This window comes from Methylobacterium sp. ARG-1, assembly GCF_001262595.1.
Classification (GTDB): Bacteria; Pseudomonadota; Alphaproteobacteria; order Rhizobiales; family Beijerinckiaceae; genus Methylobacterium; species Methylobacterium brachiatum.
On the sequence record NZ_LHCD01000038.1, the window covers coordinates 1 to 53,140 of the forward strand.

General features: G+C 71.5%; 52 protein-coding genes, 1 pseudogene and 1 riboswitch. Of the genes and pseudogenes, 29 read left to right on the plus strand and 24 right to left on the minus strand.

Annotated features, from left to right (window positions below; genetic code table 11):
* Positions 1-3,049: pseudogene (locus AKJ13_RS25185) on the plus strand (hypothetical protein); the annotation flags it as partial.
* A gap of 99 nt (positions 3,050-3,148) precedes the next feature.
* On the opposite strand, the gene AKJ13_RS25190 reads toward AKJ13_RS25185, so the two are convergent.
* Both AKJ13_RS25190 and AKJ13_RS25195 read right to left on the minus strand, forming a co-directional pair.
* Positions 3,149-3,589, minus strand: coding sequence for a DUF1489 domain-containing protein (locus AKJ13_RS25190; protein WP_007560584.1), 441 nt, complete (start codon positions 3,587-3,589; stop codon positions 3,149-3,151).
* 64 nt (positions 3,590-3,653) lie between these two features.
* Positions 3,654-4,628, minus strand: coding sequence for a hypothetical protein (locus AKJ13_RS25195; RefSeq protein ID WP_050735784.1), 975 nt, complete (start codon positions 4,626-4,628; stop codon positions 3,654-3,656).
* 150 nt (positions 4,629-4,778) lie between these two features.
* On the opposite strand from AKJ13_RS25195, the gene AKJ13_RS25200 reads away from it, so the two are divergent.
* From AKJ13_RS25200 to metA, 7 genes are all read left to right on the plus strand, one after another.
* A complete protein-coding gene (locus AKJ13_RS25200; protein ID WP_050735785.1) occupies positions 4,779-5,954 on the plus strand; it encodes an MFS transporter in 1,176 nt (391 codons plus the stop codon).
* Positions 5,955-6,020: 66 nt separating this feature from the next.
* Complete coding sequence (locus AKJ13_RS25205; RefSeq protein WP_050735825.1) at positions 6,021-7,145, plus strand: MlaE family lipid ABC transporter permease subunit; 1,125 nt, start codon at positions 6,021-6,023, stop codon at positions 7,143-7,145.
* A 10-nt stretch (positions 7,146-7,155) separates the two neighbouring features.
* A complete protein-coding gene (locus tag AKJ13_RS25210) occupies positions 7,156-7,965 on the plus strand; it encodes an ABC transporter ATP-binding protein (protein ID WP_200905701.1) in 810 nt (269 codons plus the stop codon).
* A 98-nt stretch (positions 7,966-8,063) separates the two neighbouring features.
* On the plus strand, positions 8,064-9,146 hold the full coding sequence (locus tag AKJ13_RS25215) for an MlaD family protein (protein WP_050735786.1): 1,083 nt from the start codon (positions 8,064-8,066) through the stop codon (positions 9,144-9,146).
* Positions 9,147-9,267: 121 nt separating this feature from the next.
* The gene (locus AKJ13_RS25220) at positions 9,268-9,849 is read left to right on the plus strand and encodes an ABC-type transport auxiliary lipoprotein family protein (protein ID WP_050735787.1); all 582 of its coding nucleotides are present in this window, start codon (positions 9,268-9,270) and stop codon (positions 9,847-9,849) included.
* A 289-nt stretch (positions 9,850-10,138) separates the two neighbouring features.
* Positions 10,139-11,110, plus strand: coding sequence for a helix-turn-helix domain-containing protein (locus AKJ13_RS25225; protein ID WP_050735788.1), 972 nt, complete (start codon positions 10,139-10,141; stop codon positions 11,108-11,110).
* A 116-nt stretch (positions 11,111-11,226) separates the two neighbouring features.
* Positions 11,227-11,332, plus strand: a riboswitch (SAM-I-IV-variant riboswitch).
* 38 nt (positions 11,333-11,370) lie between these two features.
* Complete coding sequence (metA, locus tag AKJ13_RS25230; RefSeq protein ID WP_050735789.1) at positions 11,371-12,309, plus strand: homoserine O-succinyltransferase; 939 nt, start codon at positions 11,371-11,373, stop codon at positions 12,307-12,309.
* Here the strand turns inward: metA and AKJ13_RS25235 are convergent.
* The 3 genes from AKJ13_RS25235 to thiE all read right to left on the minus strand — a co-directional run bounded on the left by AKJ13_RS25235 (position 12,284) and on the right by thiE (position 14,530).
* On the minus strand, positions 12,284-12,910 hold the full coding sequence (locus tag AKJ13_RS25235; protein ID WP_050735790.1) for an XRE family transcriptional regulator: 627 nt from the start codon (positions 12,908-12,910) through the stop codon (positions 12,284-12,286). The genes metA and AKJ13_RS25235 overlap by 26 nt on opposite strands.
* Positions 12,911-13,007: 97 nt before the next feature.
* On the minus strand, positions 13,008-13,823 hold the full coding sequence (gene thiD / locus AKJ13_RS25240; protein ID WP_050735826.1) for a bifunctional hydroxymethylpyrimidine kinase/phosphomethylpyrimidine kinase: 816 nt from the start codon (positions 13,821-13,823) through the stop codon (positions 13,008-13,010).
* Positions 13,820-14,530, minus strand: a complete 711-nt coding sequence (thiE, locus tag AKJ13_RS25245) for a thiamine phosphate synthase (protein WP_050735827.1) — start codon at positions 14,528-14,530, stop codon at positions 13,820-13,822. The genes thiD and thiE overlap by 4 nt, the downstream gene beginning before the upstream one ends.
* Before the next feature lie 299 nt (positions 14,531-14,829).
* On the opposite strand from thiE, the gene AKJ13_RS25250 reads away from it, so the two are divergent.
* Complete coding sequence (locus AKJ13_RS25250) at positions 14,830-15,825, plus strand: hypothetical protein (RefSeq protein WP_007560599.1); 996 nt, start codon at positions 14,830-14,832, stop codon at positions 15,823-15,825.
* A gap of 208 nt (positions 15,826-16,033) precedes the next feature.
* Positions 16,034-17,941, plus strand: coding sequence for a tetratricopeptide repeat protein (locus AKJ13_RS25255; protein WP_050735791.1), 1,908 nt, complete (start codon positions 16,034-16,036; stop codon positions 17,939-17,941).
* Positions 17,942-17,966: 25 nt separating this feature from the next.
* Here the strand turns inward: AKJ13_RS25255 and AKJ13_RS25260 are convergent, their stop codons facing one another.
* Positions 17,967-19,187, minus strand: a complete 1,221-nt coding sequence (locus AKJ13_RS25260) for a YbfB/YjiJ family MFS transporter (RefSeq protein ID WP_050735792.1) — start codon at positions 19,185-19,187, stop codon at positions 17,967-17,969.
* Positions 19,188-19,264: 77 nt separating this feature from the next.
* Here AKJ13_RS25260 and AKJ13_RS25265 point away from each other — a divergent pair, with 77 nt between their 5' ends.
* On the plus strand, positions 19,265-20,146 hold the full coding sequence (locus AKJ13_RS25265) for a LysR family transcriptional regulator (protein ID WP_200905702.1): 882 nt from the start codon (positions 19,265-19,267) through the stop codon (positions 20,144-20,146).
* Here the strand turns inward: AKJ13_RS25265 and panB are convergent.
* From panB to AKJ13_RS25285, 4 genes are all read right to left on the minus strand, one after another.
* On the minus strand, positions 20,137-20,955 hold the full coding sequence (panB, locus tag AKJ13_RS25270; RefSeq protein ID WP_050735794.1) for a 3-methyl-2-oxobutanoate hydroxymethyltransferase: 819 nt from the start codon (positions 20,953-20,955) through the stop codon (positions 20,137-20,139). The genes AKJ13_RS25265 and panB overlap by 10 nt on opposite strands.
* Positions 20,956-21,138: 183 nt before the next feature.
* A complete protein-coding gene (locus tag AKJ13_RS25275) occupies positions 21,139-21,735 on the minus strand; it encodes a rhodanese-like domain-containing protein (RefSeq protein ID WP_050735795.1) in 597 nt (198 codons plus the stop codon).
* 2 nt (positions 21,736-21,737) lie between these two features.
* Positions 21,738-22,556, minus strand: a complete 819-nt coding sequence (locus tag AKJ13_RS25280) for a quinoprotein dehydrogenase-associated SoxYZ-like carrier (RefSeq protein ID WP_050735796.1) — start codon at positions 22,554-22,556, stop codon at positions 21,738-21,740.
* A 41-nt stretch (positions 22,557-22,597) separates the two neighbouring features.
* Positions 22,598-23,569, minus strand: a complete 972-nt coding sequence (locus AKJ13_RS25285; protein ID WP_050735797.1) for a quinoprotein relay system zinc metallohydrolase 2 — start codon at positions 23,567-23,569, stop codon at positions 22,598-22,600.
* Between the two features lie 207 nt (positions 23,570-23,776).
* Between AKJ13_RS25285 and AKJ13_RS25290 the strand changes: the two genes are divergently transcribed.
* Positions 23,777-24,349, plus strand: a complete 573-nt coding sequence (locus AKJ13_RS25290) for a TetR/AcrR family transcriptional regulator (protein ID WP_050735798.1) — start codon at positions 23,777-23,779, stop codon at positions 24,347-24,349.
* Here the strand turns inward: AKJ13_RS25290 and queC are convergent.
* The 3 genes from queC to cobT form a co-directional block, all read right to left on the minus strand.
* On the minus strand, positions 24,330-25,055 hold the full coding sequence (gene queC, locus AKJ13_RS25295) for a 7-cyano-7-deazaguanine synthase QueC (RefSeq protein WP_050735799.1): 726 nt from the start codon (positions 25,053-25,055) through the stop codon (positions 24,330-24,332). The genes AKJ13_RS25290 and queC overlap by 20 nt on opposite strands.
* Positions 25,045-25,401, minus strand: a complete 357-nt coding sequence (gene queD, locus AKJ13_RS25300) for a 6-carboxytetrahydropterin synthase QueD (RefSeq protein ID WP_007560611.1) — start codon at positions 25,399-25,401, stop codon at positions 25,045-25,047. Before queD ends, queC begins: the two co-directional genes overlap by 11 nt.
* Before the next feature lie 233 nt (positions 25,402-25,634).
* Positions 25,635-26,672 (minus strand): nicotinate-nucleotide--dimethylbenzimidazole phosphoribosyltransferase, encoded by a 1,038-nt coding sequence (gene cobT, locus AKJ13_RS25305; RefSeq protein WP_050735800.1) that lies wholly within the window; start codon positions 26,670-26,672, stop codon positions 25,635-25,637.
* A gap of 142 nt (positions 26,673-26,814) precedes the next feature.
* Between cobT and cobS the strand changes: the two genes are divergently transcribed.
* Genes cobS through AKJ13_RS25320 form a run of 3 tightly spaced genes read left to right on the plus strand, consistent with a single transcriptional unit; the run spans position 26,815 to position 28,593 of the window.
* Positions 26,815-27,639, plus strand: a complete 825-nt coding sequence (gene cobS, locus AKJ13_RS25310) for an adenosylcobinamide-GDP ribazoletransferase (RefSeq protein WP_050735801.1) — start codon at positions 26,815-26,817, stop codon at positions 27,637-27,639.
* A 52-nt stretch (positions 27,640-27,691) separates the two neighbouring features.
* Positions 27,692-27,904, plus strand: coding sequence for a DUF1289 domain-containing protein (locus tag AKJ13_RS25315; protein WP_050735802.1), 213 nt, complete (start codon positions 27,692-27,694; stop codon positions 27,902-27,904).
* Positions 27,901-28,593, plus strand: a complete 693-nt coding sequence (locus AKJ13_RS25320) for a TIGR02281 family clan AA aspartic protease (RefSeq protein WP_050735803.1) — start codon at positions 27,901-27,903, stop codon at positions 28,591-28,593. Before AKJ13_RS25315 ends, AKJ13_RS25320 begins: the two co-directional genes overlap by 4 nt.
* 12 nt (positions 28,594-28,605) lie before the next feature.
* Here the strand turns inward: AKJ13_RS25320 and dusA are convergent, their stop codons facing one another.
* Together dusA and AKJ13_RS25330 are read right to left on the minus strand one after the other, a co-directional pair.
* Complete coding sequence (gene dusA, locus AKJ13_RS25325) at positions 28,606-29,622, minus strand: tRNA dihydrouridine(20/20a) synthase DusA (protein WP_082317119.1); 1,017 nt, start codon at positions 29,620-29,622, stop codon at positions 28,606-28,608.
* A 155-nt stretch (positions 29,623-29,777) separates the two neighbouring features.
* Positions 29,778-30,653, minus strand: coding sequence for an SDR family oxidoreductase (locus tag AKJ13_RS25330; protein ID WP_050735805.1), 876 nt, complete (start codon positions 30,651-30,653; stop codon positions 29,778-29,780).
* 109 nt (positions 30,654-30,762) lie between these two features.
* Between AKJ13_RS25330 and AKJ13_RS31625 the strand changes: the two genes are divergently transcribed.
* Both AKJ13_RS31625 and AKJ13_RS25335 read left to right on the plus strand, forming a co-directional pair.
* Positions 30,763-30,948, plus strand: a complete 186-nt coding sequence (locus AKJ13_RS31625) for a hypothetical protein (protein WP_144426381.1) — start codon at positions 30,763-30,765, stop codon at positions 30,946-30,948.
* A 176-nt stretch (positions 30,949-31,124) separates the two neighbouring features.
* A complete protein-coding gene (locus tag AKJ13_RS25335; protein ID WP_050735806.1) occupies positions 31,125-31,337 on the plus strand; it encodes a hypothetical protein in 213 nt (70 codons plus the stop codon).
* Positions 31,338-31,470: 133 nt separating this feature from the next.
* Here AKJ13_RS25335 and AKJ13_RS25340 read toward each other — a convergent pair whose 3' ends face one another.
* The 3 genes from AKJ13_RS25340 to AKJ13_RS25350 form a co-directional block, all read right to left on the minus strand.
* On the minus strand, positions 31,471-32,274 hold the full coding sequence (locus AKJ13_RS25340) for a porin (protein WP_050735807.1): 804 nt from the start codon (positions 32,272-32,274) through the stop codon (positions 31,471-31,473).
* 446 nt (positions 32,275-32,720) lie between these two features.
* Positions 32,721-32,999, minus strand: coding sequence for a hypothetical protein (locus tag AKJ13_RS25345; protein ID WP_144426382.1), 279 nt, complete (start codon positions 32,997-32,999; stop codon positions 32,721-32,723).
* Positions 33,000-33,155: 156 nt separating this feature from the next.
* Complete coding sequence (locus AKJ13_RS25350; protein WP_050735809.1) at positions 33,156-33,764, minus strand: urease accessory protein UreE; 609 nt, start codon at positions 33,762-33,764, stop codon at positions 33,156-33,158.
* Positions 33,765-33,973: 209 nt separating this feature from the next.
* Here AKJ13_RS25350 and AKJ13_RS25355 point away from each other — a divergent pair, with 209 nt between their 5' ends.
* The 3 genes from AKJ13_RS25355 to AKJ13_RS25365 all read left to right on the plus strand — a co-directional run bounded on the left by AKJ13_RS25355 (position 33,974) and on the right by AKJ13_RS25365 (position 35,916).
* Positions 33,974-34,243: a hypothetical protein gene (locus tag AKJ13_RS25355; RefSeq protein ID WP_007560631.1), complete on the plus strand. Its 270-nt coding sequence runs from the start codon at positions 33,974-33,976 to the stop codon at positions 34,241-34,243.
* 156 nt (positions 34,244-34,399) lie between these two features.
* A complete protein-coding gene (locus AKJ13_RS25360; RefSeq protein WP_050735810.1) occupies positions 34,400-35,161 on the plus strand; it encodes a TerB family tellurite resistance protein in 762 nt (253 codons plus the stop codon).
* Between the two features lie 2 nt (positions 35,162-35,163).
* The gene (locus AKJ13_RS25365) at positions 35,164-35,916 is read left to right on the plus strand and encodes an N-acetylmuramoyl-L-alanine amidase (RefSeq protein ID WP_050735811.1); all 753 of its coding nucleotides are present in this window, start codon (positions 35,164-35,166) and stop codon (positions 35,914-35,916) included.
* Between the two features lie 89 nt (positions 35,917-36,005).
* Here the strand turns inward: AKJ13_RS25365 and AKJ13_RS25370 are convergent, their stop codons facing one another.
* The 3 genes from AKJ13_RS25370 to AKJ13_RS25380 all read right to left on the minus strand — a co-directional run bounded on the left by AKJ13_RS25370 (position 36,006) and on the right by AKJ13_RS25380 (position 39,007).
* Positions 36,006-37,040, minus strand: coding sequence for a TerC family protein (locus tag AKJ13_RS25370; RefSeq protein WP_050735828.1), 1,035 nt, complete (start codon positions 37,038-37,040; stop codon positions 36,006-36,008).
* 217 nt (positions 37,041-37,257) lie between these two features.
* Positions 37,258-37,578, minus strand: coding sequence for a quaternary ammonium compound efflux SMR transporter SugE (gene sugE / locus AKJ13_RS25375; protein ID WP_050735812.1), 321 nt, complete (start codon positions 37,576-37,578; stop codon positions 37,258-37,260).
* A 10-nt stretch (positions 37,579-37,588) separates the two neighbouring features.
* Positions 37,589-39,007: an MDR family MFS transporter gene (locus AKJ13_RS25380; RefSeq protein ID WP_244471724.1), complete on the minus strand. Its 1,419-nt coding sequence runs from the start codon at positions 39,005-39,007 to the stop codon at positions 37,589-37,591.
* Between the two features lie 406 nt (positions 39,008-39,413).
* On the opposite strand from AKJ13_RS25380, the gene AKJ13_RS25385 reads away from it, so the two are divergent.
* On the plus strand, positions 39,414-39,944 hold the full coding sequence (locus AKJ13_RS25385; protein WP_050735814.1) for a GNAT family N-acetyltransferase: 531 nt from the start codon (positions 39,414-39,416) through the stop codon (positions 39,942-39,944).
* A 73-nt stretch (positions 39,945-40,017) separates the two neighbouring features.
* On the plus strand, positions 40,018-41,343 hold the full coding sequence (locus tag AKJ13_RS25390) for a TIGR03862 family flavoprotein (protein WP_050735815.1): 1,326 nt from the start codon (positions 40,018-40,020) through the stop codon (positions 41,341-41,343).
* Between the two features lie 15 nt (positions 41,344-41,358).
* Here the strand turns inward: AKJ13_RS25390 and AKJ13_RS25395 are convergent, their stop codons facing one another.
* Positions 41,359-42,213, minus strand: coding sequence for a collagen-like protein (locus AKJ13_RS25395; RefSeq protein WP_050735816.1), 855 nt, complete (start codon positions 42,211-42,213; stop codon positions 41,359-41,361).
* Between the two features lie 229 nt (positions 42,214-42,442).
* Here AKJ13_RS25395 and AKJ13_RS25400 point away from each other — a divergent pair, with 229 nt between their 5' ends.
* The 7 genes from AKJ13_RS25400 to AKJ13_RS25430 all read left to right on the plus strand — a co-directional run bounded on the left by AKJ13_RS25400 (position 42,443) and on the right by AKJ13_RS25430 (position 51,568).
* Complete coding sequence (locus AKJ13_RS25400; RefSeq protein ID WP_050735817.1) at positions 42,443-43,234, plus strand: ImuA protein; 792 nt, start codon at positions 42,443-42,445, stop codon at positions 43,232-43,234.
* The gene (locus tag AKJ13_RS25405) at positions 43,161-44,678 is read left to right on the plus strand and encodes a DNA polymerase Y family protein (RefSeq protein WP_064774669.1); all 1,518 of its coding nucleotides are present in this window, start codon (positions 43,161-43,163) and stop codon (positions 44,676-44,678) included. Before AKJ13_RS25400 ends, AKJ13_RS25405 begins: the two co-directional genes overlap by 74 nt.
* Positions 44,675-47,965, plus strand: coding sequence for an error-prone DNA polymerase (locus AKJ13_RS25410; protein ID WP_050735819.1), 3,291 nt, complete (start codon positions 44,675-44,677; stop codon positions 47,963-47,965). Before AKJ13_RS25405 ends, AKJ13_RS25410 begins: the two co-directional genes overlap by 4 nt.
* An 839-nt stretch (positions 47,966-48,804) precedes the next feature.
* Positions 48,805-49,926, plus strand: a complete 1,122-nt coding sequence (locus tag AKJ13_RS25415) for a histidine kinase dimerization/phosphoacceptor domain -containing protein (RefSeq protein WP_050735820.1) — start codon at positions 48,805-48,807, stop codon at positions 49,924-49,926.
* Positions 49,923-50,372: a response regulator gene (locus AKJ13_RS25420; protein ID WP_050735821.1), complete on the plus strand. Its 450-nt coding sequence runs from the start codon at positions 49,923-49,925 to the stop codon at positions 50,370-50,372. Before AKJ13_RS25415 ends, AKJ13_RS25420 begins: the two co-directional genes overlap by 4 nt.
* A gap of 44 nt (positions 50,373-50,416) precedes the next feature.
* The gene (locus AKJ13_RS25425; RefSeq protein ID WP_050735822.1) at positions 50,417-50,884 is read left to right on the plus strand and encodes a hypothetical protein; all 468 of its coding nucleotides are present in this window, start codon (positions 50,417-50,419) and stop codon (positions 50,882-50,884) included.
* A 63-nt stretch (positions 50,885-50,947) separates the two neighbouring features.
* Complete coding sequence (locus AKJ13_RS25430) at positions 50,948-51,568, plus strand: Uma2 family endonuclease (RefSeq protein ID WP_050735823.1); 621 nt, start codon at positions 50,948-50,950, stop codon at positions 51,566-51,568.
* On the opposite strand, the gene fae is transcribed toward AKJ13_RS25430, so the two are convergent.
* Both fae and AKJ13_RS25440 read right to left on the minus strand, forming a co-directional pair.
* Entirely contained in the window at positions 51,569-52,108 is a 540-nt protein-coding gene (fae, locus tag AKJ13_RS25435; RefSeq protein WP_007560667.1) for a formaldehyde-activating enzyme, read from the minus strand. It lies immediately after the preceding gene.
* 65 nt (positions 52,109-52,173) lie between these two features.
* Positions 52,174-53,140: divalent metal cation transporter (locus tag AKJ13_RS25440; RefSeq protein ID WP_050735824.1), on the minus strand; the 967-nt coding region annotated here is incomplete at its 5' end.

Here is a 53,140-nt window from a genome sequence, read left to right on the forward strand (position 1 = left end):
CCGCAGCCGCGAGATCGCCGGGACGATCGAGCACCGGACCCAGGCCCTGCAGAGCGTGATCGAGCAGGCGAGCCCGGCCATCGCCGGAATGATGGAGGCCCGCGAGCACCAATTCGCCGAGGCGTTCGAGGCCCGCAGCGGCCAGCTCGAAGCTCTGTTCGCCCGGGCGCAAGCCGAGATCGACCGCCTGGTCGACGGCCGCAGCCGCGAGATCGCTGGCACGATCGAGCATCGGACCCAGGCCCTGCGGAGCGCGATCGAGCAGGCGAGCCCGGCCATCGCCGGCCTCCTCGAAGCGCGCGAGAGCCAGTTCGCCGAGGCGTTCGAGACGCGCAGCGGCCAGCTCCAGACTCTATTCGAGCGGGCGCAATCCAGCCTCGAGATCTCCGTGGAGAACCGGGGCCGGGAGATCGCCATGGCGGTCCAGGCGCGCACGCAGGATCTGCGCAACCTCCTCGACGCGGCGCCCACGGGCGTGGCCGCCCTCCTGGACGCCCGGATCGAGACCCTGCGCGCAACCTTCGACGAGGCGCGCTCGGCGATCGAGGCGCTCGTCAACGAGCGCAGCCAGTCGCTGCTCGAGGCCGCCCAGGGCCGCACGGGCTCGCTGGTCGAGGCCTTCGACGCCCGGATCCGCGACCTGGACGGCGTCGTGGAAGGGCGCACCGCCGCCCTGGTGCAGTCGGTGGAGGCCCAGAGCGAGGCGCTCGCCCGCGGGGTCGATGCCCGCGCCGACGCCTTCACCCAGCGCATCGACAGCCGCATGCGGTTGTTCGCGACGCTGGTCGCCCAGCGCGCCGAGACGCTGGCCAACGCCTTCGACGACCGCCACGAGGCCTTCGCGGGTCTCATGGACGAGCGCACCGCCAGCCTTGTCGCCGCGCTCGACGAGCGGGCGCGGGCGCATGCGGAGCAGGTCGACGCGCACAACGCCGCCCTGGCCGAGACGCTCAGCCGGCGCGAGGCCGCTTTGGCGGGCCTGATCGATGCCCGCACCGAGGCATTGGGGGCCGGCTTCGAGCGCCGGGCCACCGCCCTGGGCGCGCTGGTCGATGCCCGCGGCGAGGCCCTGTCGCGCCGCCTCGCGGAGAGCGCCGAGGCGCTGGTCCGCGCCATCGAGGAGAAGGGCGGGGCGCTGATCGCCAGCGTCGACGGCAGCGGCCGTGCGGTCGGCGACAGCCTGGAAGGGCATGTCGAGCGCCTGCGCTCCGCCATCGACGGGCCGATGCTCGACCTGTCGCGGGCCCTGGCCGACCGGGCCGATTCGATCGAGCGGGTGCTGATCGAGACCGGCGTGCCGCTCGCCGAGACCCTGCGGCTGCAGACCGAGGAACTGGCCGCGCAGTCGCGGGCCTCAGCCGAGCTGCTGCGCGCGGCCATCGACGACGGTGCCGGCCGCGCCCTCACCGAGCTGTTCGAGACCAACGACCGGCTCGGCCGGGAGCTGGGCGCCGTCCTCCAGCGGATCGAGGGCGCCAACGCGGCGCTCAGCGAGCTGGTCTCCGGGGCCGGCACCAACCTTGGCGCGATCGAGCAGGGCCTGGCCGGCCGGGTCGAGCAGGTCCAGTCGGCGCTGCAGCGGATCGCCTCCGAGACCGGCCGCGCCACCGCCGGCGTCGCGGCCCAGGTCGAGGCCCTGCGCGAGGTCGCCAACACGGCGCTGCGTGAGGCGTCGGGCCTCGCCGAGACCCTCGACGGCCGCGGCCGCGCGCTCGGCGAGCAGACCTCCGTGCACGTGTCGGCACTGGACCGGGCGGCCTCGTCGCTCGCCGAGATCGAGCAGCGGCTGGGGGCGACCTTGTCGGGGCGCGAGGCGGCGCTCGCGGAGGCGCTGGCCGGCTTCGAGGCGCGCGCCAGCGCCCTGGAGCAGCAGGGCAACGCCCTGTCCGAGACTATCGAGCGGACGCTGCGGACCGCCGAGGAGCGCGCCCGCGCCGTCGGCGAGTCGCTCACGCGCTCGGCGGAGGGTGCGGGGGCTTCGGTCACCAGCGCCTTCGAGGGCCTGAAGGACAGCGCCGGGACCGAGAGCGAGAAGGCGGCCCAGGGCGTGCGCCGGGCGATCGAGGAGGCGGCGCGGGAGATGCGCAGCGGCCTCGACGAGGCGCAGACCAAGTTCGGCGCCTCCGTCTCGTCCCTGCGGGATATGGCGGGCTCGATCCGCGGCGAGCTCGACGCGACCCGCGCCGAACTCGCCCGGGGCGTCCTCGACCTGCCGCGTGAGACGCAGGATGCCACCGGCGAGATGCGCCGCGTGGTGGCGGACCAGATCAAGGCGCTCAACGAGCTGTCGGCCCTGGTGTCCCGCACCACGCGGTCGGTGGATGTCGCCCAGCCGCAGGCCCAGCGGCGGGTCGCGGAGGGCGGGTCCCGCGCCGCCGCAGCACCGCAGGCCAGCAACGCCCCGGCTCCGTCCGCGCCGCCGCCTCAGGCTGCCCCGGCCCCGTCCCTGCCGGCGGCGCCGGCCCGGGCCGCGACCGGTCCGGCCCGGATCGAGGCGCCGCGGCCCTCCGCGACCACCCGTCCCGTCGCCATGACGGCCGGCGGTGCCAAGCGCGGCTGGCTGTCCGACCTGCTGACCCGCGCCTCCCTGGACGAGGACGACGATGCCGAGCCGGCGGCCACCAGTGCCGCCGCCCCGGCCCCGTCGGGCCGCCCGTCCCAGGCGCCTGCCCAGGCGCCGTCCCAGGCCCCTGCCGAGACCGGGCGGATCGCCCTCGATACGATCTCGACCGACATCGCCCGGATGATCGAGCACCGGACCGTGGTCGACCTGTGGGAGCGCTACCGCCGCGGCGAGCCGAACCTGTTCGACCCCCGCATCTACACCCCGCAGGGCCGGACCACCTTCGCGGAGATCCAGCGCCGCTACCGGACCGATGCGGAGTTCCGCCGCAGCGTCGACCGCTACGTGGGTGAGTTCGAGCGGCTGCTCGGCGACGTCGTCAAGAACGACAGCGACGCCAAGCGGACCGACGCCTACCTCACCTCTGAGACCGGCAAGGTCTACACGATGCTGGCCCATGCCAGCGGGCGGTTCGACGGGGCGTAGGCCGCTAGGCGGCGCGGGACCTCAGAGGGCCCCGCGCCGGCGAGACCGGGGCAGCGACAGCCTGACCGGGCGATGACAATCGAACGAGTGTTCAAGCTCTTACAGGAGGCCGAGGCCGACCAGCTCGCGGCGCAGCGCCTCGGGCATCTCGGCGAGGTCACCCGATTGTCCGGCTCCGAGATCGGCCGGCGCGTCGCGCCCCGTGAGATAGCGCCAGCCCTGGAACGGACGGCAGGGCCGGGGCGTCACTGGGATCAAGCGCGGGTCGAAGACCAGCCGGCAGCGCGGGATGCCATCCTCGCCGGTCAGCTTCTCGATCGCGGTGATCGCCTGCCGGCAGGACAGGGTCCCGCGGATCACCCAGTAGATCGAGCCCTTTCCGGCGATCTCGCGATGGCGCTTGGGTAGGGTGCGGGTGACGTGGAACGGGTCGGCCGGCCGGCCGTCGCGCAAAGCCTCGTCCCGGTACCGTTCCTGACGGGCTTCGAGGTCGGCGATGGAGGCGGGTCCGACGCAGAGCTTGATCAGGTTCAGGGCCACGGGGTTTTTCGTCTCACGACCCTCGGCGGGCGGGGAGCCCTGATAGCAGGGCCGCTCCGCGCCGTCAGGCGAACAGGGCGAGCCGCTGCTCCGGCGGCAGCGCGTCGATCGCGGCGAAGCTCAGGATCGGCCCATCCGGTTCGGCGGCGGGCTCGGGGGAGGCCGCCACGAGGTCGGCCCAATCCTCCGCCGACGCGGCATCCGCAGATCCGTCCTCGGCATCAGCGTCGTCGAGCACGTCCGGGTCGGCCGTCTCGGACACCTCCCCGTCCGAGACCGGCACAAACACGATATCCTCGTGGAGCGGCGGGCTTCCGGGCTGGGCGACGAGGGCGGCGGCCGTGACGGCCGGAACTTCCATGGCGATGTAGCGGTCGATGTCGCTCTGGCAGAGGTCGGAGGGCTGGACCTGCGGGCCGGCGCCCGCGGCCGGATCGCCCGGCATCGGCGGGATCGGTTCGGCGGCGCTGCCCCAGATCGCGATCATCGAGGCCAGCCGGTCCTCGAGATAGCGCAGGGTGTAGACGATCCGGGCGGTGCGCTGGGCGGTGAGGTCCTGGAACGAGCAGGCGGTGTAGATCGCGGTCGCGTGCCGATCGAGGGCGTCGCAGGTCGTGGCGTCGGCGCTGCGCTCGCGCAGGGTCCAGGCCGCCTCTTGGATCGCCTCGGCCGAACCGAGGATGTCGGAGGTCGCCTGCTCGGTCTCGCGCACGATCGCGTCCAGCGCCAGCGAGGCCTGCGTCAGGCGGGTCGGCTCGTTGTCGCGCGCACTGATCGCGGCGATCTCGGCCTTGGTCTGGCTGATCGCCGCGGCCATCTCGACGAGGTTGCCGTGCAGCTGTCCGACGGTCTGCTGATCCCGGTCGGCGGCCACCGCGTGTTCGAGCCGGCGCATGGCCCCGAGCAGCATCTCGGTTTCGGCGGCCCGGTTGCGGCGGGCATATTCGGCCAGGAACCAGCGCCCGCGCTCGCTGAGGCACATGGTCGCCTCGATCGCCTCGTACTCGGCGACGGCGCCTGCAGGGGCTGAACCGGACATGGGATCCCTCCGAACCCGAAAGGCCGGCGCGGCGACGGCCGGCACAGGGCGCGACCCGGAGGCCGGCAAATTGACAGGGAGGGTTTAACGGGCGCTTACGGCGCACAGGTCCGAGAGCATCCTCCGTCTCCCATCCGGGAACTTCCATCCTTGCATCGCCCGTCCGGCCCGGCGCGCCTGTCGCTGCTCTACGCCGTTGTCTTCACCGAGATCGGCATCGCGATGCCGTTCATGCCGATCTGGCTCGACGGCCTCGGCCTCGATGCCGGGGTGATCGGCGTGCTCCTGGCGCTGCCGATCGCGACCCGGATCGTCGCGACGGCGCCGCTGATGAGCCTGCTCGACCGGGGGCTGGGCCCGCGGCGGCTGATCCTGCTCGGCAGCCTCGCCCTCAGCCTGACCTACGCGCTGATGCCGGGGGCCGCCGGGATCGGCTGGCCCCTGCTCGCGCTGCTGATCCTGCTCAACGCGGTGGCTGGCGCGCCGCTGGTCCCCTGCATCGATTACCTGACGCTCGCGGCGGTGCGCCGGGACGCCCGCTTGGTCTACGCCCGGATCCGGATGGCCGGCTCCATCGCGTTCCTGCTGGCCAACCTGGCGGGGGGATTCCTGCTCTCGGCGCTGGGCGGCCAGCTCGCGGTGCCGCTGCTGCTCACCGGCCTCGCCCTGGCGGCGGGCCTCGTGGCCTGGCGCAGCCGCTCGGTCGTGGCCCTGCCGCAGGTGCCGACCGGCGCCGACCGGCCGCGCCTGCCGCTCAAGCTCTGGCTCTGCATCGGCGCCGCGGCGGCGATCCAGGCGAGTCACGGGGCGATCTACGGGTTCGGCAGCATCTACTGGACGAGCCAGGGCATCGGGCCGGTCTGGGTCGGCTCGCTCTGGGCCACCGGGGTGCTGTCCGAGATCGCGCTGTTTGCCGGAATCACCGCCCTGCCCGCGTCCTGGCGCAGCCCCGTGCGGCTCCTGACCCTCGGCGCCGGCGCAGCGATCCTGCGGGCGATCGGCATGTACCTCGTCGGCGACCACCTGGCCGCGCTGGTGCCGCTCCAGGGCCTGCACGGCCTGACCTTCGGGGCGACGCAGCTCGGCGCGATGGCGGCGGTGTCGGCCTTCGCCCCGGAGGGCGCGCGCGGGCGGGCGCAGGGCACGCTCAGTGCCGTCAATGCCGGCATCTCCGTGGTGGCGACCCTGGCGAGCGGCCTGGCCTACCGGGCCGGGGGCCCCCTCGCCTTCCTGCTGATGGCGCCGCTCGCCGCCGGCGGCCTGGCCCTGGCGCTCGCCTCCGGCCGCGCCGATCGGCTGACGTTGGACACGGATCGTCAACCGTAATGTCGACATAACCCCACGGCAGGGTGGTGCCTCAATCGAGGAGTGAAGGTCTTGCTGAGCGAGGGCATGGTTCCCGGCGCGTCGCTGCGGGACCGGCCGGCCGACGGTCGGTTGGCGCTCGACGGGCGCTGGACCGCCGACCAGGCGCCGACCGTCGAGGCGAATGCGGCGCGTCTGCTGGCGGCCGGGCGGGCCGGTCCCGTGGCGGCCGATCTCTCCGGGATCGAGCGCCTGGACACGCTGGGCGCCTGGGTGCTCGAGCGGACCCGCGCCGAGATCGAGCAAGCGGGGGGCCGGCTGACCTATGTCGGCATGCGGCCCGAGCACCGCACCTTGCTGGGCGAGGTGCGCCTGCGCGAGCCCGATTCCGCGCCGCCGGCCCGGCCCGGCCTGATCCTTGGCGCCCTCGACACGATCGGCCGCGAGACCGTGCGCGGCGGGCGCGAATTCGTCACCGCCCTCGCCTTCCTGGGCGAGGTGATCGCCGCCTGCGGGCGCGTGGCCCTGCGGCCGGGCACGTTCCGGGGCACGGCGCTCGTCAACCAGATCCAGCAGGTGGCGTTCAACGGCACGCCGATCATCGTGCTGATCTCGTTCCTGGTCGGCGGCATCGTCGCCCAGCAGGGCATCTTCCAGCTCCAGCGCTTCGGCGCGCAGACCTTCGTGGTCAACCTGATCGGCCTGCTGATCCTGCGCGAGATGGGCGTGCTGCTCACCTCGATCATGGTGGCGGGCCGGTCCGGCTCGGCGATCACCGCCGAGATCGGCTCGATGCGCATGCGCGAGGAGGTCGACGCCCTGCGGGTCATGGGCCTCGATCCCGTCGAGATCCTGATCGTGCCGCGGGTGCTGGCCCTGATGGTCGGCCTGCCGATGCTGACCCTGATCGGCGACCTGGCGGCGCTCACCGGCGGCGGCCTCACCGCCATGCTGTATGGCGGCCTGACGCTCGATCAGTTCCTGGTCCGGCTCCAGGCGGCGGTGGGCGTGCGCCACGTCATGGTCGGGCTGATCAAGGCGCCGTTCATGGCGCTGATCATCGGGATCCTCGCCACGATCGAGGGCTTCGCCGTGGAGGGCTCGGCCGAATCGCTGGGCCGCCACGTCACCGCCTCAGTCGTGAAGTCCATCTTCATGGTCATCGTCCTCGATGGATTGTTCGCGGTGTTCTTCGCCGCGATCGATTTCTGAGCCCGTCCAGATGATCGCCCCCGCCATGCCCGAGACCGCCGCCGGCCCCGCGCCCATCATCCGGGTGCGCGACCTCGTGGTCGGCTTCCGGGACCGCAACATCCTGAAAGGTCTGAACCTCGACATCCGGGCCGGCGAGATCATGGGGTTCGTCGGGCCCTCGGGCCAGGGCAAGTCGGTGCTCACCCGGACGATTCTCGGCCTCACGCCCAAGCGCGCGGGCACGATCGAGGTGTTCGGCCGCGACGTCGACGGCATGACCTATGCCGAGCGTCGCCGCATGGAGCAGCGCTGGGGCGTGCTGTTCCAGCAGGGCGCCCTGTTCTCGGCGCTCACCGTCAAGCAGAACATCCAGGTGCCCATGCGCGAGCACCTGAACCTGTCCGAGCGCCTGCTCGACGAGTTCGCCCGGCTCAAGATCGAGATGGTCGGCCTCAAGCCGGACGCCGCCGACAAGCTGCCCTCGGAGCTGTCCGGCGGCATGATCAAGCGCGCGGCCCTCGCCCGCTCCCTCGCGCTCGATCCCGAGATCCTGTTCCTGGACGAGCCGACCTCGGGGCTCGACCCGATCGGCGCGGGCGAGTTCGACGACCTCGTCTCCACCCTGAAGGAGACGCTGGGCCTGACCGTGTTCATGGTCACCCACGACCTCGACAGCCTCTACACCGCCTGCGACCGCATCGCGGCGCTCGGCGACGGCCAGATCATCGCCGCCGGGACGATCGAGGAGATGCTGGCGAGCGACCATCCCTGGTTGCGCTCGTATTTCCACGGCAAGCGCGCCCGCGCCCTCACCACCGGCGTGCCGGCGCATGCCTGACCGTCCCTTCCCCCTGATCCCGTCCCGGTCCCGTCCGGGACCGTGGACCCGCAGCTCGGCCCGATCCTGTTCGCCGAGCGGAACCGCAGGCTGACCGCATGGAAACCCGCGCGAACTACGCCCTCATCGGGGCCTTCACCCTCGCCGTCATCCTGGCCGGCTTCGGTACCGTGCTGTGGCTCTCCGGCGGCTCGTCGCGGCAGGTCAGCCAGACCGTCCGCATCGTGTTCTCCGGCTCGGTCGGAGGCCTCTCCCGCGGCTCGAGCGTGAACTTCAACGGCATCAAGGTCGGCGAGGTCACCGATATCCGCCTCGCCCCGCAGGATCCCCGCCGGGTGCTCGCCCAGATCAAGGTCGATCCCTCGACGCCGCTCCGGGCCGATACCCGGGCCCGCCTCGATTCGGCGATGCTGACCGGCGTCTCGGTGATCTCCCTGTCGGGCGGCAACGCCGACGCCCCGGTGCTCACGCCGATGGCCAATGGCGAGCCGCCGACGATCTTCGCCGATTCCTCCGACATGCAGGACATGATGGCGCTCGCCCGCCAGGTGGCGCAGCGGGCCGACGACATGCTCGCCCGCCTGGACCGGATCGTGGCCGGCAACGAGGGCGCGATCAACCGCGCGCTCACCAATGTCGAGGCGTTCTCGAAGACGCTGGCCGATGCCGGCCCGAACATCGCGACCCTGGTCAAGGCGGTGGACGGGGTGAAGCTCGGCCACGTAATCGACAACGCCGACCGCTTCTCGGCGGCCCTGTCCAAGTCGAGCCCCGACATCGAGGGGGCGGTGCACGATGCCCGCTCCCTGGCGGCCAAGCTCAACGCCTCGGCCGACAAGATCGACGGGGTGCTCAACGGTGCCCAGAGCTTCCTCGGCTCCGCCGCCGGCCAGGAGGGCTCCAGCACCTTCGCGGAGATCCGGGCCGCCGCGGTCTCGGTGCGCGACGCCGGCAAGGCGTTCCGCACCATGTCGGAGAATCTCGACAAGCGCACCGCCAGCATGTCGACCAATTTCGGCCGGCTCAGCGGCACCGGCCGCCGGGAGGTGGAGGCCCTGTCCGGGGACGGCCAGCGCACCCTCAACACCCTGAACCGGACCGTGCGCAGCCTGGAGCGCGACCCGAGCCAGGTGATCTTCGGGGGCAAGCCGTCGTTGCCCGAATACAACGGCGGTCGCTGAAATCGTCCGCTGCCGGGTCGATGTGTTCCGGCGCACGGCACGGATACAGGCCAGGGATAGTTTCTGCGGCATAGCTTATACAGCTCTGCCGCTCGCCGGCGGGGTTTCTCAGGTTGTGCGTATGGCCCGCTCGTCCCACCTCCTCGCCGCCGCCTTGCTCGCTGCCCTGCTGGGCGGCTGCGGTGGCGGCGCGGCACCGCTGACCTTCGACCTCGCGGCTTTGCCCTCGGCCGGGCGACCGGTCGCGGCCGGCCGCTCCATCGCGGTCTCGGAGCCGGTGGGCATCCAGCCCTTCGAGGCCGACCGGATCATCGTGCGTGAATCGGGCGGCGCCCTCGCCTTCCTGGGCGGCGGCCAATGGGCCGACCGGCTGCCGCGGCTGATCCAGACCCGCCTCCTCCAGAGCCTGGAGAATTCCGGCCGGCTCCGCTCGGTCAGCCGGCCCGGCGACAAGGTCGTGGCCGATTATCAGCTGATCAGCGAGATCCGCGCCTTCGATATCCAGGCGACGACCGGGGAAGCGGTGGTCGACCTCTCGCTGAAGCTCGTGGCCGACGGCACCGGCAAGGTGACCGCCGCCCGGATCTTCACCGCCCGCGTGCCGGTGGCCAAGATCGATGCCGGCAACGGCGCCCGCGCCCTCGACCGGGCGCTGACCACCGTGCTGGCCGACGTGGTGCGGTGGGTGAATACCGGGCGCTGAGGGCTCCGCTCGAAGACACGGGACCTCACCTCCGGAAGCCGGCGCGTTGGCTGAGGTCGCCGGCGGCGTAAGGCGTCGGCCCGCGCCTGCGCAGCCGATCAATCTGAGCGACGAGCGCGCCGCGGATCGCTAGCCCCTGCCGCTTGGAGGGAAGCACGTCAGGTGAGCGCGCCGAAACGCGCGAGGCACGCGGCAGGCCGGCCAAAGCTCTGCCTCCGATTGTGCACATGTGTACTTTGCAAACTTTATGGTTGCAGGTTGCAACAATCGCGGCCATAGCGCAGCCGCGATGCAGACCATCTTCTCGACGGACGGAGTTTTACCGAAAGATCGGTTTCGCAGCTGGCGGGATGTTTGCGAAGACCGCCTCGTCCCGATGGCACAGAACTGCCTGGGCGAGGAGCCGTTCGACGCGACGATCGACGGTGTCAGTATTGGCGGTCTGGACTTCACGAAGTTCGCGTTGCGCAATCTCCGTGCAGCGACGACACCGCGAACGCTCCGGCACGAAAATCACAAGACCGATCATCTCTTCATGAGCATGGTGCTGACCGGCACCGTGCGCTCGGACCAGAACGATCGGTCGAGCACGGACACGGCCGGCGACTTCGCGATCCGGGACACGAATACGCCCTGGACGATCGAGCACAACGGGTACAGCGAGGTGCTGGCCATCGCGATCCCGCGCGAGCGGCTGGAGGGCGTGCTGGGTCCCGCCCGGATCTTCGCCGGCCTGACCGTCGGCGGCGAATTGCCGGTCACGACCCTGACCCGCTCGTTCCTGTCCAACCTCCTGCGCGAGGGGGACCGGCTGCCCGCTCACACGGCCGAGCGCATGGTCGGGGTGGGAATTGATCTCGTCGTCGCCAGCCTGGCCGAGCGCATGGCGCAGGAGGTGCCCCGGCCGGTTCACGGCAGCGTCGTGGTCCAGCGCGCCAAGGCCTATATCGAGGCCAACCTCCACGACCAGACGCTGGATCCGCCCCACCTCGCGGCCGCGACCGGCGTGTCGCTGCGGCGCCTCCAGGAGCTGTTCCACGAGCGCGGACAGCACATCTCCGACTGGATCTGGCACCGCCGCCTGAGTGTTGCGGCCAACCGCCTGGCCGATCCCGGATATCTCCACATGCCGCTCGGTGCCCTGGCCTATGGCTGCGGCTTCGCCAGCCAAGCTCATTTCTCCCGCCGCTTCAAGGACCGCTACGGCCTGAGCCCGCGCGACTATCGCCACCGCGCGCTGTCGGACGCGGTCGCCTGCTAGGCGCCGAAACGGGATCGCTCCGTCACGGCGACGATCGGAGCCGCCCGCATGCGCCGTGAATCCACGATCGGCTGCGAGCCGGCCCTTGAACAGCCTGAGCCGTCTCGGTAATTCTGACCGCACATCAAGAGTCGGGCCGACACCCGACGCCAACCTGCCGATCCGGGCAAGGTGGCGCTCCGCAAGGAGGATGTGGCCGAGCCGGCAACCAAGCGGATCAAGCCACGGAGGTCGGCCCCGAACGACAGGGACGACGTACCGTGCCGATCAAGATCCCCGACGATCTCCCCGCTGCCCGCGCCCTGGAGGCCGAAGGCGTCGTGGTGATGCGCGAGACCGATGCGGTCCGTCAGGACATCCGGCCGCTGCGGATCGGCCTGCTCAACCTGATGCCCAACAAGATCAGCACCGAGACGCAGGTCGCCCGCTTGCTCGGTTCGAGCCCGCTCCAGGTCGAGCTGACCCTGGTCCGGATGACCGACCATGTCGCCCGCAACACCCCCGCCGAACACATGGATGCGTTCTATCGGCCCTGGAGCGATGTCCGGGAGGAGCGGTTCGACGGGTTCATCGTCACGGGAGCCCCGGTCGAGCGGCTGCCCTTCGAGGCGGTGCGATACTGGGCCGAACTGTGTCGCGTGTTCGACTGGACGCGCTCGAACGCCCATAGCTGTCTGACGATCTGCTGGGCGGCGCAGGCGGCCGTCTACCACTTTTACGGAATCCCGAAGCGGACGCTCCCGCACAAGGCGTTCGGCGTGTTCCGCCACCGGAATCACGCCCCGGCCTCACCCTATCTGCGCGGCTTCTCGGACGAGTTTTGCGTCCCGGTTTCCCGCTGGACGGAGGTGCGCCGGGAGGACATCCCGGACGGATGCGGCCTGTCCATCCTGGCCGACAGCTCGGAGACCGGCCTGTGCCTCCTGAGCGATCCGGATCGCCGGTCGCTCCACATGTTCAATCACCTGGAATACGATACGGCCACGCTCGCCGACGAGTACATCCGCGATGCTGGCGCCGCGGTGCCGGCCAACTACTTCCCCGACGACGATCCGTCGAAGCCGCCGCGCAATTCCTGGCGGAGCCACGCGCATCTGCTGTTCGGCAATTGGATCAGCGAGATCTATCGGACCACGCCGTTCGACCCGGCCCGGATCGGTGAGGCCGAGCGCCTCACTCCATCACGGCAGCCTTCATGATCACCACCATGGTGGCCCGGGCGGGGCCTTCGATGCAGCGCACGAGGTGGGGGCGGTCGCAGCGGTAGCGCAGGGTCTCGCCGGCCCGGGCCCGCTGCACGCTGCCGCCGATCTCGACCTCGAACGCGCCCTCGGCGACCGAGAGCGATTCGACCGAGCCGCGCTGGTGCGGGTCCGAATCGAGGACGCCGCCGAGGTCGGCCGTGACCTCGTACCATTGCAGCCACTCGATCGTCTTGATCCAGCCGATGATCGCCAGCCGGACCTTGCCGTCCTCCGAGACCAGGATCGGCGTATCCGCCCGGGAGGTCTTCTCGATGAACGGCTCCTCGTCGCCGGCCGCAAGGACCCGGTCGATCGACACGTCGAGGGCCTGGGAGAGGCGCCAGATCGTCGCCAGCGTCGGGTTGGTCTCGTTGCGCTCGATCTGGCTGATGATCGATTTCGCCACGCCCGATTGCTCGGCGAGTTCCGACAGCGAGAGGTTGTAGGCCTTGCGCAGGCGCTGGATCGTCTTGCCGAGCTGGCCGGAGAGCACCTGCGCCCCGGTCAGCAGGTCGCGTCCGCGCGCCCTGTCGGGCCGTTCCGCCTGATCCTGCATCGTCACCGGTCCACCTAGGCCGTTCCGTTATCCGAACGATCGTGCGCTTCTTCAAACGCAATCGCCGCTCGGGCGCAAGGCGGCCACCCCCCTGAAGTCAGGGCCAGATCGCGTGAAAGTGGTGGACCGGGCCATGACCGGAGCCGATCGCCAGCCGGTCCGCGGCGTTGAGGGCCGCCGTCAGATAATCCTTGGCCAGCGTCACCGCCGCCGGCAGCTCCAGGCCCCGGGCGAGGCCTGCCGCGATCGCCGACGAGAGGGTGCAGCCGGTGCCGTGGGTGTTCTGCGTGGTGAGCCGCGGGGCCGCGAAGGTCTGCGCGTGACCGTCGGCGGTCACGAGGTGGTCGACGCTCATGGTGCCGTGCCCGTGGCCGCCCTTGATCAGCACGGCGCGGGCGCCCAAAGCCACCAGCCGTCGGGCCTGGGCCGCCGCGCCGGCCTCGTCCTCGGCCAAGGCCTCGCCGAGCAGCACCGCCGCCTCGGGCAGGTTGGGGGTGATCAGGTCGGCGCGCGTCAGCAGCCTGTCCCGGAGCGCCGCCACGGCGTCCTCCGAGATCAGCCGGTCGCCGCTGGTCGCGACCATCACGGGGTCGAGGACCACCGGGACCGTCCCGGCCTGCCGCGCCAGCCCGTCGGCGACCGCGTCGATCACCGCGATCTGCGACAGCATGCCGATCTTCACGGCGTCGACTGCGAGGTCGGAGAAGACGCTGTCGATCTGCTGGGTGACGAAAGCGGCCGGCACGTCGTGGATGCCCTGGACCCCCCGTGTGTTCTGGGCGGTCAGCGCGGTGATCACGCTGGCGCCGTAGACGCCGAGCGCCGAGAAGGTCTTGAGGTCGGCCTGGATGCCGGCGCCGCCGCCGGAATCCGAGCCGGCGATGGTGACCGCGATGGGGCTGGCGCCGCTCACCGGGCGGCGCCCCGCGCCGCCAGGGCCGCGTCGATGGCCGCGCACAGCTCCCGGGCGCGCTGCCGCACCGGTTCAGTCCCGAACAGGGCGGTGATCACCGCGATGCCGTCCGCCCCGGCGCCGATCACGTCGGCGGCGTTGTGCAGGCCGATCCCCGCGATGGCGCCGAGCGGCAGGCTCGCGCCCCGGGCGAGCCGGGCCCGGAAGGCGATGCGGGCGAAGCCGTCGAGGCCGACCGGCGGGTCGGGATTGTCCTTGCTGGTCGTGGCGAATACGCCGCCGATACAGGCGTAGTCGACCGGGAGCCGGTACAGCTCGTCGGCCTGGGCGGCGGTCTTCACGGTCAACCCGATGATCGCCCCCTCCCCCAGCAGGCGGCGCGCCTCGGCCGGGTGGAGGTCGCTCTGGCCGAGATGGACGCCGTCCGCGCCCGCTGCGAGGGCGAGGTCGACCCGGTCGTTGACCAGCACCGGCACCCGCCCCCCGACGGCGGCCTGGATCGCCCGGATCCGCGCGAGCGCCGCGCGAGCATCCGGAATGTCCTTCTCGCGGTACTGGAGCAGGGTCGCGCCGCCCGTCACCGCATCGGCGGCGAGCCGGGCCAGATGGTCGCCGTCCGAGCCGCAGATTCCGACATCGAGGAGACCGTAGAGCCGCAGATCGACGGGCCGGCTCCCGGCCGTCGCGGAGATCGCGCTCGCTGCCATCGTGGTCACCCGCCCCCGCCCCGACCGGCCCCGCGCCGGCACCTTTCGGGCGGCCCTGTTTGGGCAGCCGCGGTCGCGTTGGCAAGCGCGCCGCCGGACTGACCGCCCCCCGAATCGCGTCTGCCTGGCGGCCCCCGCCCCCAGGCCCATCGGCCCGGATCGCCCTGCGCGCGGAGACTCCGGTCCCGGACCCGGAAATCGGATCACACCGCCGCGTTGACGCGCCACGATCCTGTGCCCCTATAGGGGTTCATCCGATCCGGGATTCCGCGCCCGGCGGCGGAGGCGTTCGAGGGACGATGACGGTCGGTGAGGCGCAGACGGGTGCGGGCGGGGCACAGGCCCTGCCGGAGCGCTCCTCCGTGGGCCTCGTCGCTGTGATCGTCGCGGCGACCAAGGGTGAGCCGCGTGCCCTGACCATCCGGGTGCCGGACCAGGCTCCGGGCCGCGGCGATGGCCTGCCGGCCGGGCCGCTCGTGCCCGAGCACGCCACCCTGGAGCGCGGCCTGCGCGCCTGGGTGGAGCGCCAGACCCACCAGCGCCTCGGCTATGTCGAGCAGCTCTACACCTTCGGCGACCGCGACCGCTCCGGCGGGGAGGAGGCGCCGGAAGCGCACGCGCTCTCGGTGGCCTATCTCGCCCTGGTCCGCGAGGAGCGCCCGGCCGGCCTCGCCGAGGCGGCGTGGCAGAACTGGTACCGCTACCTCCCGTACGAGGATTTCCGCAACGGCCGCCCGCCCCAGCTCGACGCGATCGAGGCGCGGCTCGCGGCCTGGGCGGCCGAGCCCGCGGATTGCGCGATCCGCACCCGCCGCCACGACCGTCTGGGCCTCACCTTCGGGATGAACGGCGGCACCTGGAACGAGGAGCGCGTGCTCGAGCGCTACGAATTGCTGTTCGAGGCCGGCCTGATCCCGGAAGCGCGGGGCAATGCCGGGCCGGCGGTGCCGAACGACCCGACCGGTGTGCCCATGGCCTTCGACCACCGCCGGGTCCTGGCGACCGCGATCAGCCGCCTGCGCGGCAAGATCAAGTATCGCCCGGTGGTGTTCGAGCTGATGCCCCCGGCCTTCACCCTGCTCCAGCTCCAGCGCACCGTCGAGGCGCTGTCGGGCACCCAGCTGCACAAGCAGAACTTCCGGCGTCTCGTGGCCCAGCAGGGGCTGGTGGAGGAGACCGAAGCCCTCACCAGCGGCACCGCCGGCCGGCCTGCGCGGCTGGTGCGCTTCCGCCGGGAAGTCCTGCTCGAGCGGCCGGCCCCGGGGCTGCGGCTGCCGTCGCGGCGCGTAGGATAAGGCGGACCCGTCCCGCCGGGCGACGCGGCGCTGCGGCCGCACTCCGCCCCCGACAAGCAATCCTGTTATTGAATATTGCCGGGAGGACGAATAGTACGATTGAGCGCTGTGATTCTCGGCCATCCAGGGTCAGGACTTGCGCGGCTGCATTCGATACAGTCTTCGGCGCGAGCAGCATCCCGGGCGGTTGAGTCGCGAACGGATCGCAATGAGCCAGAACGCCAAACGGTCGAGCGCCGTGGAATGGTCGGTTCCGGAACGCCGGCTGGCCGCGATCTTCGCCGCCGACATCGCCGGCTATTCCAAGGCCATGCATGTCGACGAGAGCGGCGCCATGCGGGCGCTCCAGGCCATGCGGGAGGTCGTCGACCGCCTCATCCTGGCGCGGCGCGGGCGGATCGCGAACACGGCCGGGGACAGCGTGCTGGCCGAGTTCACCTCCGTGACGGACGCCGTCTGCTGCGCCGTCGCGATCCAGCAGGCGCTCGCCGAGGCCGAGGGCGATGCCGGGCGGTTTCGCCTGCGCATCGGGATCCATCTCGGCGACATCATGGTCCATGGCGGGGATATTTTCGGAGACGGCGTCAACATCGCCGCGCGCCTGCAGGCCGCCGCCGATCCCGGCGCGCTACGGCTTTCGGAAGCCGCCTATCTCCAGGTGCGCGGTCTTCCCGAGATCCGGTTCCTCGATCTCGGCCCGCAGCGGCTGAAGAACATCTCGCGGCCCTTGCGGGTCTATGCCGTGCCCCCGCCGGATGGGCGGACGTCGCGCGCCGTCCAGGTTCGCCGGGCGCGGGCAGCCCTCCGGCCGACGCTCGGCGCCGCGGCTGTGCTGGCCTCGGGCGCGGCAGGACTGGCCGTCGCCTGGCCGTACCTCGCCGGATCCGAGCGGGCGGCCGAGCTCCGCGAGCCGACCGTGCGCCCCCGGCTGTCGCTCGTCGTCCTACCGCTCACGAACCAGAGCGGCGACGCGGACCAGGATTACCTCGCCGAGCAGCTCGCCGAGGATCTCTCCGCCGACCTCGCCCGCGCGCCCGGGACCTTCGTCATCGCGCACGGCACCGCCCAATCCTACCGGGGGCGGCAGGCCGAGCCGCGGGCGATCGGGCGCGAACTCGGCGTGCGCTACGTCGTGCAGGGAAGCCTGCGGCAGAGCGCCGAGCAGGTCCGCTTCGCCGTGCAGCTCACCGATGTCGAGACCGGCGCCTCCCTCTGGGCGGACCGCTACGACGGGCCGCGCGCGGCGGTCGGGGCCGCCCAGGATGTGCTCGTCGCGCAGGTCGGCCGGGCGCTCGGCGTCCGCCTGCTGGAGGCCGCGACCCACGCCCGGGCCGGGCAGCCGGCCGACGCGGTGGATCTGGTCATGCGCGGCCAGGCGCTGCTCAATCGGCCCTTCGCGCGGGACAATCACGCCCAGGCGCGGCCCCTGTTCGAGCGCGCGCTCGGCCTCGACCCGATGAACACCGATGCGCGGCTCGGTCTCGCCGAAGTTCTGGTCGACGGGGTGCTGAACGGCTGGACGACGGAGCGGACGGCGGATCTCGATACGGCCGAGCAAGCCATCGCCTCCGTGCTGCAGGGCGACCCCACGCATCCGTTCGCGCATTACCTACGCGGCGAGACCCTGCGGGCCCGCTCCCGCTACGCGGAGGCGCTCGCCGCCTTCGACCGGGTCCTAACCCTGAACCCAAGCTTCGCGCGGGCCTACGCCTATCGCGGCCTGATCCAGATCTTCCTGGGCCGGGCCGAGCGGACGGAGGCCGACATCGCGGCCGCGATCCGTCTCAGCCCGCGCGATCCGCTGCTCGGCGCCTGGCTGGCGCGGGACGGGTTGGCGAAGCTCCATCTCGGGCAGGATCAGGAGGCGATCGAGCCGCTGCGCCGGGCGGCGGCCGTGAACCCGCTCTTCGACTTCCCCCATCTCTATCTTGCCTGCGCCTTCGCGCGGCTCGATCGGGACGAGGAGGCCCGGGCGTCCCTGGCCGAGTTCCTCAGGCTTCGGCCCGGCTACACCCTCGCCCGCTACCGAAGCCTCACCTCCGCGGACCCAACCTTCCTCGCCCAGCGCGAGCGTATCTATGACGGGCTCCGGCGCGCGGGGCTGCCGGAGCAGTAGGGGCGAAGCCGGGGATGCCCCCGCGTCAGGCCGGCACCAGGCTCTCGGGTGAAGGCCGCGCGGTGCGCCACAGCCACAGGGCCGTCAGCACCAGCAGCACCGTGGCGACGGCGCCGGTGCAGTCCAGCGCATCCCAGCCGGCCCGGCGGCCGGGGCCGAGGAGGCGCACCAGAACCGGGCCGACGATCTGCCCGGCCGCGAAGGCGGCGGTCATGCGGGCGAGGAGCGGCGTCGGGTTGTCGGGCCGCGCCTCGCGGGCGAGCTGCAGGCCCGCCATGGTGGCGACCATGAAGGTGCCGCCCACCAGGATCGCCGAGGCCGCGACCGCCCAGAGACCGTGGGCGGCCAGGGGCAGGCCGGTGCCGAGCGCCATGACGCCCTGCGCCGCCGCCCAGAGGCGCTGGCGCGGCACGCGCTTCGACCAGCGGGCCACGGCCGCGACCGACAGGGCGGCGGCCAGGCCGAACAGCGGCCAAGTCAGGCCGAACACTTTTGGGTCGGAGGCCAGCTCGCGGGCCATGGCCGGCAGGAACGTCGCCGGCACGATGTAGCCGAACCCGAAGACGCCATAGCACAGGACCAGGGCCGCCTGGCCGCTCCGGGGGCGCCGGACGACGGCGGCGGCCTCGCGCTCCCCGATCCCGGCCGCTTCCGGGCCCTGCCCCCGGGATAGGGACCAGACCAGCAGGGCGCCGAGCCCGGCGACCAGCCCCAGCTCGAGCCACAGCCGGGACGCCGGCTGGATCCCGCCGAGCCAGGCCAGCGTGCCGGCGAGCGCGATGCCTGAGCCGACGCCGGTATAGATCCAGGCGCCAAGCGCGCCGACCCGGCGCCGGGCGAGCTCGGCCAGGCACCAGCCGCTGGCGCAGACCAGGGCCCAGGCGCTGAACACGCCGGCCAGGGCCCGCAATCCGGCCCCGAGTCCGGCCGGCGCGTCGTGGTCGACCTCCGCCATCGCCACCGTGGCGAGCGCCACGCCGGCCAGGCTCAGGAGCAGCCCCCACCGCGGATTGCCGGCGAACCACGAGGCCGTCAGGGCGCCGACCAGATACCCGCCGTAGTTCGCCGCGGCCCATTCCGCCCCCACGGCGGCCGTGAGGGTGCCGTCGCGCATCATCAGCGGCATCAAGGGCGTGAACGCGAACCGGCCGATGCCCATGGCGACCGCGAGGGCGACGAGGCCGCTGGCGACGACCGGCCAGGGCGGGCGTTCCGAATCGGTCGGGGCGTGCGGGCGCGTGCTCATGGCGACACCCTTTGAACACCCGCCGGCCATTCTTGGAAAATGAATTTTTGTGACGTACGCTTCTCCAGATGAGAACGATGGATCTCGACGACCTCGATATCTTCCGCTGCGTGGTCCGGGAGGGCGGGGTTACGCGGGCGGCGGCGACGCTGCACCGGGTCCCGTCCAACGTGACGACCCGGATCAAGCAGTTCGAGGCGCGGCTGGGCGTGGCCCTGTTCCGCCGCGAGGGCCGCGGCCTGACCCTCACCGAGGCCGGGCGCACCCTCCTGGGCCATGCCGAGGCGCTGCTGCGGATGGCCGATCTGGCTGAGCAGGAGCTGCGCAGCGGCGTGGTTCGCGGCGTCCTGCGCCTGGGCTCGCTGGAGAGCGCGGCGGGCGCGCGGCTGCCGCCGATCCTGTCGGCTTTCCACGCGCAGTTCCCCGACGTCACGATCGAGCTGCAGACCGGCACCACCCGCGCCATGCTCCGGCAGCTTGAGCGGTTCGAGATCGAGGCGGCCTTCGTCTCCGAGCCGTTCGATCGCCCGAGCCTGTCGTCGGTGCCGGCCTTCAACGAGGAGCTGGTGCTGATCACCGGCCGGACCGCGCCCGGGACCGGCCGGCGGACCCTGGTGGCGTTCCCGCATGGCTGCTCGTACCGCCAGCGCCTGATCGAGTGGCTGGCGGAAGAGGGCGCGTCCTACGACCGGGTCCTGGAAATGAGCTCGTACCACGCCATCGTGGCCTGCGTGGCAGCGGGCACCGGCATGGCCATCGTGCCGGCGGAGGTGCTCGACCATGCGGTGATGAACACGGCGGTGGAGCGCCATAAGCTGCCCCCGCACCTGCGCCGCAACCGCACCCGCCTGGTCTGGTCGGGGGACGCCAGCCCGGCCCTGCGCGCCCTCATGGCGCTGCTGCCCGAAACGGCCGAGGCCGGGGACCGCGCGTCGGGTGGGTCTGGTCCCTACCCGTAGGTGTGATCGTCCGCCGGGAACCGCCCGGCCCGCACCGCGTCGGCATAGGCCTTCACGGCGTCCTCGATATGGGCCCGGAGCGACCCGAACTGGCGCACGAATTTCGGCGTTTTCTCGGAGAGGCCGAGCATATCCTCCAGAACCAGGATCTGCCCGTCGCAGACCGCCGAGGCGCCGATGCCGATCGTGGCGGCGGTGACCTGTGGCGACGTCGCGATGGCGCGCGCCACCGGCTCGACGATACCCTCCAGCACGATCGCGAAGGCGCCGGCCTCGGAGATCGCCCGCGCGTCCTCCAGCAGGCGGCGCTCGTCGTCCGGCGCACGCCCCTGGACCTTGAACCCGCCCATCGTGTTCACTGCCTGGGGGGTCAGGCCGATATGGCCCATCACCGGCACGCCGCGCTGGACCAGGAAGGCCACCGTCTCGGCGAAATGCGCCCCGCCCTCCATCTTGATCGCCCCCGCCCCGGTCTCCTTGAGCACCCGGGAGGCGTTGAGGAAGGCCTGCTCCCGGCTGGCCTCGTAGGAGCCGAACGGCATGTCCACCACCACCAGCGCCTTGGCGGTGCCGCGGATCACCGCCTGCGCCTGCAGGATCATCATTTCGAGGGTGACCGGGATGGTCGATTCCATCCCGTGCATCACCATGCCGAGCGAGTCGCCCACCAGGATGAAGTCGCAATAGGGATCGACGATGCCGGCGGTATGGGCGTGGTAGGCGGTGAGCGCGATGATCTTGCGCCCCTCGGCCTTGCGCTTGCCGATGTCGATGGCTCGGAGCCGGCGGGACTGCACGACCTGCGACATGGTTCGGACCTCTTTCGGCTCATTGGGGTCGAGCGCGGGTCCCCTCTCCCGTGCGGGAGAGGGACAAGGTGAGGGATGCGACCTTTCCGGAGAGCCCTGGCCCCTCACCCCAACCCTCTCCCGCACGGGAGAGGGGGCGCGTTCCGCGTCATGCGGCCCTCATACACCGCCCTGCCCCGCGGGTCAGCGCCCCGCCTGGGGTTCGGCCGCAGCCTTCCAGGCCGGGTCCTCGCGTAAGGTCGCCGTCTCGTGCTTCTCCTGCCAGCCCTCAACGCCGTCGGGGAACCAGCGCACGCCGGTATAGCCCTTGCGCACCAGGCGCTTGGCCGCGTTCCAGCTGCCCCAGCACTCGACGTGGCAGAACACCACGACGGGCTTGGCCGTATCGCCGCCGGTCAGTTCCGCGACCCGGGCGTAGAACAGGGCTTCCCGCTCCGGGGCGATGGGCTCGGCCCCGGCCAGCGGCAGCCAGACCGAACCGGGGATCGAGGGATGCACCGGCAGCCAGAGGCGGCCCTCGGGGAAGTTCGACGGCTTGCGGTCGGGAGCCGCGACGTCGATCAGCACCGGCTTGTCCGGCCCCACCAACAGCGCGGCGAGCGCGTCGGCGTCGATCACCGCGGCGCCTTTGAGCGTCTGCGGGGTGTAGCCCTTGGGCGGGCCGGCATAGAGCCCCTCCGGCTCCGGCACGTTCACGGGCGAATCTGCCGGGGCGGCGGCGAGGCAGCCGAGAGCGGCCAGAGCCGCCGCGAGCCGCCCGATCGGGGTCAGGCGCGCCATGGTCAGTTCGTCGGGCTCGGCGGGGTGAAGCTGTGCTGCCAGCTGCCCCCGGCATTGTCGCTCGCCGCCACCTGGAGCGGCTTGCCGTCCGGCTTGAACGCAAAGTTGATCACCGGGTTCGACGCGATCGAGATGTCGCCCGTCATGGTGAAGACCTTGCGGTCACCCGCCGAGACGGTGAGCTTGTCGATGTAGCGGGCCGGCGTGTAGTCGCGGGTGACCTGGTTCATCTGCATCCCGGAAAAGTTCGGGTGGCGGATCATCAGCGTCGCCTCCACGGGCTTGCCCGCTTTCGTCTCGGCGAACTTCATGCGCATGTCGCCCATGCCTTTCATGGCCTCCTCGTCGCTCATGCCCATCGGGGCCGAGCAGCCGCCGGACGCCTTTACGAACTGCTTGGCCTCGTAGAGCTTGCCGTCCTGGGTCTCCACCACGGCGTGCATGTCGGTGTAGTTGTTGACCCGCACCCGCAGCTTCAGCTCCGCCGGGTCGGCGGCCGGGCCGAACTCGAACCGGGCCGCGTAGGGGGCCGGGTTGTCGTCGATGATCAGCGACACTGCCTTGATCTGATCACCCTGCGGCATGGTCAGGGTGATCGGCACCAGGGCGGCGTCGAGCGCCCGGGCGGGGGCGTCGATCTTCACCAGGCTGTCGGTCTTCTCGATGGCGCGGTCGCCGAAGATCGACTTGGCGATCTCCTGCCAGCGCGCGGCCCGCTCCTGCTCGGTGTCGGAGGCGCCGGCGGCCCGGACGGGGCCCGCCAGGGCGGTGGTGGCGAGGATCAGGGCGAGCGCTGCCGCGTGGGCGGTCTTGAGCGTCATGGCGTTTCTCCCGGTTGGTCTGAATATGGAGGCTCGAAAGACTATTCCCACTCGAGTTCCTGGTAGGCCACGGTGACGTTGCGGCCGTTATAGGTGTCGAACAGGGCCCACTTGTCCCGCTGGTCCTGCGCGACGCTGGCCACGGCCTTCTCGATCGGGACATCCTTGGCGATCGCCGCGCGGGTTCCGTCGCGCAAAGCCGTCAGGTAGCCGGTGAGGTCGGCGAGCGCCGGGCCGAGATCGACCGAGACCGGCCCGTGGCCCGGCACCGCCCGGGTCGCGCCCATGGCCTTCAGCCGCTCGATTTCCTTGAGCCAGCCCCGCAGGCTGCCGTCCAGCGACGGGATCCGGTTCACGAACAGCAGGTCGGCGGGGAACAGCAGGCCGCTGCCGGAATCGCGCATCGACAGGTCGCAGCTGGTATGGGCCGGCCCGTGCGCCGTGAAGGTCAGGCGCCGGTCGCCGAGATCGATCTCGGCGGTGTCGGCGACGCTCAGGGTCGGGTAGATGACCGGCCCGGTGCGCGCCTCGCCGAGCATCTCGACAAGGCGCTGGCGGTAGAACTCCCCCCGCGCGCCCAGGGCCTCGGCGAGCTTGGCGTGGCCGATGAAGACCGGCTTGTCCTGCACGAAGGCCCCGGCCCCGAAGACATGGTCCGGGTGGACATGGGTCAGCACCACATGGGTGATCGGCTTGCGGGTACGCTTCGCGATCTCGGCCCGCAGCCACTGGCCGTCCGCGAGGCTGCCGCCGGTCTCGGTGACGAGCACGCCGTCCCGGCCGATGAGGAACCCGATATTGGCGATGGCGTCGGCGTTGTCGGCGGTGGCGTCGGCGGTCAGGCCCTGGCGCATGAAGATGCCGGGGCCGACCTCCTCCATCGTGAAGCTCTCGGCGGCGCGCCCGAGGGTCGGCAGGCAGCACAGGCAGAGGCCGGCGAACAGGGCGTGACGCCGCGACAGGGTGCGGCCCGCGGCGGCGGATTCGCCTGGATGGACGGCGGATGCCGTCATGCCGGAACCTCCCTGTCTTGAGCCTCTCCCAGAACGCCCGATGGCCGGGCGTTGCCCGCCGGGCACGACGGCGCAGCGGGCGATTTGCGAGGGCTTCCAATTGCCTACCATTAAGTAGGTAGATCTTTGGGCGGTCAAGTGGCATGTTGGGGAACGGGCGCCGGACGGTCACACGTTCGCGCGAGCCGCAGAGACGATGTCCGAGCGATGCGAGACACCCGCGCCGAGTTGCTCTGTCAGGCCGAGACCCTGGTCCGGGGGCGCGGCTTTGCCGGGTTCAGCTACGCCGACCTCGCCGAGGCGGTGGGCATCCGCAAGGCGAGCATCCACCACCATTTTCCCACCAAGGTCGATCTCGGCGCAGCCCTGGTGGCGGCCTATGCCGACCGCTACGACGCCGCCCTGGCGGCGATCCGCGCGGAGGTGTTGGACGGCCCGGGGCGGATCGCCGCCTATGGACAGCTCTATCTCGGCGGCGTCGAGCAGGGGCTCGGCTGCCTGTGCGCGGCGCTCGCCATCGAGGGCGAGGCGCTGCCTGAGCGGCTGCGCGGCGCCATCGCGACGTTCTTCGAGGGGCATCTCGTCTGGCTGGAGGCGGTGCTGCGCGCGGGGCAGGCCGATGGCAGCGTGCGCTCCGGACCTGAACCCGCGGTGCTCGCCCGCTACGTCATCGCCACCCTGGAGGGGGCGCTGCTGATGGAGCGGCTGTTCGCGAGTCCGGCAGCCTTCGCGGATACGCTGGCGGTGCTGGTGGACGGTCTCAGGCCGCAGGGCCGCTGAACCGCGCGAACCCGTCCGCCCGCAGCCGGCAGGCCGGGCAGGTGCCGCAGCCGTAGCCCCAGGCGTGGCGCGCCCCGCGCTCCCCGAGGTAGCAGGTGTGGCTGTCCTCAACGATCAGGTCGACCAGCGGGCGCCCGCCCAGATCCTCGGCGAGACCCCAGGTCTGCGCCTTGTCGAGCCACATCAGCGGCGTGTGCAGCACGAACCGGCGCTCCATGCCGAGGTTCAGCGCGACCTGCAGCGCCTTGATCGTGTCGTCCCGGCAATCCGGATAGCCGGAATAGTCGGTCTCGCACATGCCGCCGACCACGTGCCGGATCCCGCGCCGATAGGCGAGCGCCGCCGCGAAGGTCAGGAACACGAGGTTGCGGCCGGGCACGAAGGTGTTGGGCAAGCCCGATTCCGCGAACCCGATCTCGGCATCCCGGGTCAGCGCCGTCTCGGAGATTTTGCCCAAAGCGTCGAGCGCCACGGTATGATCCGCGCCGAGGCGAGTCGCCCAGGCCGGGTCGATGCGGCCCATGCCGGCGCGCAAGACCGCCCGGCGCTCGAGCTCGACCCGGTGGCGCTGACCGTAATCGAACCCTAAGGTCTCGACATGGTCGAACCGGTCGAGAGCCCAGGCGAGGCAGGTGGCCGAATCCTGGCCGCCGGAGAACAGCACCAGCGCCGAGCGGTCGCCGATGATCGCAGCTTCAGTCGCCATCGTACTCGGCCCAGGACATCGGCGTCTCCGCGACCCGCACCCGGGCAAGCCCCGGCAGGTCCGGCCGCAGGCGATGCCAGATCCAGGCCGCGATGTTCTCGGCGGTCGGGTTCTCCAGCCCCTCGATCTCGTTGAGGCAATGGTGGTCGAGCCGCGCCAGCAGCGGGCCGAAGATCGATTCGATGTCGTAGAAGTCGATCACCCAGCCCGTATGCGGGTCCACGGGCCCGGAGACCGTCAGCTCGACCCGGTAGGAGTGCCCGTGCATCCGGTGGCAGCGATGCGTGGCGGGCACGTTCGGCAGCCGATGGGCCGCCTCGAAGGTGAAGGCTTGGGTGATGTTCATCGTTTTTTTCGTAGCGATCCCACCCGCGCCCTCATCCTGAGGTGCCCGGCGATCGGAGATCGACGGGCCTCGAAGGACCCCTCCAGGGACCGCCGCGAAGTCCTGGAGCCCTCCTTCGAGGGCTCCGCTTCGCTGCGCCACCTCAGGATGAGGTGATCTGGTGGGAGGGACGCGGGATCGACGGATCCGTTATCGGGTCCGCCCGATATAGCATCGAATCGTGGCTCGCGCGCCTACCCGGCGCTCTTCCCGGAAACCCCCGCCTGCGCGAAGGTCGCCATGCCGGTGTGGCAGGCGAGCGCGCCCTTGAGCAGGCCGATCGCCATGCCGGCGCCGGAACCCTCGCCGAGCCGCATCCCCAGCGCCAGCAGCGGCACGAGGCCGAGCCGCTCCAGCACCTCCGCATGGACGCCCTCCGCCGAGACGTGGCCGGCCAGGCAATGGTCGAGCGCGCTTGGGTCGGCGGCGTGGAGGAGCGCCGCCGCCGCGGTGGCGACGTAGCCGTCGATCACCACCGGGATCCGCTGCAGGCGCGCGGCCAGGATCGCCCCCGCCATGGCGGCGATCTCGCGGCCGCCGAGCCGGGCGAGCATCTGGAGCGGGTCGCCGAGATGGCCGGCATGGTGCGCGAGCGCCGCCTCCACGGCCGCCACCTTCCGGGCGAGGCCGTCCTGGTCGATGCCGGTGCCGCGCCCGACCCAATGGGCGGGCTCGCCGCCGAACAGGGCGGCGTAGAGCGCGGCCGCCACCGTAGTGTTGCCGATGCCCATCTCGCCGATGCCGAGGCAATCGGTGCCGGCGGCCACCGCCTCCATGCCGAACGCCATCGTGGCCACCGTGGCGCGCTCGTCGAGGGCCGGGCCCTCGGTGATGTCGCCGGTCGGCATGTCGAGGGCGAGGTCGAACACCTTGAAGCCGAGCCCGTAGGCCGCGCAGATCTGGTTGATCGCCGCCCCGCCGGCGGCGAAATTGTCGAGCATCTGCCGGTTGACCGCGTCCGGGAACGCGGAGACGCCCTTGCGGGTCACCCCGTGGCTGCCGGCGAAGACGCAGACCAGAGGCCGGTCGAGGCTCGGGGGCGCCTTGCCCTGCCAGGCCGCCAGCCAGGACACGAGATCCTCCATCCGCCCGAGGGAGCCCGCCGGCTTGGTCAGGGTCGCGTCCCGGGCGGCCACCGCCTCCTGCGCGTCCCGGTCGGGGCCCGGCATCGCCTTGAGCAGGTTGCGGATATCGTCGAACGGGCCCGGATCTGTTTTTGCGGCGTCGGTCATGGCGGCGATGATTTCCTGTGGGCGCCCGCGAACGGGGAGACGACGGCGTATCGGGACGACTATAGTGATTCTGCGCCGCCTGACCGTTCGCGATCGGCTCGCCCCACCGGGGCGCGGTGGCGGGTGGTGGCGAGAGGCCGCGATGGACAGGCAGACCGGCGGGGAGGCCGATTGGCCCGGGCGCGGCGCCCTCTACGACCTCGCCGGGTGCCTGCGGTTCTACTCCCGCCTGCCCGTGCCGCAACTGCCCGGTGAGCCGGACCCGCATCGGGCCCCCGATTTCACCGCCCTGCCCCGCATGCTGCCGCTTGCCGGCCTGATCCTCGCCCTCCCCGCCGCCCTGGTGCTGGCAGCGGGCTGGTGGATCGGGTTGGGGCCGTTCCTGGCCGCGGCCCTGGCGGTGGCCGTCATGGTCCTGGCCACGGGCGCGCTCCACGAGGACGGCCTGGCCGACGTCGCCGACGGTTTCGGCGGCGGTGCCACGCTCGAGCGGCGCCTGGAGATCATGCGCGACAGTCGGATCGGCGCCTATGGCGGGGCGGCCCTGGTCCTGGCGCTGGCGCTGCGCATCGGCGCGCTGGCGACGCTGCTGGACCGCACCGGCTACGCGGCCGCGACCGCGCTGATCCTGGTCGCCGCCCTGTCCCGGCTCGCGGCCCTCGCCCCGATGGTGCTGCTGCCGCCGGCCCGGCCCGGCGGCCTCTCCGCCTCCGTCGGTCGTCCGAACCGCGCGAGCCTGTGGGTCGCTCTCGCGATCGGTCTCGCGGTGGCGCTCGCCGGCGTGATCCTCGGCCTGCCGCTGCGCGGCGTCGCGCTGATGATCCTGTGCGCCGGCCTCGCGGCCCTCGCCCTGACCCGCCTCGCCCGTCACACGATCGGCGGCCAGACCGGCGACGTGATCGGCGCCTGCCAGCAGCTCGCCGAGATCGCCGCCCTGCTCGCCCTCGTGGCGGCCTCGGCGGATTGATGCGGCATCCCGGGCCTTGATCGAGCCACGATCCCGCGGCCAAGGATCGGCGATGTCGCCCGTGCCCAAACCCTCGTCCCCCTGCACCAAGGTCTGCGTGCTCGACGCCGCCAGCGGGCTGTGCCGCGGCTGCGGCCGGACCCGCGACGAGATCGCCGCCTGGGGTGGGATGTCGGAAGCCAAGCGCCGGGCGATCATGGCCGGGCTCGGCGCCCGGCTGCGCGGGGCCGGGTTCACGTCCTCGGAGGAGCCGTTGCCGTCATGATCTATCTTGGGCTTGCCGCCATCGCGCTGGTCACGGCCGTGCTGGTCCTCAGCGACGGCAGCGACAGCATCGGCGGCGTGATCGAGCCCGACCACCTCGCCGCGCTCGCCTCGACCGGGGGCATCCTGGCCCTGGTGGTCGCCGGCTACTGGCGGCAATTCCGGTCCGCGCTCGGCCCAAACCTGCGCGCGCTCTTTGCCTGGGCGATGATCGGGCTCGCCCTGGTGATCGGCTACAGCTACCGTGACCGGTTCCAGGGCGTCGGCGCCCGGGTGCTCGGCGATCTCCGGCCCGGCTCGGCGGTGTCCGGCCCCGGCGGCTCCGTGACGATCACCCGCCGGGCGGACGGCGATTTCCGGGTCGAGGCCGAGGTCAACGGCCGGGTGCAGCCGTTCCTGTTCGATACCGGGGCGAGCAGCGTCGTGCTGACCGCCGAGAACGCCGCGGCTCTCGGCATCACCCCGGCGCCGGCCGCGTTCACCGCCCGGGTCTCCACGGCCAACGGCATTGCCTATGCCGCGCCGATCCAGCTCGATTCGCTGCGCATCGGCACGATCAGCGAGCGCCGGGTGAACGCCATGGTGGCGCGGCCCGGCTCGCTTGCCGGCAACCTGCTGGGCCAAACCTTCCTGACACGCCTCTCCGCCTACGAAGTCCGGGGCGACCGGCTGATCCTGAGCCCGCCCTGACGGGCGTGGATCTCAGGCCGCCCGGGCCTCCGGCACGTCGCGCGAGACCGTCGCCACCGCGTCCCGCAGGGTCTGGAGGCCGGCATCCGGCCGCATCCCGTGGGTCGAAAGGTGGCGCCGGAAGGCCCTTGCGCCGGGCCGGCCGTTGAACAGCCCGAGCATGTGGCGGGTGACCGCGTGCAGACGCTCGCCGCGGGCGAGCACGTCGGCGATGTAGGGCTCGAACGCCTCCACGGCCGCGAAGGCGTCGGGCACCGGCGCAGCCACGCCGAACAGCTTCGGATCGACGCCGAGCAGCAAAGCCGGCTCGGTATAGGCGGCGCGGCCGACCATCACGCCGTCGACCTCGGCGAGGCGGTCTTGCGCGGCGTCGAGGTCGCGCAGGCCACCATTGACCGCCACCGGCAGGGCGCCGAGCCGCCGCTTCAGCCGGGCGGCGCGGCCGTAATCGAGGGGCGGCACGTCGCGGTTCTCCTTGGGCGACAAGCCCTGGAGCCAGGCCTTGCGGGCATGGACGATCAGCCCGTCCACCCCGGCGGCCACGACCGCGTCGGCGAGCGCGTCGAGGGCCGCCTCGGGATCCTGGTCGTCGACGCCGATCCGGCATTTGACCGTCACGGGCACACAAACCGCGGCCTTCAGGGCGGCCACGCAATCGCCAACCAGAGCCGGCTCGCGCATCAGGCAGGCGCCGAAGCGGCCGTCCTGCACCCGGTCGGACGGGCAGCCGACATTAAGGTTGATCTCGGCATAGCCGAACTCCGCGGCGATTCGCGCGGCCCGCGCTAGCTCGGCCGGATCGGACCCACCGAGCTGCACCGCCACCGGGTGCTCCAGATCCGAGAAGCCGAGCAGCCGCTCGCGCGGCCCGTGCAGCACTGCGCCGGTGGTGACCATCTCGGTGTAGAGGCGCGCCCGCGCCGACAGGGTGCGGTGGAAGGCCCGGCAATGCCGATCGGTCCAGTCCATCATCGGGGCGACGGAGAACCGCCATCCCGGAAGTGCGCCGCAAGTCTCAGCCGCCGTCACGTGCCAGATCCGTATTGCCCCGCGCGGCGGGTGTCGTCCTGCGGGTTGGGGGGAGAGGCCGCTGATACCACGACGGAGCGGGTCCCGAACAGCGCACGGGGTTGCGGGACACCGCCGTGTCTGGCGACGGGCGGTGTCCCGGTCGTGGTCCGCGATCAGAACACCGGCATCGCGCCGGCCACGGTGATCAGCGCGCCGGACGTGTAGCTGCTCTCCTCGGAGGCCAGCATCACGTAGGCGGAGGCGAGTTCAGCCGGTTGGCCGGGGCGGCCGAACGGCACCTGATTGCCGAAGGATTTCACCGAATCCTGGCTCATCCCGGATGGGATGAACGGCGTCCAGATCGGGCCCGGCAGCACGCCGTTCACCCGGATGCCCTTCTCGGCGAGCAGCTGCGAGAGGCTGAGCACCATGTTGCTCAGCGCGCCCTTCGTGGCGCTGTAGGCCATGAGCGTCGGCATCGGGTGCTTGGAGTTCACCGACGAGGTGAAGATCACCGAGGCGCCGGGCTTCAGGTGGGCGAGCGCCGCCTTGGTCACGTAGAACGGGCCGAACACGTTCGTGCGGAAATGGTCCTCGAAGATCGTGTCCTCGATGGCGTCCAGGCCCTCGTTCGGCTGCTGGAACGCGCCGTTGTTGACCAGCACGTCGAGGCGGCCGAAGGTCTCGACGGTGCGGGCGACGATCGAGCGGCCATAGGCCGGGTCCTTGAGGTCGCCCGGCAAAAGCAGCGCGCGCCGGCCGGCCTTCTCGATCCAGCCACTCACCGCCTCCGCATCGGCCTGCTCCTCCGGCAGGTACGAGATGGCGACGTCGGCTCCTTCGCGGGCATAGGCGATCGCCACGGCGCGGCCGATGCCGCTGTCGCCGCCGGTGATCAGCGCGACCTGGCCGGTGAGCTTGCCGGAGCCCTTGTAGCTGTCCTCGCCGTGATCGGGCTCGGGCGCCATCCGGCCGGTCTTGCCTGGAAAACTCTGCGGCTGCGCCTCGAAGGGCGGGCGCGGATACTTGTGCAGCGGATCAGTGGTCATGAGGGCCTCGCGTTGGGATGGGAGTCCAACGATGGGTCCTGCGGGGTGTTCCTGCGCCCCGCCGACGCGCCGGGCGCGGGACGGCCGCGCACGGTCGCGTTTCAGGGCGGTGCCGTTCGACGACACAGGGCAGCAACAGGCGGCCTTCAGTGTTGGAACCGAGGGAGGCGGCGCCATGGTCGAGTGTCAACCGGAGGATCGGGTCGCGCGCATTATCGATCGCGCGCTGCTCAGCGCCGCGGCGCTGCCGCTCGGCTGCGGCCTGGCCACGGGCCTCTTGGGCCTGGTCCTGTGAGCGTCGCGCCGGTTCGATACGGGTGTTAGGCTGGAGCGCCATGCGTCGGACCGGTCTCGATCGCACCGCCATCACGCTGATCTGCGCGGGCCTCGTGCTCCTCGCGCTGGCACAGATGCTGGTCGGCTTCCCGTGATGCGCCGGAGGGCTCGCCTGCGCGGCCGGGAGCGGGCCGGATGCTGAACCGCGTCCTCGTGGCGGCGACGCTGATCGCGGTGGCCGCTTTCCTGTTCTACCTGGCAAGCCTCGCGCGAGACGCCTTGTCGCCGAACCAGACCTACGCGGCCAGCATCGGCCTGACCCTCGACCAATGCGCGGCGGCACAGGACGGGCTCAAGGAGGCGGAGGCCCGCGCCTATTGCCGGCGGCCGGTGCCGAAGCGGCCCTGAACGACCTGCGGCCTCGGGCGATGGCGTCCGGGCCGCGTGATCGACGTTCGGCCGGGTTCGAGACAGGCCTTCCGCCGGGACTGTCCCGAAGCCCGGTCCGGCCTGATTGCATCAGGCCGTCGCGCCCTGCGCGTTAGCTGCCGAACTTGTAGTTCAGGCCGAAGCGGCCGAGCACGCCCTCGTTGCGGAAGCGGGCGGCGTAGGCGCCGGCGCCCGGTCCGACCGCCACGAGCGGCACGGTGCGGCGGCCGAGATCGTAGTACAGCGCCTCGCCCTTCAGGGTCACCGCGTTGGAATGGAAGATGTTGAACACGGAGTCGGTGGGCAGCGCGAACTCGATGCCGCCGCCAGCGGCGTAGCCGGTCTCGACGCGCGAGCTGCTGCCGTAGAAGGTCGGCTGGCCGGCCGCCGTCTGGAAGACGCCGCGATAGGTCTCGGCCCCATAGGCGAAGCCGCCGGTGGCGTAGACGAGGGTGCGGTCGAAGGCGTAGCCGACGCGCCCGCGCACGGTCCCGAGCGAATCGCCCATCTGCCGGAAGGTGCTGATGCCGCCCAGGCGCCCGGTGGTGCTGCGGGTGCGGTTCAGGTCGGTATAGGCCAGATCGGCCTCGGCACCGACGACGAAGCCGGAACCTGGCGTGAACTGATAATTGTAGCCGACTTGGCCGCCGCCGGTGAAGCCGTCCCGCGGCAGGCCCAGAGCTGCCGGACGGTTGCCGACCCGGACGCCGTCGTTGCCCGGGAACACGCCGGCCGTCGTCACGCTGTCCTTGGTTGTGGTGATGTAACCGGCGTTGATGCCGAAATAGGCGCCGGCCCAGGAGAAGACCGGAACGGGCGGCGGCGGGGGCGTATACGCGCGGCGAGGCAGATCAGCCGCGGAAGCAGCTGTCGTCAACGCAGCGAAGGCGGCCAGGGAAGCGATGGTCTTGCGCATAGTCCGGGTGTCCAAGAATACGAATTGACGACGTCGTATCAAAAGCTTGGACCTGTGGCTGTGATCTGTGTGCAACACTTGGAGCACGCATTATGTATAGGGTAATTAGCCCCAATGTTTGCCATATATGGGATATAATATTTCGGAAGATCTATTTTAAAGGCGTTCTTGGCGATCGTTTTTGATATCGATGACAGCTTGCGATTGATTGAGGCTGCTCTTCGGCGGGAAGGGGCCGCCGCCGACGCGATCCGACCGGGGCGCGAGAATGGGGCAAAGCCTCCGATCCTCTGCGCCGATCTCGCGAGCGCAAGGCGGCGGGTCCGGACAGGCCGCGCTGCAAGAGCGTGATCTGCTCAGGATCGCTTCGCCGCGCACGATGGCAAGAGCAGAACCCTGAGGAGAGCCCTGGGGCCGATCGCGAAGTGGCGATCGGGGCGGGCCCGTCAATCGGCCGGACCGGTCTGGCCCCCGCTCGGGATCTTCGACCGCTGCCAGGGCGCGTCCGGGCCGTCACGCCAGGCGCGCCAACCCTCGGGTCGATCGACCAACGCGGTCAACGATCCGTCGCGCAGCACCACGCTTCGCAGCGACACCACCGCAGCCTCTTCCACGCTCGGGCGCTCGGAGGAGCCGTCGTGGAACTGCCAACCGCCATCGTCGGCATCGTGGGACACGTAGGCAATCCAGGCCCCGTCGCGAATGAGGCTTCGCGTCGTCAGCACCGCGGTATCCGGTGGGTCGCGGAAGATCCGCTCCGTCAACCGCCCCTCTCGGCGACGCCACGGGTCCGGGATTCGGCCGACGGTCCCGTGCCGGCATCCCGGAACGTCCGCGCCACGAAACGGACGCCGAACCGGGATCGGCTTCGACCGCGCCCGTCAGTGGTCGTGGTTGCAGCCGGGGCCGTGGACGTGCCCGGGATGCGCATGGTCATGGTCATGGGCCTGGGCGTGGCGATGGGCTTCGGCATGGTCGTGCCCGTGATGGCCGTGATCGTGCGCGTGCCCGTGATCATGGCCGTGATGGTCGTGGCTATGGTCGTGCCCGCAGGTGCTGTGGTCGTGTGCGGCGCGCTCCGGCCGGAAGGCGCGCGAGACCGGGCTCGCGGTGCAGCCCTGCCCGCGCACCAGCTCGGCATTGGCCGGGGAGGCCGGGACGTAGAGCACGTCGGCGGCGATTTCGGCGGGGACGTGGTTGCCGCCGAGCTGCCAGGCCAGGCGGGTCAGCCGGGCCGGGTTCTCGGCGCGGACCTCCAGGAGATCCTCCGCGGCGGCCCGGATGGCGACCAGGCGGCCGTCCTCCAGGCGCAGGGCATCGCCGTCCTCCAGCGCCGCCGCCTTGGTGAGCGCCACCTCGAAGGCGAGGCCGCCCTCCGCGACGAGGGATCCGGAGGCCGCCGCCCGGGCGGCGTGATCGAGGCTCACCGTGTCGGCGACGCGGTCGGGTCGAACCGCGGCCCGGCGGACGATCGTGGTGGCTCTCGACATGGGATCCTCGCGGATGGCGCCGCGGCGCCCCGGCCGGAGCGTCGCCTCTCGGGCCGTGGCATAGGGCGAGACGGGAAGGGCGCGCAACTCCGCAACCGCGTGTGGAACCTTAGCCGTATGGCGGGCATTGCTTTCCTGCTAAGCTCACCGCGATCCGCGACGATCACGGCCGACGGCCGGACCGGATGCACAAGGGAGATCAGGGGACCATGAAGAAGCTGACCGCAGCCGCCCTCGCCACCATCGCCGCCCTGTCGCTGGGCGCCTGCAACACCCCCGAGGATCGCGCGCTCGGCGGCGCCGGCCTCGGCGCGCTCACCGGTGCGGCCATCGGCGCGGCCGCCACGGGCCGCGCGGGCGGTGCCCTGGCGGGTGCCGCGATCGGCGGCGCCGGCGGTGCCATCGTGGGCGCCTCGACCGCGCCGCGCTGCCCCTACGGCACCTACCGGGATGCCTACGGCAACATCTACTGCCGCTAAGGCGCCAGAGCGGGGGCCGGGACGCGTCCCGGCCCTTCCGCGCCGCCTGAGGAGCGGCTATCCCGGCCCCCGGCCGGGCGCGTCCCCGGTGCGGGACCCAAAGCCGCCGACCATGATCGCACCGCGTCCACGATCCCGTTCGGGGCCGCCCCGCCCATGAGCCAGGAGGTCGACAAGGCTCAGCTTAAGGCTCAGGGGAAGCCCCAGGGACCTTGGGGCAAGCTCGGCGGCGCCGGGCTCGGTCTTGCCATCGGCGGTCCGCTCGGGGCGCTGATCGGCGGTGTCGCGGGCCATTTCCTGGTCGACCGAATCGGCGCACCCTTCGGCCCGACCCCGCGCGACGTGGTGTTCACCACCGGGCTGGTGGCGCTGGCCGCCAAGATGGCCAAATCCGACGGCGTGGTGCTGCCCTCCGAGGTCGAGGCGTTCGGCCGCGTCGTTCACGTCGAAGATTCGGCGCGGGCCGGCGTCGAGCGGCTGTTCGATCTCGCGAAGAAGACCACCAACGGCTTCGAAGCCTATGCCCGGCAACTCGCGGCGACCTTCGGGGACGAGCCCGCCCTTCTCGAAGACGTGCTCGACGGCCTGTTCCAGATCGCCGGCGCCGACGGGGCCCTGCACGAGGCGGAAGAGCGCTATCTGCGCGCGGTCTCGGGGATCTTCGGCTTCGATGAGGCCGCGTTCCGCCGCATCGCGGCCCGGCACGTGCGGCTGCCGGACGATCCCTACGCGGTGCTGGGGCTCGACCGGGATGCCGACGACGCGACCGTGAAGGCGCGCCACCGGGCGCTCGTCGCCGAGCACCATCCCGATCGGGCGCTGGCCCGGGGCCTGCCCGCCGAGGCGGTGGCGATCGCCACGCGCCGGCTTGCCGCCATCAACGCCGCCTACGACCGGATCGTGCAGGAGCGCGGATAGCGGTGAGCCTCGTTCCGGACAGCCCCCTCGCTCGCCGCGTCGCGCCCTCGCCGAACCATGGCGAGCGCCGCGGGCAGCGACCCGACATGCTGATCCTGCACTACACCGGCATGGCCAGCGGGGCCGCCGCGCTGGCGCGGCTGCGCGACCCGCTGAGCGAGGTCTCGGCCCATTACCTCGTGTTCGAGGATGGCGGCATCGTCCAGATGGTGCCGGAGGCCCGCCGTGCCTGGCACGCCGGCCAGGGGGCCTGGAAGGGCGTCCGCGACCTCAATTCCTGCTCGATCGGGATCGAGATCGTCCATCCGGGCCATGCCGGCGGGCTGCCGCCCTACCCGGACGCGCAGGTCGCCGCGGTGATCGCCCTGTCCCAAGATGTTCTGGGGCGCTGGCCGATCCCGCCGGAGCGGGTCCTGGCCCATTCCGATGTCGCCCCCGAGCGCAAGGAGGATCCGGGTGAGACGTTTCCGTGGGACCGCCTCGCCGCTGCGGGCGTCGGCCACATCGTGCCGCCGGCCGGCCTGCGGGACGGGCGGTTCTTCGCGCAGGGTGATTCCGGCCAGCCCGTCGAGGCGCTGCAGGCGATGTTCGCCCTCTACGGCTACGACCTCGCAGTGACCGGAACCTTCGACGCGCGCACGCACGCGGTCGTCACGGCGTTCCAGCGCCATTTCCGCCAAGCGCGGGTGGATGGCGTGGCCGATGCCTCGACCATCACCACCCTGCGCGACCTGATCGCTGCCCTGCCGGCTTAAAGCCGGAACCCTGGGGGGTCCAAAGGGCTCAGCCCTTTGGCGGGTGATCAGGGCGGAGCCCTGATGCTCTGCCGCGCTGGCTTGGCCCCTCAGGCCTGGTGGGCCCGCGCCTCGTGGCCATGGGCCGGGCCGGAGGCCGCCGGGGCCGGCGCATCGGTACGGGTGCGCCACAGGCTGTAGAGCACGCCGATCGTCAACAGCGACAGGGTCACGACCAGGGAGACCCACGGCTGCACGTGGACGAGCTCGAACGTGTCGGCGATCACGATCTTGGCGCCGATGAAGATCAGGATGAAGGCGAGCGCGGTCTTCAGATAGGCGAACCGGTCGACCATCGCGGCGAGCGCGAAATAGAGGGCCCGCAGGCCCAGGATCGCGAAGATGTTGGAGGTGTAGACCACGAACGTGTCGGTGGTGATCGCGAAGATCGCCGGCACGCTGTCGACGGCGAAGATCACGTCGGCGCCGTTGACCAGCACCAGCGCCAGGGCCAGCGGGGTGAACCATACGGCCTTGCGGCCGGTCGCCGGGTCGGGCCGGCGGACCGCGAAACGTTGGCCGTGCAGCTCGGGCGTGACCCGGAACGTCTTCTTGATCCAGCGCACCACGGCGCTGTTCTGGAAGTCGCCCTCCTCCTCGGGGCCCGAGAACAGGATCTTCAGGCCGGCGAAGATCAGGAAGGCGGCAAACAGCGACAGCACCCAGTGGACCTGATGCACCAGCGCCGCGCCGAGGCCGATCATCAGGCCGCGCAGCAGCACGGCGGCCAGGATGCCCCAGAGCAGGACCCGGTGCTGGGCAGCGCGCGGGATGCCGAGCGCGGCCAGGATCATGGCGATGACGAAGACGTTGTCCATCGACAGCGACTTCTCGACCACGAGGCCGGTGACGTATTCCTCACCCGCCTGCGGCCCGAGATACCACCAGATCCAGCCGCCGAAGGCGAGGCCGAGCGCGAGATAGAAGCCGGTCAGCAGCAGGCTTTCGCGGACGCCGATCTCATGCTCCTTGTCCCGGTGCAGCAGCCCGAGATCGAAGGCGAGCAGACATCCGACGAGGGCGTGGAAGCCGAGCCACATCCACAACGGCTTGCCGAGCCATTCGACGGTGAGAACGTCCATCATGTGCGGGACCTGATGCTGATTCCGGAAGGAAAGCATCGGCTCCGACATCACGGGCGCTGAACAGCGCCCGCCAGAGGGGCCCGCAGCCGATAGGGGCGAGTTAAGCGGGCGAACCGGGCGAATCAAGGGCACGGACGTGGCGGCCGGATGATCCCCGTCGCATCCCGAAACGAGGTTGCCGGCTTACGGATCGGGGGGCGGTGGAATCCGGCGCGTCTCAGGCCTCTCCGGAGAGCTTCATCAGCACCAGGCCGGAGACGATCAGCGCCGCCGCCGCGATCCGCAGCGGGCTCGCGCTCTCGCCGAGCATCAGGATGCCGAGCAGGAAGGCGCCCACCGCGCCGATGCCGGTCCAGACCGTGTAGGCGGTGCCGAGCGGCAGGCTGCGCATGGCGAAGGCCAGCAGGACGAAGCTGCCCAAAGCGGCCGCAACGGTCACGACGCTGGGGACGATCTCCGTGAAGCCCGCCGAGCGCTTCATCGCGTAGGCCCAGACCACCTCGAGCAGGCCGGCCGCGAGCAGGATCAGCCAGGCCAAGATCTGTGCCTCATCTGGGAGTGTCGGCTTTCGATGCGCCGCCGGGCTTCGCCGCGGGACGCTCGCCGAGCGGGCGCTCTTCCATGTAGGCCAGGAACCCGAAGGCCGCCATCAGGCCGAGGCAGGCGGCCAGGAACACGGAGCGGAAGGTCAGGGCGAGCTGCGCGGGGTCTCCGCCGCGGATCAGGCTCTCGACATCGTGCCCGGTCCCGGCGGCGCCGCCCAGCACGATCGTCCCGAAGGCGGCCACGATCAGGGCGCCACCCAGCGAGCGGAAGAAATTCATCGCCGCGGTGGCGATGCCGAGCTGGTGCGGTTCCACGGCGTTCTGGATCGCGATGGTGGAGAGCGGCAGGATCGTCCCGATGCCCATGGAGAGCAGCGCCAGCATCACCTCCATGAGCCAGAACGGCAGCTGCCGGCCCTCCAGGGCGATGACGGCGCAGCACACGATGCTGAGGCTCATCATGGCGAGCGGCAGGCGCTTGTAATGCCGGAACAGCAGCATCGACCGGCCCGACAAGGTCGCCCCGGTGACGGTGCCGACCATCAGCGGCACCAGGGCCACGCCGGATTCGCTGGCGGTGAGCCCGATCACGCCTTCGAGGAAGATCGGCACGTAGATGGTCAGGCCAATGAAGGTGCCCATGGCGAAGCAGGCTGACAGGGTGGCGCTGTAGACCACCCGGTCCTTCAGCACCTCGATGGGGATCAGCGGCTCGGCCGCAGTGGTCAGGCGCGCCGCGAACAGGGATCCCAGCACGGAAGCCAGGGCGAGCAGGCCGAGGACCGGCGCGGAGCCCCAGGGATAGCGCACGCCGCCCCAGCTCAGGGCCAGCAACAGGGTGGTCGAGCTCAGCACCAGCAGGACGGCGCCGGGATAGTCCAGCTTGTGGCGGCGCTCGTTGCGCGGCAGCAGCTTCAGCTTGGCGTTGGTCAGCGCGAAGGCGAGGAAGCCGATCGGCAGGTTGATCCAGAAGATCAGCGACCAGTGCAGGTGCTGGGCGAAGAAGCCCCCGAGCAGGGGCCCGGCCACCGAGGCCGCCACGAACACGCCGGCGATCACCACCTGGTAGCGGGCCCGCTCCTTGGGCGCCATGATGTCGGCCAGGATGGTCTGCGACAGGGCGATCAGCCCGCCGCCGCCGATGCCCTGGAGGCCCCGGGCGAGCGCCAGGGTCACCATCGTGGGGGCCACCGCGCAGGCGAGCGACCCGAGCACGAAGGTCGCGATGGCGATCAGCAGCATGATCCGCCGGCCGTGGATGTCGGAGAGCTTGCCGTAGAGCGGCGTGACCGCCGTGGAGGCCAGCAGGTAGGCGGTGACGATCCAGGGGAGATTGGCGGCGTCGCCGAGATCGAGCCCGATGGTCGGCATCGCGGTCGCCACGATGGTCTGGTCGAGGGCCGCGAGCAGCATCGCGGTCATCAGGCCGAACACGATCGCGCGGATCTCGAGCGGGTTGAGGCGCGGCTGGGTGGTGGATGGGGCCGGATCGGCGTCCGCCTCGGTCGCGGAGACGGCAGTGGAGAGCGCCACGAGTCAGAAGCCTCTCTTGGGTTCGGATCGGATCGGCCGGCTGGACGGGAACGAGGCCGCAGCGCAGGGTTGCGCGAGCGGGATGGCATTAACGAGGCGTTGCGCCGGATCCTACACGGTCCGCGGTCATCTGCCTTGTGCGTGACACGGGGCGCGGGACGGCGCTCAGCGTGCCCGGTCGCGGCGCAGGCGAAAGCGGTGGGCCGCATTCGGGGTCCGATCCGGCGTGGTCCGGCGCTTTCGGCCCGGTGCGTCAGGATTTGCCTGCCTGCGGCGCCCCACGCATAATTTGAGGATGGCCGACATCATCTACCGTCCGGCGCAGGCGGCGGACGCGCTGACCATTGCGGCGATCCACATAGCCAGCTGGCGGGACGCCTATCGCTCGATCCTCGACCCGGCGTTTCTGGCCGGACCGATCGAGGAGGATCGTCGCTCTCATTGGCTCGGAAAGCTGAGCACCCCGTCCCCGGATTTTCTCGTGGACGTCGCGTCGACCGGCGATGGCACGCTTGTCGGCTTCGCAGCGACGCAGCGTAACCTGGATCGGCGCTGGGGCAGCTTGGTGGATAACCTGCACGTCCTCCCGGAGATGCGCGGCAGGAAGATCGGCGCGGCGCTGCTGCGCTCGGCCGCGCGAAAGCTGGCTGCTCAGCAGGCCGAGGAGGGCCTGCACGTATGGGTTTTCGAGGCCAATGAGCCTGCGCTTGCTTTCTACAAGCGTCTGGGTGGCCAGGTTGTGGAGCGGACCATCTCGCAGATCCCGACCGAGAACGGCCGGACGATCCTGCGGGTTCATTGGCCGGCATTGTCGGATTTGTTTTAGAGCACCGTGACGGCGCGCAGGGCAATCCCGGCCACATCTTGACAGGCACGGGTGCCTGCCGCTCTCCAGGCGGATGCCGGACGACACACACAACATCGCCATCGTGGGCGGCGGGCCGGCCGGGCTGGCCGCGGCCGAGGTGCTGGCGCAGGCCGGCCGCGCGGTGACGGTCTACGACCGGATGCCCTCGGTGGGGCGCAAGCTGCTGATCGCCGGGCGCGGCGGCCTCAACCTCACCCACAGCGAGCCGCGCGCGGCGTTTCTGGCGCGCTACCATCCCGTCGGCCACCTGGACGCCGCCATCGCGGCCTTTCCCCCGGAGGCGCTGCGGGATTGGTGCGCGGAACTCGGCGAGCCAACCTTCGTGGGGTCGAGCGGGCGGGTGTTTCCCACGAGCTTCAAGGCGTCGCCGCTGCTGCGGGCCTGGCTGGCGCGGCTCGACCGCCTCGGCGTCCGGATCCGCACCCGCCACCGGATGACGGCGATCGCCGAGAGGGTGCCCTCGGATCGCGATGCATCGCGATCCGCCCCCGCGACTGCGGGGCGGCGGTCGCCCGCCGGACGCAGCAATCCCGACCCTGGGGCGGGATTGCTGCACCTGACGATGAGCTTCGAGACGCCGGACGGCCCGATCGAGGTCCATCCCAAGGCGACTTTGCTGGCGCTCGGTGGGGCGAGCTGGCCGCGGCTGGGCTCGGATGGGCGCTGGGTGCCGCTCCTCGAAGGGCTCGGCGTGGAGGTCGCGCCCCTGGAGCCGGCCAATGCCGGCTTCGCGGTGGCCTGGTCCGACCTGTTCCGGGAGCGGTTTGCCGGCGCGCCGCTCAAGCGGGTGGCGCTCGCCTGCGACGGCACTACCGTGCGGGGCGAGGCGGTGATCACCGCGTCCGGGATCGAGGGCGGGGCGGTCTACGCCCTGTCGCGACACTTGCGCACCGCGATCGCCGCGCGGGGAAGCGCCCGCCTCCTCGTCGACCTGCGTCCCGACCTGACCCGGGACGCCCTGGCCCGCCGCCTCTCCGGGGCGCGGCCGGGGGATTCGACCGCGACCCGGCTGCGCAAGGCCGCGGGGCTTTCGCCGGTGGCCGCGGGCCTGCTGCGCGAGGCCGCCGGCGCCGCTCTTCCGGCCGAGCCCGAGGCGTTGGCCGGGCTGATCAAGGCCGCGCCCCTCGATCTCGTCGGCTCGGCCCCCATTGAGCGGGCGATCTCGACGGCCGGCGGGGTGCGCCTTGACGCCCTCGACGGCCGGGCCATGCTGCGCGCCCGTCCGGGCCTGTTCCTGGCCGGCGAGATGCTCGACTGGGAGGCCCCGACCGGCGGCTACCTGCTCCAGGGCGCCTTCGCGGGCGGCCGGGCCGCCGCCGCCGGGATGCTGGACTGGCTGCGCGAGTCCGGCGGCTAAGGCCGCCGGCTCCGCTCACGGCCGGGTGCAGAACCCGACGATCCCCAAAGCTTCCGACGGGCAGGTGGCCCCCTCCCCGTCATAGACCGGGGTGCCGGCCTTGAGGCAGTGGGCGGTGACCAGGATTTCCTCGGCCGGGCAGGTGACGGTGCAGCCGCCCGCGCAGTCGGACTTGCGCACGGCCCGGAGGGCGGACGCGCCGGTCTCGCCCTTCGGCCCCACCCCACCGACTGCACCAGGCTCGCCCTTGGGCCCCGGCTCACCCTTGCTCCCGGCTTCGCCCTTCGGACCTTGATCCCCCTTGGGACCCTGATCCCCCTTGGCGCCCGGCTGGCCCGGAGCGCCCGTCTCACCCTTCGGTCCCTGGTCGCCCTTGGGTCCCTGGTCGCCCTTGGGTCCCTGGTCGCCCTTGGGTCCCTGGTCGCCCTTGGGACCCGCCTCCCCGGGAGGACCCGCGGCGCCCTGGGAGCCGGGCGGGCCCGGCGGGCCTTCGGCGGCGCAGTTGGCCACGACCGCCTCGCGCTCGTCCGGCTCGGCCTTGAGGGTCACCACGCAGGTCGGCGGCCGGTAGGGGACCCGGAAGGTGAAGCGTCCGCGCCGGTCGGTCTGGATCGAGATGTCGTCGTCCAGGACCACGATCGCCCCGGGCTTGCGCACCGAGCCCGAGATCCGCAGGTCGCCGGCCTCGATCCGGGCGTCGTAGACCATGATCGGCTGGCTCGGGGCCGGCGCGGGCCGGGCGCGCGGCTTGGCCGGACGCGGGCGCGGCTCCGAGGAAGCGGGAGCCGCGGGGCCGGGATCCGGCGGCTGCTGGGCGAGGGCCGCTCCGGAGAGGGCGAGCAGGATCGTCAAGGCGAGGGCTGGGCGCATGCTCGGACCGTGTCGGCCGCGTCTGGCGCGGCACACGACTTGTGGTCTCGGCTCGCGGACTCGGTCAACCGTAGCTTTGGTCGCGGGCGGCCCGGCCGATTCCACACGCGTCCACATCCATCCACAGGCCAAGCCGCTGGCCCGGCGTCCGATTCAGGTGCCGCGCGGAAACGGTTTGAACATGTTCATGTTATGTTCCTATCGTCCGGCATGACCGGAGCACGTGGAGATGGGGCTGGACCCTGCGAACCAGACCGGGCGGGATTCCGCACCCGGCAGCCCTCAGGAGCGGCTGGCAATCCTGCGGGCGCGCCTCGCGGGGCCGGGCGGCCCGGTGGCGCCCCGCCCGGTCCTGCCGCTCGGTCTGACGGCGATCGACGCACATCTGCCTGGCGGCGGCCTGGCCCTCGGGCCGCCGCACGAAATCGCCCCGATGGAGCCGGCGGACGCGATCGCGGCCCTGGGCTTCGCCCTGGCGCTCTGTACCGCCCAGCTCGCCCGCACACGAGGCGCGGCGCTGATCGCCGCCGCGCCGAACCAGCCCCTGCCCCACGGGCATGGCCTGGCCGGGCTCGGCCTCGATCCGGGCCGGCTCCTGCTGCTGGAGGCCGGGAGCGACGCGGAGGTGTTTCGCGCGCTCGAGGCGGCGCTCCACGCCCGCGCCCTGCCGGTGCTGATCGGCCTCCTCGCGGACGGCCTGCCGCTGAAGCCCGGTCGGCGCCTGCAGCTCGCCGCCGAGGGGGAATCGGAGGGGGCCGCGCCGCCGCTGGTGCTGATCCTGCGGCCGCCGCAGGCCGACCTGCCCAACGGCGCCGCCACCCGGTGGAGCATCGCCTCGGCCCCGGCCACCCGGGACCGGTTCGGGACCCTGGACAACCCGCGCTGGCGGGCACGGCTCGAGCGCTGCCGCAACGGGCGGGGCGGCGACTGGCTTCTGGAGTGGGACCATGCCGCGCATCGTCTGCGTCTGCCTGAGCCACTGGCCCGTGACGCGGCTGCGGCGGGCCGGTCTCGCGCCTGACCGGGGCCCGCTCGCGGTGGCGGCCGAAGGCCCCGGCGGCCTGCGGCTCCTCGCCCTCGATCCGGAGGCCCGCGCCCTGGGCCTGCGGCCCGGCGAGCCCCTGGGCCGGGTCCGGGCGCGGATCGGCGTGCCGCTCCAGGTCCATCCCGCCGATTCCGAATCCGACCGGGCGGCGCTGCTGCGCCTCTGCCGCTGGGCGGAGGGCTACGCCCCCGTCGTGGCGCCGTTCGGGGCCGCCGAGGCGGCGGATGGGTTCTACATCGACGTCGCCGGGGCGAGCCACCTGCGCGGCGGCGAAGAACCCCTCGTGGACGATCTGGCCGGGCGCCTGGCGCGGTCGAAGATTCCCGCCCGGATCGCGCTCGCCGACACACCCGGCGGCGCCTTCGCGCTGGCCTGCTACGGCGCTTCCGACCGGTTGATCGTGCCCCCCGACGGGGCCGAACCGGCTCTGCGGGCGCTGCCCGTTGAGGCCCTGCGCCTCGATCCCGGCACGGTCTCGGGCCTGCGGCGGCTCGGCCTGCGCCGGGTCGGCGAAGTCGGTGCCCTGGCCCGGGGGCCGCTGGCCCGCCGCTTCGGCGAGGCCCTGCTGCTGCGCCTCGACCAGGCGATGGGCCGCCGGCCGGAGCCCCTGGCGCCGCTCACCGAGGAGGCCGCGTACCGGGCCGCCCGGGGCTTCCTCGACCCGATCGGCCGGCAATCGGACATCGTCGTCACCGCCCGGCTGCTGATGGCAGAGATCGCGCCCCGGCTGGAGCGGGACGGAATCGGCGCCTGCGGCCTGCGCCTCGTGATGCACCGGGTCGACGGGGTGATGCGCGTGCTCGATCTCGGCCTGTCCCGGCCCGAGCGCTGCCCCGATCGCGTCGCCGCCCTGGTGTCCCTGCGCCTCGACCGCCTCGGCGCGGGCCTCGATGCCGGCTTCGGCTTCGAGACGGTGACGCTCACCGTGACGGTGACCGGCGCCCTGTCGGCCCGCCAGACCGAGCTCGGGGCGGCGCCCCAGGGCGACGGGATCGATGCCCTCGCGGACGCCCTGGCGCAGCGCCTCGGCCGGCCGCTCCTGCGCCTCGGGGCGCGGGCGAGCCACATCCCGGAGCGGGCTGCCCATCCCCTCCCCTGGAACAGCGATCCGGCATCCTGGCCGGACCACCTGCCGCCCCGCCCCCTGGTGCTGTTCCCCCGGGGCGAGGCCGCCCTCGACGTCCTGTCCACCGTGCCCGAGGGGCCGCCCCGGCGCTTCCGCTGGCGCGCCCGGATCCACGCGATCGTCCATGCCGAGGGGCCGGAGCGGATCGCGGCCGAGTGGTGGCACGCGCCGGGCGCGGCCCGGGACTATTACCGCGTCGAGTGCGAGGCCGGCCGCCGGCTCTGGCTCTACCGCGATGGGCCGCACGCCCCCGGCCGCCCGGCCGCGTGGTTCGTCCACGGGGTGTTCGCGTGAGCGGCCCCGCCTACGCCGAGCTCGCCCTCACAACGAATTTCTCGTTCCTGCGCGGCGCCTCGCATCCGCAGGAATACGTCGTGCAGGGGGCGGCCTACGGGCTTGCGGCGATCGGGATCGCCGACCGCAACACCGTGGCCGGGGTGGTGCGGGCGCATGCGGCGGCGCGGGCGCTGGAGGCGGAGGGTTTGAAGATCCACGTCCTGCCGGGCGTGCGCCTCGTCACCGAGGACGGGTTCGAGGCCGTGACCTATCCCGTGGACCGGCAGGCCTGGGGCCGCCTCTGCCTGCTGCTCACCCTGGGCAACCGGCGCATGCGTAAAGGCGATTGCCGCTTCACCTTCGCCGAGATGCTGGAGGCCGCCGAGGGGCAGATGTTCATCGCCATGCCGCCGGGCCGGCGCCTGCGCCCCCCGGACGGGTTCCTGGGCCGGCTCGAGGCCCTGGCTGCCGCCGCCCCGGGCCGGACCTGGCTCGGCGCGAGCCATTCGCGCCGCGGCGACGAGCGCCGCCGCCTCGGCCTCCTGGCCGAGCTGGGCGAGACCTACGGAGCGCCCATGGTCGCGGTCTCGGACGCGCTCTACCACCATCCCGAACGGCGCCCGCTCCAGGACGTGGTGGCCTGCATCCGCGAGCGCTGCCGGATCGCGGAGGCCGGCTACCGCCTGGAGGCCAATGCCGAGCGCCACCTGAAGCCGCCGGCCGAGATGGCCCGGCTGTTCGCCGACCATCCGGAGGCGCTGGCCCGCACGGTCGAGATAGCGCAGGGCTGCAGCTTCTCCCTCGGGCAGCTCCATTACGAATATCCCGACGAGCCGGTGCCGCCGGGGCGCACGCCGCAGGAATATCTGGAGGAGAAGACCTGGGAGCGGGCGCGCTGGCGCTATGCCGGCGACATCCCGGCCGCGGTCGAGGCGACGCTCCATGAGGAGCTGCAGCTCATCGCGAAGATGGAATATGCCCGCTACTTCCTGACCCTGTTCGACGTGGTCGAGTTCGCCCGGAGCAAGGGGATCCTGTGCCAGGGGCGCGGCTCGGCGGCCAATTCGGCGGTGTGCTTCTGCCTCGGTATCACCGCCGTGGACCCGTCCAAGCACCGGCTGCTGTTCGCCCGGTTCATCTCCGAGAACCGGGGCGAGCCCCCCGACATCGACGTCGATTTCGAGCACGAGCGCCGCGAGGAGGTGATCCAGCACCTCTACGACCGCTACGGCCGGGACCGGGCCGCCCTCTGCGCCACGGTGATCCATTACCGCCCGCGCATGGCGATCCGCGAGGTCGGCAAGGTGCTGGGGCTCACCGAGGACGTGACCGCGGCGATCGCCGACACGGTCTGGGGCTCCTGGGGCAAGGACGTGCCGGACAAGCACGTGCGCGAGGCCGGCCTCGACCCCGACAACCCGATGCTCCGGCAGGCCCTCGACCTCGCGCACCAGCTGATCGGCTTCCCCCGCCACCTCTCGCAGCATGTCGGCGGCTTCATCCTGACCCGGGGGCGCCTCGACGAGACCGTGCCGGTGGGCAACGGCGCCATGGCGGACCGGACCTTCATCGAGTGGGACAAGGACGACATCGACGCGATCGGCCTGATGAAGGTCGACGTGCTGGCGCTCGGCATGCTGACCTGCCTCAAGCGCGGCCTCGATTTCCTGGAGCGGGACCACGGCCTGTTCTACGAGACGCTCGCCGACCTGCCCCGGGAGGATCCCGACACCTACGCGATGCTGGCGAAGGCGGATTCGGTCGGCGTGTTCCAGGTCGAGAGCCGGGCGCAGATGTCGATGCTGCCGCGCCTCAAGCCCAAGGCGTTCTACGACCTCGTCGTGCAGGTGGCGATCGTGCGCCCCGGCCCGATCCAGGGCGACATGGTCCATCCCTACTTGCGGCGGCGCTCCGGGATCGACTCGGTGGTCTATCCGGCACCGCATCCGGATCACGGGCCGGCGGACGAGCTGCACACGGTGCTGCACAAGACCTATGGCGTGCCGCTGTTCCAGGAACACGCAATGCAGATCGCCATCACGGCGGCGGGCTTCACCCCGGCCGAGGCCGACGGGCTGCGCCGGGCGATGGCGACCTTCCGGCATGTCGGCTCGATCGGCGGCTTCGAGCAAAAATTCGTGGGCGGCATGACCCGCCGCGGCTACCCGGCGGATTTCGCAGAGCGCTGCTTCGCGCAGATCAAGGGCTTCTCCACCTACGGCTTCCCGGAGAGCCACGCGGCGAGCTTCGCGCTCCTGGTCTACGCCTCCGCCTGGATGAAGTGCCGACACCCGGACGTCTTCCTGGCCGCGATCCTCAACGCCCAGCCGATGGGCTTCTACCAGCCGGCCCAGCTGGTGCGCGACGCCCGCGCCCACGGGGTCGAGGTGCGGGGCGTCTGCGTCAACGCCAGCGCCTGGGACTGCACCCTGGAGCCGGCCGCGGATCCGAAGCTGCACGCGGTGCGTCTCGGCCTGCGACAGGTGCGCGGCCTGCCCGAGGCGGCGATGCACCGGCTCGTCCGGCTGCGCGCCAACGGCTATGCCAGCATCGAGGGGCTGCAGGCGGCCCTCGCCCTGCCGCGCAACGCCCTGGAGCGCCTGGCCGAGGCGGACGCGTTCCGGTCGCTGGGCCTCGACCGGCGCGCCGCCCTGTGGATGGTGCGCACGCTCGAGGGCACCGCGTCCCGCAAGGCGGCCAAGGCGGACGGGACCGAGCGCCGTGGCCATCTGCTCGATGCGCCGCTGCCGCTCTTCGCCTGGCACGCCGATGACGGCCTGTTCCGGCACGAGCCGCAGGTGGACCTGCCGACACTGCCCCTGCCCGAGGCGGTGGCCGAGGATTATGCCGCCACCGGCCTGTCGCTCCAGGGGCACCCGGTCGCGTTCTTCCGGGGCCGCCTCGCCCGGATCGGCGCGATCCCGGCCCGGGCCCATCTCGATCCGGCCCTGCCCCAGGGCGCCCGGGTCACGGTGGCGGGCCTCGTGCTGATCCGCCAGCGGCCGGGGACCGCCAAGGGCGTGGTGTTCCTGACCCTGGAGGACGAGACCGGCATCGCCAACGTGATCATCTGGAAGACGGTGTTCGAGGCCAACCGCCGGGCCGCCATGCAGGCCCGCTTCCTCGCCGTGCGCGGCCGGGTGCAGCGGGCCGAGGGGGTGGTCCATCTGGTCGCCGAGGGGTTCCGCGACCTCACGGATTCCCTGCGCGACCTGCGCGCGGCCGGGATGCGGCTGCCGCCCGAGACCACGGATTTCGGCGCCCCCCCGGACCGGCGGATGTATCCGAGCCGGGATTTCCACTGAGCGCCCGTGCGGGAAGCCCCACCGGCACTGCGCGCGGGGTGTCGACTTCCGACGCTTCGCACCGACCACTCTCGACCCGAGAGCGCGACGCTCCAGGAAGCGCGCAAGCGGCCACGTGATCCGATCGAAGCCGGTCGCGAAGGGCTCGACGGCGAGCCGTTTCGTCGGCCTGTACAGACCGCGCCGGTACGGGGCGTGCCGATCTGAGATCTGGGGGCGAAAGGCCCCCGGAGCTCTGTGGTCGCATATATTTCGGGATAGATACCAAGATTTCCTCGTCGCAAGGGGCGAGGTAAATACTTCATGAATAGAAAATTGTTTAAATAATTAACCTTTAACTGCGATGCGAAAGTGAATAAATCTTAGCCTGATGATTGTCGGGCGGTCTATTCCAGGGGCTATGGCTCGGGGCAACGCGAGCGCCGGCCTGCGCGGCACTCTTTCGGGGGCCGTTCGGTGGCGGACCGGCGGGCTCGGGGGTGGGGCGGTGCCTGCGTCCATGGCTCCCAGCCGCCATCGCTCCGGGCGGAGAACCGATGCGGGACGTGTCTCGGATGCGGGCGTGAGGTCGGGCGGCACTTTGCCCGGCGGGGGCGGAAAAAGGCTCAAGCGGCGTCCCGCGTGCCGGGTCTTTTTGGGCCATGCCCTCGGCGCTTCGAGGCGGGTGGGGACGATGACGCCGATCCGGGTGCGGCATCCTGTCGATGGGTTTTTCGCGTCAAACGGTACCGTCCCTGAACCCTTCGTGCGAATCGGCCGTTTAGGTCCCGGCCCGCGAGCGCGCAGGCCTCAGCCGATTGCCGGAGGTGACAAACGCCGGGCATGGAAGAGCAGGTTCGATGGAACAGCCCGACGCATGGCATCTGACGGACCGGCTCGACGCCGAGCACGGTAAAGGCGATCCGTTCGCCGCCGCAGTCCGCGCCACGCGGATGGCCATGATCGTCACCAATCCGCGCCTGCCCGACAACCCGATCGTCTTCGCCAACGACGCGTTCCTGCGGATGACCGGCTACGAGCGCGAGGACGTGCTCGGCCGCAATTGTCGCCTCCTGCAGGGCGAGGACACCGATCGCGGCGCCGTGGCGCTGATCCGCGAGGCCGTGATGGCGCAGCGGGACATCGCCATCGACCTGCTGAACTACCGCAAGGACGGGTCGTCGTTCTGGAACGCCCTGTATCTCAGTCCGGTCGCCAACGAGGCCGGCGAGGTGCTGTTCTTCTTCGCCTCGCAGCTCGACGTCACCGACCGCGTGGACGCCCATCTCCGGGTCCAGCAGGAGAAGGACCATTTCGAGGCCGAGGTCGCCCGCCGGACCCGCGACCTGACCGACGCCCTGGCGACGCAGACCATGCTGGTCCACGAGGTCGATCACCGGGTCAAGAACAACCTCCAGATGATCGCGGCCCTGCTCGCCATGCAGACCAAGGCGATCACCGATCCGGCGGCCCGCAGCGCCATGGAGGCGATGCTGACCCGCGTGGAGGCCCTCGGCACGGTCCACCGCCGGCTCTACCAGTCCAACAACGTCGAGCGCTTCGACGTGGCCGAGTTCGCCCGTGACCTCGCCACCGACCTCGTGCGCGGCTCGGGCCTCGACCGCATCCGCCTGCACCTGGACCTCGAGACCGTGGAGATCCCGGTCGCCAAGGCGCCGCCGGTGGCGCTGATGATGAACGAGCTGATCACCAACGCGCTCAAGCATGCCTTCCCGGGCGACCGCGCCGGCCGGCTTTCCGTGACGGTGGCGCCGGACGACCGCTATTTCAGCATCAAGATCGCCGACGACGGCGTCGGCATGCCCGTGCAGGTCATGGAGCAGCGCTCGTTCGGCAAGCGGCTGATCGGCACCCTGTGCCGCCAGCTCAGTGCCAGCATCGCCTGGCAGGCGAACGACCCGGGCACGATCGTCAACGTCCGCCTGCCCCGCGAGATGGCTACCGGTCTGGAGGCCACATGAGCGAGCCGATGCGGATCCTCGTCGTCGAGGACGAGGCCCTGATCCTGATGCAGATCGAGATGATGCTGGAGGCGGCGGGCTATCGCGTCGTGGGCACCGCCATGACGGCCGGGGAAGCGATCGCCCTCATCCACGAGACCCGTCCGGAACTGGTGCTGATCGATCTGCGGCTCGGCGACGATTCCTCGGGCGTGGAGGTGGCCCATGCCGTGCGCGACATCGGCGGCATCACGGCGGCCTTCATGACCGCCAACGCCCGGGCGCTCTCGGACGATTTGGAGGGCGCCACGGCGGTGATCGCCAAGCCGTTCACCGGCTCGGTTCTGGAGGATTCCCTGGCCTATCTCGAGGATTGCGTCCGCCGGCCGCCCCCGGCCGAGCTGGTGCCGGTAGGGATGCGGGTCGCCCCGGCCCTGCTCAAGAGCTTCGCCCAGATGCGGGCCTGAACCCGGCCCTCGACAGGCCGGGCGCCGCGCGTAGAGTGCCGGCCATGCCAAACGTCGCCGTTCCGCGCCCGCTCTTCGCCCTCGTCCTCGCGGCCCTGGCCGGCCTGCCGGCCGCCGCCCGGGCGGAGCCCTGCGACGACCTCGCTCACCAGATCGCCGGGGCGATCGGCGGCAAGGTCGGGAAGCGGGCCGGCCCCAGCATCGACATCCGCCTGGCCGGCCCGATCAAGTTCGACGTGACCTGCCGGGCCGAGCCGATCGTGCAGGCGACCTCCGCCGAGCCGAGCCCCTCGGCGGCATTCTTCCGCGACCTGGCGGCGGCCTCCGAGATCCTGGTGGGTGAGCCGGCCGCGCGGGTCGAGCCGATCATCGCCGACGCGTACCGGACCGCCCTCTCGGAGCGGCGCAAGTCGTTCATCCAGCAGAACGGCTGGTCGGCCTCCTGCTACACCGACCCCGGCAGCAGCGCGATGCGCACCCTCTGCTCGGTGGGGCGGATCCCGCCGCGGTGAAGCCGGCTTGACCGGTGCGCCGGCCGGTCCGATCCTGGCTGTGCCATCCTATACGGACTCGCCATGACAGCGTTCGCCACACGGCCGCGGCCGGCCGAGCCGCACGTCACGTTCCAGGATTTCGTGGCTTCCCGCCCCGACGAGGAAAAATGGGAGCTGATCGAGGGCTGCTTCGTCATGCAGGCTCAGCCCAGCATCGACCACCAGATCATCACCAGCAATCTGGACCGCCTGCTGAACGACGCCCTCGAACGCACGGCGCCCGGTCGGATTGCCGTCCCGAATCCTGCGATCGATCTCAGCCCTACGATCCGAGGACATACCTACGTCCCCGACATCGCCATCATCGACTTGGCGGAGTTCGAGCCGGGCCAGAACGTCGTCGGCACACTCTACCTTGCCGTTGAAATCATCTCCCCCAGCGACAGGCGCCGGATATCGCGCCTCAATCGTCGAAAGATCGATGTGAAGCTCGCCGGCTACGAAGCCCTGCCGACGTGCGAGGCCGTGCTCCTAATCGAACAGCGTGCCTTCGAGGTCACCCTGTCGGAGCGGGCCGGACACGGCTGGGTCCGTCGTCGGATGACGGATCCCGACGACCGGCTCGTCATCGCCTCGGCCGGGCTCGATTGCCGGCTGGGCGACGTCTACGCCCGCACCACGCTGGCGCGGGCGCGACGCTGATCAATACTCGATCACGTCCTCGAGGGCGTAGTGCTTCACGGTCTTCCGGTTCGCGATCAGCTCGTCCACGGTCGGCTCGCCCTTGAGGGCGCGGGCGATGGCGAGCTTCGTCGCCTCGTAGTTGGTGCGGTAGAGGTCCTTGCGGTCGAGGTTGTCATCCTCGGCGCAGCGCGGGTCGAGCCAGATCATGATGATCATGCACAGCTCGTCGAGCCCGTCCTTCGGCAGCACGCCCTCGATGATGCAATCCACGATCGCGTCGCCGGTCGCAGCCTGGACCACGCCGCCGAGCAGCTCGACATATTCGGCCGTATGGATCGTCGCCTTCGTGGTCATCATCGTGGCCGGGCGCACCAACTGGTTGAGGTCGCGCACCACGAACATCCGGGTATGGCCCTGGACCTGCCCCATCATCGACGCGAAGGCCTGACCCACCGGCCCGCGCACCGAGCCGATCAGCACCTCGGGCATCGCGTCGGTGTACTGGCCCTCGGCCGCCAGCACGGTGGCCTCGCCCGTGCGGAACCAGATCTCTTGCATGTGTCGCGACTCCACTCTGTCAGCCCGCCCGGGGAGACATCATCGGGGCGGCGGCGTCAATCGGTTCAGAGCAGGCCGATCCCGTCGAGCACGCCGATCATGGCGAACGCCACGGTCAGGCCGGACACGCCGTAGACCACCCATGTGTAGGCGCCCCGCACCCGTCTTTCCTCCGGCAGGGCCCGGGTGGCGAGCAGGATCAGGAGGCCCAGCGCCAGCGGCAAAAGAAGGGCGTTCATCACTTCCACGGCGATGTTGAGCGCGACGAGATTCGTCACCAGCTGCACGGTGACCGCCCCCGCCACGACGACCAGGGCGAAGGTGCCGTAGAAGGCCGGCGCCTCGCGGGGCGATTGTTCGAGGGAATGCGGTCGGCCGGTGACGTCGCCGAAGCCCCAGGCGAGCGCCAGCGCGACGACGTTGAGGGCCACGAAGGCCGCAGCGACGATGCCGACCCCGAACACCACCTGCCCCAGCCAGGGGCCGAGCGCCGGCGTGAAGGCGCCGGCGAGGTCTCCGACCGTCTCGAGGCCGTTCTTCGTGCCCTGCCCGGCCTGGCCGATCGTGGCGGCGGCCGCGATCAGGATCGCACCCATTACGCATTGCGAGATCACGGCACCCACGAAGGTGTCGAGCCGCGCATTCCGGGCATGGTCCCAGCCGAGGCCTTTGTCGACGATCGCCGATTGCTGGTAGAAGATCATCCACGGCATGATCACCGCGCCGATATTGGCGGCGATGAGCACCCGGTAGGAGCTGTCGCCGAGGGGCATGTGGGCGAAGGAGGCGACGATGTCGCCCGGATTCGGCCGGGCCGCGATGGCGAGCCCGATGAACACGAGCTCGAACAGCCCGACCGCGATCGCCACCACCTCGACGCGCCGGTAGCTCCCGGTGAACACCAGCCCGAGAAGCAGGGCGGCGGGCAATCCGAGGCTGACGAGGCGCGGCACCCCGAACACGTCGCCGATGCCGGCAATGCCGGAGAACTCGGTGACGATCGCCCCGATCTCGGCGACCACGAGGCCGGCA

What these genes read in the sequence shown, in the direction of transcription:
- AKJ13_RS25415 (WP_050735820.1), top strand. Translation starts at nt 48,805, where the DNA reads ATGGAACAGCCCGACGCATGGCATCTGACGGACCGGCTCGACGCCGAG.
- AKJ13_RS25280 (WP_050735796.1), bottom strand. Translation starts at nt 22,556, where the DNA reads ATGACGCTCAAGACCGCCCACGCGGCAGCGCTCGCCCTGATCCTCGCC.
- queD (WP_007560611.1), bottom strand. Translation starts at nt 25,401, where the DNA reads ATGAACATCACCCAAGCCTTCACCTTCGAGGCGGCCCATCGGCTGCCG.
- AKJ13_RS25265 (WP_200905702.1), top strand. Translation starts at nt 19,265, where the DNA reads ATGGATCTCGACGACCTCGATATCTTCCGCTGCGTGGTCCGGGAGGGC.
- AKJ13_RS25430 (WP_050735823.1), top strand. Translation starts at nt 50,948, where the DNA reads ATGACAGCGTTCGCCACACGGCCGCGGCCGGCCGAGCCGCACGTCACG.
- AKJ13_RS25405 (WP_064774669.1), top strand. Translation starts at nt 43,161, where the DNA reads ATGCCGCGCATCGTCTGCGTCTGCCTGAGCCACTGGCCCGTGACGCGG.
- AKJ13_RS25195 (WP_050735784.1), bottom strand. Translation starts at nt 4,628, where the DNA reads ATGTCCGGTTCAGCCCCTGCAGGCGCCGTCGCCGAGTACGAGGCGATC.
- AKJ13_RS25290 (WP_050735798.1), top strand. Translation starts at nt 23,777, where the DNA reads ATGCGAGACACCCGCGCCGAGTTGCTCTGTCAGGCCGAGACCCTGGTC.
- AKJ13_RS25205 (WP_050735825.1), top strand. Translation starts at nt 6,021, where the DNA reads ATGGTTCCCGGCGCGTCGCTGCGGGACCGGCCGGCCGACGGTCGGTTG.
- AKJ13_RS25425 (WP_050735822.1), top strand. Translation starts at nt 50,417, where the DNA reads ATGCCAAACGTCGCCGTTCCGCGCCCGCTCTTCGCCCTCGTCCTCGCG.
- AKJ13_RS25370 (WP_050735828.1), bottom strand. Translation starts at nt 37,040, where the DNA reads ATGATGGACGTTCTCACCGTCGAATGGCTCGGCAAGCCGTTGTGGATG.
- AKJ13_RS25215 (WP_050735786.1), top strand. Translation starts at nt 8,064, where the DNA reads ATGGAAACCCGCGCGAACTACGCCCTCATCGGGGCCTTCACCCTCGCC.
- queC (WP_050735799.1), bottom strand. Translation starts at nt 25,055, where the DNA reads ATGGCGACTGAAGCTGCGATCATCGGCGACCGCTCGGCGCTGGTGCTG.
- AKJ13_RS25350 (WP_050735809.1), bottom strand. Translation starts at nt 33,764, where the DNA reads ATGTCGAGAGCCACCACGATCGTCCGCCGGGCCGCGGTTCGACCCGAC.
- AKJ13_RS25260 (WP_050735792.1), bottom strand. Translation starts at nt 19,187, where the DNA reads ATGAGCACGCGCCCGCACGCCCCGACCGATTCGGAACGCCCGCCCTGG.
- cobS (WP_050735801.1), top strand. Translation starts at nt 26,815, where the DNA reads ATGGACAGGCAGACCGGCGGGGAGGCCGATTGGCCCGGGCGCGGCGCC.
- AKJ13_RS25235 (WP_050735790.1), bottom strand. Translation starts at nt 12,910, where the DNA reads ATGCAGGATCAGGCGGAACGGCCCGACAGGGCGCGCGGACGCGACCTG.
- fae (WP_007560667.1), bottom strand. Translation starts at nt 52,108, where the DNA reads ATGCAAGAGATCTGGTTCCGCACGGGCGAGGCCACCGTGCTGGCGGCC.
- AKJ13_RS25275 (WP_050735795.1), bottom strand. Translation starts at nt 21,735, where the DNA reads ATGGCGCGCCTGACCCCGATCGGGCGGCTCGCGGCGGCTCTGGCCGCT.
- cobT (WP_050735800.1), bottom strand. Translation starts at nt 26,672, where the DNA reads ATGACCGACGCCGCAAAAACAGATCCGGGCCCGTTCGACGATATCCGC.
- AKJ13_RS25420 (WP_050735821.1), top strand. Translation starts at nt 49,923, where the DNA reads ATGAGCGAGCCGATGCGGATCCTCGTCGTCGAGGACGAGGCCCTGATC.
- AKJ13_RS25255 (WP_050735791.1), top strand. Translation starts at nt 16,034, where the DNA reads ATGAGCCAGAACGCCAAACGGTCGAGCGCCGTGGAATGGTCGGTTCCG.
- AKJ13_RS25390 (WP_050735815.1), top strand. Translation starts at nt 40,018, where the DNA reads ATGCCGGACGACACACACAACATCGCCATCGTGGGCGGCGGGCCGGCC.
- AKJ13_RS25330 (WP_050735805.1), bottom strand. Translation starts at nt 30,653, where the DNA reads ATGACCACTGATCCGCTGCACAAGTATCCGCGCCCGCCCTTCGAGGCG.
- AKJ13_RS25340 (WP_050735807.1), bottom strand. Translation starts at nt 32,274, where the DNA reads ATGCGCAAGACCATCGCTTCCCTGGCCGCCTTCGCTGCGTTGACGACA.
- AKJ13_RS25315 (WP_050735802.1), top strand. Translation starts at nt 27,692, where the DNA reads ATGTCGCCCGTGCCCAAACCCTCGTCCCCCTGCACCAAGGTCTGCGTG.
- AKJ13_RS25380 (WP_244471724.1), bottom strand. Translation starts at nt 39,007, where the DNA reads ATGACCGCGATGCTGCTCGCGGCCCTCGACCAGACCATCGTGGCGACC.
- AKJ13_RS25385 (WP_050735814.1), top strand. Translation starts at nt 39,414, where the DNA reads ATGGCCGACATCATCTACCGTCCGGCGCAGGCGGCGGACGCGCTGACC.
- panB (WP_050735794.1), bottom strand. Translation starts at nt 20,955, where the DNA reads ATGTCGCAGGTCGTGCAGTCCCGCCGGCTCCGAGCCATCGACATCGGC.
- AKJ13_RS25400 (WP_050735817.1), top strand. Translation starts at nt 42,443, where the DNA reads ATGGGGCTGGACCCTGCGAACCAGACCGGGCGGGATTCCGCACCCGGC.
- AKJ13_RS25220 (WP_050735787.1), top strand. Translation starts at nt 9,268, where the DNA reads ATGGCCCGCTCGTCCCACCTCCTCGCCGCCGCCTTGCTCGCTGCCCTG.
- AKJ13_RS25395 (WP_050735816.1), bottom strand. Translation starts at nt 42,213, where the DNA reads ATGCGCCCAGCCCTCGCCTTGACGATCCTGCTCGCCCTCTCCGGAGCG.
- AKJ13_RS25250 (WP_007560599.1), top strand. Translation starts at nt 14,830, where the DNA reads ATGACGGTCGGTGAGGCGCAGACGGGTGCGGGCGGGGCACAGGCCCTG.
- AKJ13_RS25335 (WP_050735806.1), top strand. Translation starts at nt 31,125, where the DNA reads ATGCTGAACCGCGTCCTCGTGGCGGCGACGCTGATCGCGGTGGCCGCT.
- AKJ13_RS25210 (WP_200905701.1), top strand. Translation starts at nt 7,156, where the DNA reads ATGATCGCCCCCGCCATGCCCGAGACCGCCGCCGGCCCCGCGCCCATC.
- thiE (WP_050735827.1), bottom strand. Translation starts at nt 14,530, where the DNA reads ATGGCAGCGAGCGCGATCTCCGCGACGGCCGGGAGCCGGCCCGTCGAT.
- AKJ13_RS25320 (WP_050735803.1), top strand. Translation starts at nt 27,901, where the DNA reads ATGATCTATCTTGGGCTTGCCGCCATCGCGCTGGTCACGGCCGTGCTG.
- AKJ13_RS25225 (WP_050735788.1), top strand. Translation starts at nt 10,139, where the DNA reads ATGCAGACCATCTTCTCGACGGACGGAGTTTTACCGAAAGATCGGTTT.
- AKJ13_RS25355 (WP_007560631.1), top strand. Translation starts at nt 33,974, where the DNA reads ATGAAGAAGCTGACCGCAGCCGCCCTCGCCACCATCGCCGCCCTGTCG.
- AKJ13_RS25285 (WP_050735797.1), bottom strand. Translation starts at nt 23,569, where the DNA reads ATGACGGCATCCGCCGTCCATCCAGGCGAATCCGCCGCCGCGGGCCGC.
- AKJ13_RS25360 (WP_050735810.1), top strand. Translation starts at nt 34,400, where the DNA reads ATGAGCCAGGAGGTCGACAAGGCTCAGCTTAAGGCTCAGGGGAAGCCC.